Source organism: [Clostridium] citroniae WAL-17108, assembly GCF_000233455.1.
GTDB classification, from domain to species: domain Bacteria; phylum Bacillota; class Clostridia; order Lachnospirales; family Lachnospiraceae; genus Enterocloster; species Enterocloster citroniae.
In genome coordinates this window covers 755050-812720 of the sequence record NZ_JH376420.1, presented here as the reverse complement: position 1 = coordinate 812720, position 57671 = coordinate 755050, and the positions used below count along the sequence as shown (strand labels likewise).

General features: G+C 48.7%; 47 protein-coding genes and 1 pseudogene (2 of these 48 only partly in view). 42 read left to right on the top strand and 6 right to left on the bottom strand.

The features are described 5' to 3' along the window. From HMPREF9469_RS03555 to HMPREF9469_RS03410, 30 genes and pseudogenes are all read left to right on the top strand, one after another. Positions 1–163, top strand: the final stretch of a protein-coding gene (locus tag HMPREF9469_RS03555) for a carboxypeptidase-like regulatory domain-containing protein (RefSeq protein WP_007859219.1). It extends 1544 nt beyond the left edge of the window; 163 of the gene's 1707 nt are visible here — the last part of the coding sequence; its start codon lies off the left edge, out of view; the stop codon is at positions 161–163. A 27-nt stretch (positions 164–190) separates the two neighbouring features. Then, the gene (locus HMPREF9469_RS03550) at positions 191–682 is read left to right on the top strand and encodes a signal peptidase I (protein ID WP_007859217.1); all 492 of its coding nucleotides are present in this window, start codon (positions 191–193) and stop codon (positions 680–682) included. Beyond that, positions 679–1242: a hypothetical protein gene (locus HMPREF9469_RS03545; protein WP_007859214.1), complete on the top strand. Its 564-nt coding sequence runs from the start codon at positions 679–681 to the stop codon at positions 1240–1242. Before HMPREF9469_RS03550 ends, HMPREF9469_RS03545 begins: the two co-directional genes overlap by 4 nt. A 12-nt stretch (positions 1243–1254) precedes the next feature. Then, positions 1255–2031 (top strand): hypothetical protein, encoded by a 777-nt coding sequence (locus tag HMPREF9469_RS03540; RefSeq protein WP_007859212.1) that lies wholly within the window; start codon positions 1255–1257, stop codon positions 2029–2031. Positions 2032–2084: 53 nt separating this feature from the next. Further along, complete coding sequence (locus HMPREF9469_RS03535; protein WP_007859209.1) at positions 2085–9083, top strand: hypothetical protein; 6999 nt, start codon at positions 2085–2087, stop codon at positions 9081–9083. Between the two features lie 119 nt (positions 9084–9202). Next, positions 9203–10606, top strand: coding sequence for a GntR family transcriptional regulator (locus HMPREF9469_RS03530; protein WP_007859207.1), 1404 nt, complete (start codon positions 9203–9205; stop codon positions 10604–10606). A gap of 181 nt (positions 10607–10787) precedes the next feature. Next, the gene (locus HMPREF9469_RS03525; RefSeq protein ID WP_007859205.1) at positions 10788–12797 is read left to right on the top strand and encodes a L,D-transpeptidase family protein; all 2010 of its coding nucleotides are present in this window, start codon (positions 10788–10790) and stop codon (positions 12795–12797) included. 290 nt (positions 12798–13087) lie between these two features. Next, positions 13088–13963, top strand: a complete 876-nt coding sequence (locus HMPREF9469_RS30505) for an AraC family transcriptional regulator (RefSeq protein ID WP_166459972.1) — start codon at positions 13088–13090, stop codon at positions 13961–13963. Positions 13964–14333: 370 nt separating this feature from the next. Beyond that, on the top strand, positions 14334–15464 hold the full coding sequence (locus tag HMPREF9469_RS03515) for a tyramine oxidase subunit B (protein ID WP_007859201.1): 1131 nt from the start codon (positions 14334–14336) through the stop codon (positions 15462–15464). Between the two features lie 83 nt (positions 15465–15547). Next, a complete protein-coding gene (locus HMPREF9469_RS03510; RefSeq protein WP_007859199.1) occupies positions 15548–17119 on the top strand; it encodes an ABC transporter substrate-binding protein in 1572 nt (523 codons plus the stop codon). 56 nt (positions 17120–17175) lie between these two features. Then, positions 17176–18120, top strand: a complete 945-nt coding sequence (locus HMPREF9469_RS03505; protein WP_007859197.1) for an ABC transporter permease — start codon at positions 17176–17178, stop codon at positions 18118–18120. Further along, a complete protein-coding gene (locus HMPREF9469_RS03500) occupies positions 18120–19025 on the top strand; it encodes an ABC transporter permease (RefSeq protein ID WP_007859195.1) in 906 nt (301 codons plus the stop codon). The genes HMPREF9469_RS03505 and HMPREF9469_RS03500 overlap by 1 nt, the downstream gene beginning before the upstream one ends. 8 nt (positions 19026–19033) lie before the next feature. Then, positions 19034–20035, top strand: coding sequence for an ABC transporter ATP-binding protein (locus tag HMPREF9469_RS03495; protein WP_007859193.1), 1002 nt, complete (start codon positions 19034–19036; stop codon positions 20033–20035). 12 nt (positions 20036–20047) lie between these two features. After that, entirely contained in the window at positions 20048–21028 is a 981-nt protein-coding gene (locus HMPREF9469_RS03490) for an ABC transporter ATP-binding protein (RefSeq protein ID WP_007859192.1), read from the top strand. Positions 21029–21033: 5 nt separating this feature from the next. Beyond that, the gene (locus HMPREF9469_RS03485) at positions 21034–21921 is read left to right on the top strand and encodes a dihydrodipicolinate synthase family protein (RefSeq protein ID WP_007859191.1); all 888 of its coding nucleotides are present in this window, start codon (positions 21034–21036) and stop codon (positions 21919–21921) included. A 12-nt stretch (positions 21922–21933) separates the two neighbouring features. Beyond that, on the top strand, positions 21934–23610 hold the full coding sequence (locus tag HMPREF9469_RS03480; protein WP_007859190.1) for a thiamine pyrophosphate-binding protein: 1677 nt from the start codon (positions 21934–21936) through the stop codon (positions 23608–23610). Positions 23611–23745: 135 nt separating this feature from the next. Then, positions 23746–24237: pseudogene (locus tag HMPREF9469_RS03475) on the top strand (NAD(P)-dependent oxidoreductase); the annotation flags it as partial. 146 nt (positions 24238–24383) lie between these two features. Next, positions 24384–24599, top strand: coding sequence for a hypothetical protein (locus HMPREF9469_RS32315; RefSeq protein WP_040414934.1), 216 nt, complete (start codon positions 24384–24386; stop codon positions 24597–24599). Positions 24600–24933: 334 nt separating this feature from the next. Beyond that, a complete protein-coding gene (locus tag HMPREF9469_RS03465; RefSeq protein WP_007859188.1) occupies positions 24934–25593 on the top strand; it encodes a class II aldolase/adducin family protein in 660 nt (219 codons plus the stop codon). Positions 25594–25626: 33 nt separating this feature from the next. Then, positions 25627–27714, top strand: coding sequence for a PTS sugar transporter subunit IIA (locus HMPREF9469_RS03460; RefSeq protein WP_007859187.1), 2088 nt, complete (start codon positions 25627–25629; stop codon positions 27712–27714). A gap of 17 nt (positions 27715–27731) precedes the next feature. After that, on the top strand, positions 27732–28760 hold the full coding sequence (locus HMPREF9469_RS03455) for an alcohol dehydrogenase catalytic domain-containing protein (protein WP_007859186.1): 1029 nt from the start codon (positions 27732–27734) through the stop codon (positions 28758–28760). Between the two features lie 20 nt (positions 28761–28780). After that, entirely contained in the window at positions 28781–29077 is a 297-nt protein-coding gene (locus tag HMPREF9469_RS03450) for a PTS sugar transporter subunit IIB (protein ID WP_007859185.1), read from the top strand. Positions 29078–29109: 32 nt separating this feature from the next. Next, the gene (locus HMPREF9469_RS03445) at positions 29110–30372 is read left to right on the top strand and encodes a PTS transporter subunit IIC (RefSeq protein WP_007859184.1); all 1263 of its coding nucleotides are present in this window, start codon (positions 29110–29112) and stop codon (positions 30370–30372) included. 27 nt (positions 30373–30399) lie between these two features. Then, positions 30400–30840, top strand: coding sequence for a PTS sugar transporter subunit IIA (locus HMPREF9469_RS03440; protein WP_007859183.1), 441 nt, complete (start codon positions 30400–30402; stop codon positions 30838–30840). A 57-nt stretch (positions 30841–30897) separates the two neighbouring features. Further along, positions 30898–31635 carry a VOC family protein gene (locus HMPREF9469_RS03435; RefSeq protein WP_007859181.1) on the top strand — a complete coding sequence of 246 codons (738 nt, stop codon included), beginning with the start codon at positions 30898–30900 and terminating at the stop codon, positions 31633–31635. Further along, positions 31635–33086, top strand: a complete 1452-nt coding sequence (locus HMPREF9469_RS03430) for a serine hydrolase domain-containing protein (RefSeq protein WP_007859179.1) — start codon at positions 31635–31637, stop codon at positions 33084–33086. Before HMPREF9469_RS03435 ends, HMPREF9469_RS03430 begins: the two co-directional genes overlap by 1 nt. Beyond that, positions 33083–34528 (top strand): NAD(P)/FAD-dependent oxidoreductase, encoded by a 1446-nt coding sequence (locus tag HMPREF9469_RS03425; protein ID WP_007859178.1) that lies wholly within the window; start codon positions 33083–33085, stop codon positions 34526–34528. Before HMPREF9469_RS03430 ends, HMPREF9469_RS03425 begins: the two co-directional genes overlap by 4 nt. Before the next feature lies 1 nt (position 34529). Continuing rightward, entirely contained in the window at positions 34530–35522 is a 993-nt protein-coding gene (locus tag HMPREF9469_RS03420; protein WP_007859176.1) for an NAD(P)/FAD-dependent oxidoreductase, read from the top strand. Between the two features lie 4 nt (positions 35523–35526). Continuing rightward, positions 35527–35910, top strand: a complete 384-nt coding sequence (locus tag HMPREF9469_RS03415) for a DUF1667 domain-containing protein (RefSeq protein ID WP_007859174.1) — start codon at positions 35527–35529, stop codon at positions 35908–35910. Positions 35911–36033: 123 nt separating this feature from the next. Further along, positions 36034–37461 (top strand): DUF512 domain-containing protein, encoded by a 1428-nt coding sequence (locus tag HMPREF9469_RS03410; RefSeq protein WP_007859166.1) that lies wholly within the window; start codon positions 36034–36036, stop codon positions 37459–37461. A gap of 3 nt (positions 37462–37464) precedes the next feature. Here the strand turns inward: HMPREF9469_RS03410 and HMPREF9469_RS03405 are convergent, their stop codons facing one another. The 5 genes from HMPREF9469_RS03405 to HMPREF9469_RS03385 all read right to left on the bottom strand — a co-directional run bounded on the left by HMPREF9469_RS03405 (position 37465) and on the right by HMPREF9469_RS03385 (position 41651). Continuing rightward, positions 37465–37722, bottom strand: coding sequence for an HPr family phosphocarrier protein (locus HMPREF9469_RS03405; protein ID WP_007859164.1), 258 nt, complete (start codon positions 37720–37722; stop codon positions 37465–37467). A gap of 42 nt (positions 37723–37764) precedes the next feature. Next, the gene (locus tag HMPREF9469_RS03400; protein ID WP_007859163.1) at positions 37765–38571 is read right to left on the bottom strand and encodes an aspartate dehydrogenase domain-containing protein; all 807 of its coding nucleotides are present in this window, start codon (positions 38569–38571) and stop codon (positions 37765–37767) included. A gap of 18 nt (positions 38572–38589) precedes the next feature. After that, complete coding sequence (locus HMPREF9469_RS03395; protein ID WP_007859162.1) at positions 38590–38973, bottom strand: RidA family protein; 384 nt, start codon at positions 38971–38973, stop codon at positions 38590–38592. Between the two features lie 78 nt (positions 38974–39051). Next, complete coding sequence (locus tag HMPREF9469_RS03390) at positions 39052–39702, bottom strand: hypothetical protein (protein ID WP_007859161.1); 651 nt, start codon at positions 39700–39702, stop codon at positions 39052–39054. Positions 39703–39725: 23 nt separating this feature from the next. Next, positions 39726–41651, bottom strand: coding sequence for a BglG family transcription antiterminator (locus HMPREF9469_RS03385; RefSeq protein WP_007859160.1), 1926 nt, complete (start codon positions 41649–41651; stop codon positions 39726–39728). A 208-nt stretch (positions 41652–41859) separates the two neighbouring features. Here HMPREF9469_RS03385 and HMPREF9469_RS03380 point away from each other — a divergent pair, with 208 nt between their 5' ends. The 6 genes from HMPREF9469_RS03380 (at position 41860) to HMPREF9469_RS31055 (ending at position 46766) form a co-directional block, all read left to right on the top strand. Continuing rightward, the gene (locus tag HMPREF9469_RS03380; protein WP_007859159.1) at positions 41860–42198 is read left to right on the top strand and encodes a PTS sugar transporter subunit IIB; all 339 of its coding nucleotides are present in this window, start codon (positions 41860–41862) and stop codon (positions 42196–42198) included. Further along, positions 42191–43432, top strand: a complete 1242-nt coding sequence (locus HMPREF9469_RS03375) for a PTS transporter subunit EIIC (RefSeq protein WP_007859156.1) — start codon at positions 42191–42193, stop codon at positions 43430–43432. The genes HMPREF9469_RS03380 and HMPREF9469_RS03375 overlap by 8 nt, the downstream gene beginning before the upstream one ends. A 13-nt stretch (positions 43433–43445) precedes the next feature. Next, the gene (locus tag HMPREF9469_RS03370) at positions 43446–43826 is read left to right on the top strand and encodes a PTS sugar transporter subunit IIA (RefSeq protein WP_007859155.1); all 381 of its coding nucleotides are present in this window, start codon (positions 43446–43448) and stop codon (positions 43824–43826) included. Between the two features lie 192 nt (positions 43827–44018). Beyond that, on the top strand, positions 44019–45461 hold the full coding sequence (locus HMPREF9469_RS03365; RefSeq protein WP_007859154.1) for a glycoside hydrolase family 1 protein: 1443 nt from the start codon (positions 44019–44021) through the stop codon (positions 45459–45461). 238 nt (positions 45462–45699) lie between these two features. Continuing rightward, entirely contained in the window at positions 45700–46518 is an 819-nt protein-coding gene (locus HMPREF9469_RS30500; RefSeq protein ID WP_157140248.1) for a YdcF family protein, read from the top strand. Between the two features lie 107 nt (positions 46519–46625). After that, the gene (locus HMPREF9469_RS31055; RefSeq protein ID WP_082082698.1) at positions 46626–46766 is read left to right on the top strand and encodes a hypothetical protein; all 141 of its coding nucleotides are present in this window, start codon (positions 46626–46628) and stop codon (positions 46764–46766) included. A 71-nt stretch (positions 46767–46837) separates the two neighbouring features. Here HMPREF9469_RS31055 and mgtA read toward each other — a convergent pair whose 3' ends face one another. After that, the gene (mgtA, locus tag HMPREF9469_RS03355) at positions 46838–49474 is read right to left on the bottom strand and encodes a magnesium-translocating P-type ATPase (RefSeq protein ID WP_007859152.1); all 2637 of its coding nucleotides are present in this window, start codon (positions 49472–49474) and stop codon (positions 46838–46840) included. Between the two features lie 429 nt (positions 49475–49903). Here mgtA and HMPREF9469_RS03350 point away from each other — a divergent pair, with 429 nt between their 5' ends. The 6 genes from HMPREF9469_RS03350 to feoB all read left to right on the top strand — a co-directional run. Beyond that, on the top strand, positions 49904–51829 hold the full coding sequence (locus HMPREF9469_RS03350; RefSeq protein WP_007859151.1) for a heavy metal translocating P-type ATPase: 1926 nt from the start codon (positions 49904–49906) through the stop codon (positions 51827–51829). 129 nt (positions 51830–51958) lie between these two features. Next, positions 51959–52579, top strand: coding sequence for a TetR/AcrR family transcriptional regulator (locus HMPREF9469_RS03345; RefSeq protein WP_040415456.1), 621 nt, complete (start codon positions 51959–51961; stop codon positions 52577–52579). Positions 52580–52651: 72 nt separating this feature from the next. After that, positions 52652–54397: an ABC transporter ATP-binding protein gene (locus HMPREF9469_RS03340; protein ID WP_007859149.1), complete on the top strand. Its 1746-nt coding sequence runs from the start codon at positions 52652–52654 to the stop codon at positions 54395–54397. A gap of 16 nt (positions 54398–54413) precedes the next feature. Further along, a complete protein-coding gene (locus HMPREF9469_RS03335; protein ID WP_007859148.1) occupies positions 54414–56141 on the top strand; it encodes an ABC transporter ATP-binding protein in 1728 nt (575 codons plus the stop codon). Between the two features lie 43 nt (positions 56142–56184). After that, a complete protein-coding gene (locus tag HMPREF9469_RS03330; RefSeq protein WP_007859147.1) occupies positions 56185–56427 on the top strand; it encodes a FeoA family protein in 243 nt (80 codons plus the stop codon). Continuing rightward, positions 56424–57671: the 5' portion of a ferrous iron transport protein B gene (gene feoB / locus HMPREF9469_RS03325; RefSeq protein ID WP_007859146.1), read on the top strand. The gene runs 783 nt beyond the window's last position; the window shows 1248 of its 2031 coding nt (coding positions 1–1248); it begins with the start codon at positions 56424–56426; the stop codon falls past the right edge of the window. Before HMPREF9469_RS03330 ends, feoB begins: the two co-directional genes overlap by 4 nt.

Here is a 57671-nt window from a genome sequence, read left to right as displayed (position 1 = left end):
AAGTGATACCCTGCGCCTGGGTGCAGGTGAGAGCCATTCCTATGTTCTGGAGTGGAAGTGGCCGTATGAGAGCGGAAATGATGGGATCGACACGGCGGCGGGCGAAGCAGGTGAGTCTTATAGGGTCAGGCTTAAAATATCAGCCCAGCAGGAAGCACCTTAATCTGAGGGCGGGAAAGGAGATGTCTGAATGGGATGCATGGGAAAATGTTTACGCACAGCGGTTTTGGCCTCATTGGTTATAGCAGTACTGCTGAACCTTTGCTTCTTTATACGGCCTGAGCTGTTTGGGTGGTCCCGGGCAGTCATTCTTTCCGGCAGTATGGAGCCGTCAATGTCAATCGGTGATCTGGTCATTGTTCATCGTGAGAAGGAATACAGGGTGGGAGACATTGTTGTGTTTGACAGCGGAGGCTTGTCAGTCACTCATCGGATTTTGGAAAAGGCACAGGAAGGATTTGTGACAAAAGGGGATGCCAATAATGTTCCGGACAAGGAACTGCTTTCTGAAAATCATATCATAGGAAGGGTGGCTGTTGTGATTCCTATGGTTGGGAAGGCTGTACTATTTTTGAAAAATCCAGCAGGAATGATGTTGATCATGATGCTTGCCATATGGCTTATTTGGGGGGCGGATGTGGTCAGGATGGTTAAGGGGCCAGGAGGGGATCTATCAGAATGAGAAAACATTTGACAAAATCCAGAATTGTGGGATATGGTTTGCTGCTTGCCGCAGCAGGCATATCTGCCTGGTCTCTGTCCTATGCGCGGTTTACGGCACAGGCGGATGGAACGGCCGCCGCTTCTGTGGCAGCCTGGGGCAACAGCAGCACTGCCATTGATATTCATGTAAACGGGCTGCGCCCCGGTAAAACGAAGGATTACATATTTTCAGTTACGAACATGGAAGATGGAGTGATAAGTGAAGTTGGGCAGGACTATTCCATCGGGGTGGAGACCACCGGCAATCTTCCTTTGGAATTTGCGCTCACCCCTGAGATCAGCAGCCCCGATCATGGCGGAACATTTGCGGAGACCGGAGAAAATGGAAAATTAACTTTAAATAACGGAATGGCGGTTGTAAAGGGCGGTTATCTGCCCCATTCTGTTTCTGTTATTCATACATATACGCTGGCTGTTACATGGCCGGAGGAACAGACGGGCACTGAATATGCGGATGAGATTGATTTGGTGACACTGACGGTCAGCTCGGAACAGACCATTCCGGTTGAGCAGCAATAGGAGGCGTCTGAGATGAGGAAAATGGGCAGAAATGGGAAAAGAACGGTTCTGATATTGGCCATTGCTTTTATGCTCCTTCTGTTTCTGGCAGGAATAGCGGCTGCACGTTATATGAAAGAGGAGAGTCAAAGCGGTGTTGTAGAGGCACAGACATTTTACTTTGCCAGTGACCTGTTAAATGAAGACGAAGGCCTGGCTGTATATTTTATTGATCCTATGGCGGAATCCTTAACAATCCAGCTCTGTAATTTTGCGGATTCACAGCGAGTAACATCCGCGGATATTACGTATAGAGTGAGTGTGACAGGAGGCACTGTTAACGGCGATACTGCCGTGATAAGCGGGACAATGAATGCAGGTGAAAAGACTCCTGTGCCGCTTGTGGTTACGCCCACAACCAAACCTGAAAACAGTGGGGGACCATTGGAATTAGAAGAAATAAAGGTAGTTGCAGAATCAGAATCGCCTTATAAAAAGACGCTTACAGGCGTATTTAAAAGGCAGCTGGGTAACCAGTATATGGTGGAGGATGAGGCCGGCCATATTGCAGCGGTGCTGACCATGGTCTGCGGGGATGGTGAAAAAGATATAAGGATCACATTGCCGTCAGGTGTGATACCGGATGAAGCTGACATCCGTATTAAGGATTATAAAGATGATCAATGTACGTTTCGTTCGCCCGGATATGGAATCTATTCATTGGTATTGCTGAAATCAGAGGACGATATAATATTGTCGGGTCAGGGTTCATTTGCAGATGCCATTGATCTAAGCAGAACGGACGGGTGATGTCCGTGGCCAAATAAGTATAACAGTCATTTTTTTGCAGCGGAGGGAATGAGATGGATAGGAAAAGCCGGAAACATCAATTGAGGAGGCAAAGATACGATGGGCAGCGTATGCTGGCGTTGTGTCTTGCTTTATGCCTTATATTGAGCAATCTGAACTTTGGGTCCATGCTGGCATATGCGACAGAAGGAAATAAAAAATCCTTTGACATTGGCGGTGATGTGAAGGCAGTCCTGAAAGACGGCGTGCTGACCGTTAGAGGATATGGTGATACAAGAGATTTTACCGGAGATACCGCCCCCTTTTCGGAATATGCGGATGAAATCCATGCATTGGTCATTGAGGATGGGATCACCTATATCGGCGATTATTTATTCTATGGATTAGGTGGACTGCAGGGAGAGCTGATACTTCCTGAAAGCATTGTGGGGATCGGTGATTATGCGTTTTCAGGAGAAAGCCTGGACCGGGCACCGGGATTTACTGTGATCCGCAATGAATTTGAGGGAGGAGAGATCACAGAATGGAAAAAGGCAGAGCCGGAAGAATGTGAACCTGTCCAACCGGCCACCCCATCTCAGGCAGAGGAAAAGGACCAGCCGGACCAGAAAGAGTCAGACCCTTCAGCGAAGGAAGAACTGGATCAAACCACGAATAAGGAACCGGACCAGGAAGAACCGGACCAGACCGCAGCGGATAAGCCGGATCAGGAAGAACCGGACCAGACCGCAGCGGATAAGCCGGATCAGGAAGAACCGGACCGGATCGCAGCGGATAAGCCGGATCAGGAAGAAACAGACCAGACCACGAAAGGTGAAACTAAAAAAGAGGAATCAAAGAAAGCAGAAACCCGGAAAGAGGAGCCGGACCAGGAGAAAACAGGGCAGGAAGAACCGGACCAGACAGAGCGGGACCAGACAGAGCCGGACCAGACAGAGCCGGAGAAGCTGTTTTCAGTCACTGCCAGGATAGAAAATTATCAGGTTCCCCGTGTGGGGGAGGGAATGGCGGAAGAAAATCCAGATACTTCAGGGGGAGGCGATTCCTCTGAAGGAAAATCAGACAGCGGCATAGAGAATGTTGATACAAATGGCGGCAGTTCAGACGCTGCCGGAGAAAACGCCGGTACAAGTGATGGTACTCCGGACAACTCCGGGGAAAACACCGATACCGGCAAGGGTAATTCAGACACTGGTGGAGATAATTCCGAAGACAATTCTAAAGACAATTCCGGAGATAATTCTGAAGATAACTCAGAAGACAACACCGAAGATAATTCTGAAGACAACTCCGGCTCATCCGATACCGCCCCGGATTTACCGGGAGATGATTCTTCCCAGAACAGCAGCGGCAAGGAGCAGGATAATGGCTCATCCAAGGACGACAGTTCTGGCAATGAAACCAATTCCACGGCCGGGGATATAACAGGGACATCAGAAGATGATACGGTGAATCCTGATACGGGTAACCCTGACAAGGAGGATGGCCAAACCCAGGATTTTCCTTCCGGGATTGAGGCAGGAAAGGAAGATAAAGGGAGTAACACCAAAAAGGATTCCAATACCCATAAGGATAAAGATCCGGATTATGACATTGAATATATTTCACAGCAGAAGATAGAGAATCCGGAAACAATTTTCTATGAGGGACAGACCGGTATGGTCATCTGCTCTCCGGATAATGATACATTTATTGAAGCAGCGGAATGTGCCGGTTATATGATGGCGGACAGTTATATTACAGTGGCCCTGGATGATGTGGCGGAAATGGAACTTCCGGCCCGTGAAGGTCAGATCTGTCTGCCGGAATGCCCGGAAGAAATAACGTCCCCATGGGATGATAATGCCCTTTTTTCCACAGAGTTTGCCGGGTGGACCTTGGCGCCGGGGACAGGACCGGAGGAAGCATTGGCGCCCGGAGCGTATATGGATGTGGGAGAGGACGTTTATCTAAGCCTGTATTCCGCATGGAAGGCCATTGGAACATGCCAACTGGGTGTTAAGGCGGACCGGGAAGGGGAGCGCGCGGTCTACACCTTGATCAATAAGGATACAGAAGAAGCTGTAAAAAGCCTGGACGGATATGCCTTTTTGTATCAGTGGCAATGTTCTGAACAGGATGGGGATATCCGGGAGGATGGGGGATGGGAAGACATCACCGGCGCGGACTCTCCTGTATATGAGCGTCTGGTAGAAGCGGGAGATATCACAAAGCGGTTCCGCTGTGCGGTGACGCTCCTTCAGCTGGCCAGGACTTTTGGAGCAGAGAATCCTGATACACTGTACTCGGAACCTGCAAACGGTGTGGCTGTGCTTGAAACAGTCTATGTGGACCAGACCAATGGAAACGACAGTAATCCAGGCATAGAGAGTGCCCCGGTTAAAACAATTGAGGCGGCTGCTGCAAAATTAAAGCCCGCTGATGAGGGCGGAACTGCGGATAACAACCAGATTATTTTACTCCAAAATTATGACTATGACGCTGTGTCCCATTTTTTAAAGGATGTTCCGGTTCCTGTGACCATTAAAGGAATCACAAAGAATACTGAATTTTTCAGCACCACAGCAACAGCAACAAGTGACTTCTATCTATATGGAGATATCGCTTTTGAGTCACTGACCTTGGGGGACATGGGCCATATATACGGCAATGGATATAGTATACTCATTGGAGATGATGTTACATGTAACGGATTGTATTTGTACGGAGCATCAAAAGACGGGACTTTGACAGTCAAACCGGGCAGAATTGAAGTCCGCAGTGGCCGGATTAACAGGATCATCGGGTATATACGGAGTAAAACGTCAGTTGACGCAAATGATAACGAGGCGGTTATCACAGTGGACGGAACCGCAGTTGTCAGCAGTATCGTAGCCGGAAGCGCCAGCGGGGAAATTAAGAATGGAAATGTGAGCGTCAATATTAAAGGAGGAACAGTAGTAAAACTGATCGGCGGATGCCAGGGTTACGATAAAGTGAAAGCTCCCTATAGCGGTAATACAATGATAAATATTTCAGGCGGGTCTGTTACGGATGTCTATGGTGCTGGTTCGGGAAGGAACACAGGGATTCCAACCTATCAGGGAAAACTGGATATTCATGTAACGGGAGGAAATGTCGCAAACATCTATGGTTCCGGTTCCGCCGCATATGTGGTAAGCGGCGGAGAGCCGTCAGTGGTAAATATAGAGGTATCAGGGGGGACTGTGGGAAATATATATGCCGCAGGCATAGGCGGAGATTCGGAGGTGAGCGGCGGCAATGAAGAAAACGGTACCCCGGCATCTGAGTTTGGAAGCTTAACCGGACAAGCGAACATTACCATAGACAATGACGCTGTTATAACAGGCAGTATATATGCAAGCGGTAAAGGCTATATTGACAAAGAGTACGGCAAGGAAAACGCATATCTCAATGGGGAAGCCAATATCACGGTGTGCGGAGGCACGATCCGGGGCAATATCTACGGCGGAGGCCAAGGCGTCAGCAAGACAGGGTATGAAACATGTGCCCGTGTATGTGAGGATACCAAAGTAACGGTTGAAATAAAGGACGGAGTTGTGGAAGGCTATATCTACGGGGGAGGAAAGACAGCCCAGGTCCGGGGTTCAACAAAAGTAATGATCAATGGGGGAACCGTCAAAGGAAATGTTTACGGAGGCGGGGAGGAAGGACTCACATATGGGAGGACTGCTGTACATATGACCAACGGGACGGTAAACGGCTCCATATATGGAGGGGCTCTGGGAAAGACAGATGACCGCTTTGTTTACGGAGGCTCCACCGTTAATATGGAAGGCGGATGGGTGCGGGGAAATATCTATGGAGGAAGCGAACTGAGTAATGACGGCAAAAGCGGAGTCCAGGACGAGACTTCCGCAGCCGGTCTTGTGTTTGTGAATCTGACAGGCGGTACGGTTACAGGAAAGGTCTTTGGCGGAGGATTTCAGGGGATTGTCAATGGATCCACTCATGTCCACATTGGATCAGGGGCCGTTGATAAATGTAATTATTATAAATCCCATGCAGACGAAAAGCCGGTTTTGGGTGCATCTGACCTGGTTGTGGGAGGTTCGGTCTATGCGGGAGGAGATTACGGAGGTGACGGCGCTGATCTGGACTATGACACTATAACAGTGAACGGTTTTTCCCATATTTATATTGACGGAACCGGATATGGCTTTAATGGGGCCGGTGCCGGAAAGATGGAGATAGGGGGAGGCGTGTTTGGCAGCGGTGCATCCTGTGATGCAGGTGACGTGCGTCTGGTAACGCTGGATCATTTTGGCACGGCTGCCCCTGACACGGGTCAGCCGGAGCAGGTTAGCGGCGCAGTCACGTCAATACAAAGAGCAGACCAGGTACGTCTGATCCAGTCCCATGTCCGGCTGGCCGGCCAGTCGGATGTTGCCAATTCCAACCAGACGGCCCTTTATTCATTAAACAGGATTGGAGACAAGGGGAATTTCGAGAACCTGGGTAAACTAGGGAACAGCCTGGTTTTAGAAGATGGAAGCACATTGGTATTGGATTCAGCATCCAATGGGGTGGCAAACCTGAAAAGTATGGATCAAACTGAGGATCATGCGGTGACTAAAGATACCCTTGCGGATATTCCCAATACAGTGGTCCTTGCCACAGGAACGGTATTTCGTATTTCCAGCACAGCCCAGGACGGCTCTGAGGAATACGGTGCTGTTACAGGATATTTTTATATGATCGCGGGAGATACGGCAGAGGCATATGCATTTGCCAGAGTAAAGACCTCAGACCTGAATCCAGCGGATGGAGGGTTTGTAGTGCCCGGAGAAGATATGGAACTGGGGTACACCAATATAGGAACATTGTACCGCTACTGGAAAGTGGCCGGGGAAAATGCCAGCGCTACACGCCATGTGGTTCTGACTGCCCGGAATTTGGGGGATGCGGGTCAGGGCGAGGATGGATTTGCTGTTGCAGAAGGTACCATCGAGCTTCCTCCCATAGATGATGCGCAGGATTCCAGATATGTTATCAGTGAGATTACGCTGTCGGATAAACTGGCTTTGGTGGATGCAGGGCTGGACCAGGAGACAGGGACATGGATTACATCAGGTGTGGATATTGATGAAACACAGGAAAAAGAGAGGATACAAAACACACCGGCAACCACTTTTGGGTTGATGATGCGGCAGGAGCTGGGAGACGGGGATGTGATGTCCAGAGTCATTTCCGATAAAACGGCGCTTAAGAACGGCAGTAACTCTGTTATTGGAAAGGATTGGGATTACACGGCGCCGGTCCAGGATAGTACAGGTATCCCCAAAATTGAATTTAATCTGACCTATTACAATGACGGCATCCGGGTAAGCCAGAACCTGGGAACTGTGACCGTGGTGGTGGAACGCTATGCGGGAAACAACCTGATGGAAGTGGTAACCTTGAATGTGGAGATCGTCACCAGAGCAAGTGCGCTGTCAGAACAGACCGTTGATCTCTATGCAACAGAGAGCGGAAGCTATACGGGAAGAATGGTGATCCCGGCGGATTCCAGCAGAAGCCTGAGCCTGGCCGGAATAAAGGTACCTGAAAGCGGGATTGCCTTAAAAGCAGTGAAAGCTGATCTGGAAGGTTATGATGTGGCAATTACATTGCAGCCTGTTCAGAGCCAGGGGTGGAATACTGCAAATCTGATGAGTGAACCATATGATCTGTACACATATGACAAATCATTGGGCGCGGTCTTTCTCGGCACCACGGACAGCCGGTATGAGGCGCCAATGGATTTTGTGCTATACAATAATGGTGATTTTACGCCTAAGGACACGGATGAGATTATTTTGACCCTGACGGACGGGGATGGAAATCAGGTGCCTGTCACACTGAATATACATTGGAAGGAATCCATTGTTTCGGCTATCGGGATGGCGCCAGGAAAACAATATAATGGCATGATGGATACCGGACCGGTGGTGATATCCCGGGAGAGTTCTGTTACAGCGGCCTTTACCCTTCAAAATCAGGATTCTGTCATTGGCGCTTCCGGCGTGTGGCTGGAGCTGCAGAATGGAGATGGATCAAAACATGAGCTGCCGGCCGGTACAAAGCTTACACTTCTGAGCGGAAGCCAATGCTATCTCTATACTGTAATGGGAACGGAACAGGACGGGAAAATCCCGCTGAATCATTTTACACAGATGTGGGAGAGCAATAAATTCACAGAAAACGTTGCCTCTAAAACCATTACAGTCATAGTATCATTTGACGGAACAAGCGGCCTGAAACCGGATGAATATAGTCTCAGACTGCGCAATGACACGGGAGCTGACTCCAAAGGAGGGGATTTTACAGTCAATAATTCAATGGCTGCAATAACACTGGGCAGCCAGGGCGGTTTTTCCAGAGGAGAACACAGCATAAGCATATCCGTTTCCGTACAGCAGGATGCACGTCTATCAGACAAAACCGCAGTGGTGCTCTCATCGCAGGCGGGGAAAGAGTTCCCCAAGGGGACCGTATTTATTTACGGAGACAAAAACTACTATCCAATTAATGGAAATGTGTACCTGATCCTGAATGAAAACCAGGACCAAACGGTTATTATGGATACGACCCATACAACGGGTTTATCTTTGGAAGGCAATCGTATGGAGGCTCAACTTTTCGCAGTAGGTATAAATGCCGGTAAAAGCCTTATCAGCAGTACCGGGGTATCCTATGAAGTAAAGGCTGATCCCGTATATAACCTTAGTGTGGAAGCAGACGAAAAAGAGGGACGTGTGGCTGCACCGGGAACAGTTATCCCATTTACGGTATCATATTTAATGGAATACGTGGAACAGCCCACAAAGATTCAGGTTGAGGTCAGGAAAAAAGAAAACGGTACATATATTGGAGTTGAAGGCTGGGAGATAAAGGGCAATACAAAAATCGACCCGGGAGAGAATCAAATGACAGAGGATAATGCTTCTGTTACAATTGCTGTTCCTCAAAATGCACAGGACGGGACCTATCGACTTATCTTTATTTTGGGAGATCAAAGCGCGTTGTATAATATAATCGTGCAAAAATAAAAACAAGAATTTACAATACATTAAAACAACTGCAAAAGAAGGGAACGCGCCGCATAGGATTGGTCCGGTCATGATAATGCTGGCCAAATGACATGAAAATGCCGGCCCGGTGAAACGATATGTATACAGATGACGGGCTATACCGTGTGATTTACGAATATTTTGAATCCAGAATCCTTTTTGCGGTATATAAATGCGGCGAATGCCTGCCGTCTATCCCGGAGACAGGGCGGTTTTTCCATATGAGTCCTGCCGCCGTTCATTCGGCCCTGGAACTGCTGGTGCGAAAGGGCCATATAAAAATGACCGGCAATCAGACAGCGGTGGTTACATATGCGGCCAAATCAGGCGATGTAAAGGAACATGCAGCAAAGTATTTTGCCCTCCGTGAAGAAGGGATCAAAGATATGATCCAATCGGCCCCGCTGCTTATGGGGCCATTGTGGCTGGAGGGACTTAGGAAAGGGACGCAGCAGGACTGGGATAAGATACGGAATGCCCTTGCCTTTCCCTCACTGGGGGTCATATCAGTATTGGTGGAACTTTACAGCCTGACTTTGGGAACGCTGAATAATAAGCTGATCCTGAACCTGTTTTGGGAAGAAATCCGCTATCTGCGTTTCCCATATCTTACGGATAATCGGCTGGAAAACCAGGAACCGATGAACACGGGGATGTCCAATCATGAGATCATTGAGCTATTGAGGGAGATCTTTTTTGGCTCATACAAAGAATTGATGGATGACCTGTCCCGCTTTATCAGGGAGGAAGGAACTAAATATTTAATTGGCAGCAGCAGGATTCCCTTTCAGTGGAATATTTACCGCCGCAGGCCTCAGATCAAATATTCCCTTGCAGGCCATCTCATCTGGGAAGTGGTAAAAGGGGAATATCAGATTGGCACCTATCTTCCCTCCCTGCCCCAGATTGCCCAAAAGTATCATGTATCCGTGGCCACGGTACGGCGCACCCTGGAACTTTTGTCACAAATGGGAGTTACCCAGTCATTCCATGGAAAGGGAACCCTGGTGGTTATGAGAACAGCCAAACTGAATTTCGGGATGCCCGGTATCCTGGAAGGAATGAGCCTATATCTGGAAAGCCTTCAGATTTTTGCGCTGACGATACGTGATATTACAATGTATACCATTAAGGAATGTACGGCGGAGGAGCTGAAGCGCCTGACCGGAAAATTTACCCAACTCATTCAGGAAAAAAGAGTGCATCTATGTTTTGAAGCGTATTTTAAATGGATTGATCAGTATTGCCCTCTGGCAACCGTACGTGAATGCTATCATAAGCTGCAAAGACTGCTGACCTGGGGATACCCGGTGATGCTGTATCGGATCAGAAACCAAAACATTCAGGCGAGATATACAGGATTCGCAAAGGAGATAAGCACATTGCTGTGCGAAAACAGGCTGGAAGAGTTTTCGGATGCCTGGAGGCGGATCATGGAGCAGGAGGAACGGGAGGCCCGTAAATTCGTATCCGATGTAAAGCCGAGACCAATATCCCGCTGATAATTTGAATGATCATACCAAAGAAGGACCGTGCGCCATGCGCCGGTCCCTCTTTGCTTGCTGACCGAAATTATACGCCATACAATTCTCCGGTTCTCGCAATACAAAGTTAATGCTACAATATTGCTATGAAAATGCAGCAGAAAAGCGTCAGTTTATAATAGAGAGGGATATCAGCAACATGAATGAACGGTTGGAAAGATCCAGGAGCGCGGCTAAGGGCCAGGGCAGCCCAAGACGGGGAAAACAGAGCGTGGGCGGAGAGCGGAAACCATACACATCTGGGAAACGGAAACGCCGCAGTAGAAAGCGGCAGAGATGCATCAGACGTATGATACAGGTTTTAGTGATTGCAGCAGTGGTTGTTTATTTGCTATTCAGCCTGAAATATAACAAAGTGTTTCTTCCTAATACCGTGATAGGGGGGATCTCTGTATCAGGGATGGATCTGGAGGAGGTCAAGTCAAAGATCACCGAAGGTATCAGCGGCTATGAACTGGTGGTGGAGGAGAGGGACGGAAAAGAGGAGCGTATCCTGGGCAGGGACATTGGTCTTGCACCGGTCTTTGACGGATGCCTGGAGACAATACTGGAATATCAGAATCCACTGTTATGGGGAATCCGATGCATTAAGGGGGAGGAGTACGGGCAGGATTATATGGTTTCCTTTGATAAAGGGAAGTTTGAACAGGAGGTTCTTAGTCTGGCATGCCTGAAGCCGGAGCAGACCAGGGAACCGGAGGACGCACACTTGGCCTATGTCAGCGGAGAGGGACTTCAGATCATTCCGGAGGAATATGGAAATTGTCCGGATCCTCAGCTGCTTTTGGAAGAGACAGAAAAAGCAGTTGCCGGTTTACAGCAACGGATCTCACTGGAACAGGCAGGCGTTTATAAAAGCCCGGAAATCCTGGAACATGATCCGGATCTTAAATCCAGGCTGGAGCGCTGGAAACCATATGCGGATACGGTTGTGACCTACCGGTTTGGAAGCCGCAGCGAGGTGTTGGATGGAACTGCCATTATGTGGTGGCTGTCCGATGACGGAAACGGAACAGTGGTGATAGACAGGTCAAAGGCAGAGGCATATGTCCAGGGGCTGGCAAAGAAGTACAATACAGCCTATAAAGCAAAGGAACTTAAGACCGCCTATGGTCCCACGGTGGCCATTACAAAAGGGCATTATGGCTGGATGATCGACCAACAGAAGGAAACAGATGAATTGACAGCAATCATCCTGTCCGGCAAAAGCCGGGAGCGGGAGCCAGTGTATCTTCAGACAGCGGCCAGCCATGACGGCCCTGATTACGGAACCACTTATGTGGAAATGAATCTTACAGCCCAGCATTTATACTATTATAAAGACGGAAGGCTGCTGGTCGAATCTGATTTTGTCTCCGGTAATGAGGCAAAGGGATGGAGCACTCCGGCAGGCGCTTACGATTTGACCTATAAGCAGAGAAATGCAGTTTTGAGAGGAAAGAATTACAATACGCCGGTCACATATTGGATGCCGTTTAACGGGAATATAGGAATGCATGACGGTTACTGGCGTTCCAGCTTTGGGGGGACGATCTATAAGAAAAATGGATCCCACGGCTGTATCAATCTTCCTCCGGCTGTTGCAAAAACCATATTTGAGAACATTGAAGCCGGGATCCCGGTGCTCTGCTATCACATGGAAGGGACAGAGGAGGAAAAGACAACCAATATATCCTCCGGAAAAACATCCCCATCCGGCCAAAAAGAAGACACAAAGCCCACATCGGCGGATATGCCGACAGCCCAGGACGTTCAGATGCAGACAGGGGAAGGGACAGGGAAGGGACAGGGGGATGAGACTGGGAAGGGACTGGGGAATGAGACTAGTAATGAGGCAGAGAATGAGGCAGAGAATGGGGCAGTAGATGGGGCAGGAAATGAGGCGGGGAATGAGTCAGTGGAAAATGGGACCCCACAATCAAATTCCCAGCCTTCAATCGAACCTGGCATAGGTTCGGGTATGGAATCCGGGCCGGATATAACCCCTGGTTCGGGTGTGGATGCCGGGATTGTTCCCGGTACCGGCAGCAAAATTGGGCCTGGCGGTGACAAAGAATTTGGGACGGATATGACTGTCGTGGTGGTACCAAACACCGATTCCGGCCTTATCCCTAATGGAATCGAAGAAACAGTGTCCACTGGACCATGATCTTGAAACCAGATCATAATCATATCCAAATTAAAGAAAACCTAAAAACATTTGATATATGGTAATAGCTGATATTGCAGCGGACACTATATGTCAAATGTTTTGTTTTTGGTTGTATTTGTGATCCATGATCACCCCATAAAATATTGATTGCCATCTATAGTGATGTCGTTTAAACTATATAACAGGGGCTTTTTCCATCTGCTATTTGGAGGGATGGGAAAATGGTAACAGACATCATAGTTTCATCATATGGCATGGAGCAACCGATGCATGACGGGAGGAAGGTTATGGAGGAGAAATATTACCAGTCAATTTCAGAGGATATACGTGTGATCCACAATATAAACAGCTTTAATGTAATGGAGTTTCCACATTTTCACAGTCACTATGAATTACATTTTACATTGTCGTATAATCTTAAATTTATTATTGAAAATACGATCTTTCATGTGCCCAAGGGGTCTGTTTTTGCGATCAAGCCGTATGTACCCCATATGACAGTTGTGCCGGACGAGGCCTGGTTTGAGCGTTATACAGTTCATATAGACCCTCAGATATTAAAGGAAATCAACTGCTATGAGGGATTTAATCTGTTGGAGTTGTTTCAATCTAGTGAGTTTCCGGCCTGCCATATTAAATTGAGGGAAAAGGATATAACCATTTTTGAAAAGTTATTAGATCGGGAAAGCGAGTGTTTAAACCATGATTTTTATGGTGCAAGTGTTTACCGGAAGCTTGTTTTATCTGAATTGCTGTTTTATCTGGAGAAGGTGAAGCATGAGAGCAATTCGGATGAGATTCAGATCTATAATGATGAGTACGGCATTTTAGCAAAAAATATCATGGATTATATTACTGAAAATATAACCATGGATTTGAATTTGGACCTATTGAGTGAAAAGTTTTTTATAAATAAATTTTCCCTGAGCCGCATTTTTAAAGAATACTGTGGTGTCACTGTAAACCAGTATATTATTTCCCGAAGGATCTATCAGGCATGTGAGCTTCTTAAAAACAACCAGCCGGTTTTTCAGGTGTGTGAGCAGTCGGGATTTTATGATTATGGACATTTTATCAGAACGTTTAAAAAACATGTGGGCATTTCACCAAAACAGTACGCGCTTCAGTTTCGCAAAACAGCAGAAAAGATACATAAAAATTAATCAATAAGCCGCTGTTATTGAATAACATTTGATTGTTAATCAATAACAGCGGTTTTCCTATTCACAAGTCCTTTCCGGATGCGCAAGATTTTTCTTGACTCAATGACCGTTCAAAGCTACCGTTCGAGAATGAATCCGTGGAAAATCCGCCCTAAAACAAGCAAAAATAATATTTAAAATAGTAAAATCTTAACAATAAAAATTGCGGAGAATTGATAAAATATGTATAAATAGCATATAAAATTAGATATATTATCAATAAAAAGCATTTTTTGCACAAAAAATGCTGAGAAATCCCAACCCATTACCCTTATAATAAAAATACATAAAGGATTTGAAAACACAATCAATATTATAAGGAGGATTTGTTATGGATCAGAGTGTACGTGTAAGATTTATGTCGGAGCCGGACATGATTGAGGCAGGTGTTCTGGATATGGAAGGCTGTCTTAATGCGGTGCAGGATGCCTTTGCCCTGCTGGCAGAAGGGGACTATCTGATGGGAGGACCAAGTGAGAATGACCATGGGCATTTGATTTGGTTCCCGGCAAAAAAGAAGGGCCCCAGAATGCCGGAGGCCGGCCCTGACAGAAGGTTCATGGCAATGGTTGCGTACCTTGGCGGAGATTACCACATTTGCGGTGAAAAATGGTATGGTTCCAATATTGCCAACAGGAATATTGGTCTTCCAAGATCCATCCACTCTATTATACTTAATGATCCTGACAATATTAAGCCTCTTGCCTTTATGTCGGGCAATTTGCTGAGTCAGATGAGGACCGGCGCGGTTCCGGGGATCGGGGCAAAATTTTTAGCCAGAGAGGGAGCGGAAACGGTTGGAATCATTGGAGCCGGAATGGTGGGAAAGACAGCTTTATTAGGGGTTAAGACAGCTGTGAAGTCAATAAAAAAGGTATATATCTATGATGTTTTCATGTCTGCCTCAGAACGCTTCGCAACCTATGCCAAAGAGGAGCTTGGACTGGAACCCGTTATAGTAAACACCCTGGAAGATGCGGTAAAGGATATGGATATTGTACATATTGCAGCATCCGGTGAAGTACTACCCGCAATTGATACCAACCTGTTAAAGAAGGGGGCACTGCTGTGTCTGACAGGTGCTGCAGATTTTACCACAGATGACTGGATTAAAGACTGCCAGATTTATGCAGATAACTGGAAACTGCATGAGGCATTTCTCCATGAAATGGATTATCCAAGAGAGGGAATCAGGGACGAGATCTTATCCTGGGCTCCGTCAGCTCCTGTTATTGATGCGGCATATCAGGGAAAATTCCAGGGAAGCAAGGTAAAGAACCTGGGAGATGTTGTGATTGGAAAGAGTCCGGCCAGAGAGCATCAGGATGACAAGATCATATTCATCACAAGCGGCATGGCGGTGGAGGATCTTGCATGGGGAAAGAAGATCCTTGAAAAAGCAGAGGAAAAGAATATTGGCCAGATGCTGACCTTCTGGGAAAAACAGTATTGGCTGAAATAGAGTATGGATATTGATGATGTAAATAACTTGAAAATAAAGTGGAAAGGAGTGTTCACCTGATATAACGGTGGGCAGTACATGAGATGAAACATATAATAAATTCAATTTTGCTGACTGCTTTTTGTGTAGCAGTGGTAACTGGATGCTCTTCGGGAAAACAGGTGGATACATCCAAAGCTGCAAGTAATACCGGAGAGACCCTGGCACAGGGAGAAGACAATTTTAATGCTGATATTACAGTGGTCCAGGCACTGGATATGGTGAGTTTTGATCCGGTCCAGTCATCGGATATGTCAAACGTATACACCCTTGCCAACCTATACAGCCGTTTGTTCCGCTACAGTGAAAACCTTGGAGCAGATAATGAATTATGTAAGGAGTATGAGCGTGTCAGTGATACGGAGTGGCATTTCAAAATTTGGGAAAATGTAAAATGCCATGACGGCTCCATACTGACCACGGATGATGTGGTGTATTGCCTTCAAAGAGCAAAGGAATCATCCATCATGACCGCCTTATTTGCTCCGGTAGAATCCATAGAAAAGCTGGATGATGTGACCATTTCCATTACCACCAGCAGCCCTTATCCATCACTTCCAACCGCATTGACAAATGTGGCGACCTCGATCGTGCCCAAAGCATATTGCGAACAGGCCATGGCTTCAAACGACTGGTCTAAGCCCATCGGCAGCGGCAGATACAGGTTTGAGAGCAGGGTCATAGGGGACACCATAAAATTCAGCCGCTTTGACGAATATTTTGACCCGGATGACATGGCGTTAAATCAATCCCTGACCATTAAAGTCATTCCGGAAGGAACCGCCAGGACCATTGCGATCGAAACAGGAGCGGCAGACTTTAATGCTGAGTTTGCGGCAGCGGATTATGCCCGGGTGGTTGACAATCAGGACCTAAAGCTTTGGGAAAAGGATTCCCAGATGGTATGGCACCTGGGTATGGATAATACCGCCCAGTGGTTTGACAATAATCTTGTGCGGCAGGCGGTCAACTATGCGGTGGACAGAGATTCCTGCCTGCAGGTGGGATACGAAGGTCTGGGGAAAGTGGTATATAACTGTGCTACCTTTGCGCCTACTGTAATGGGAGCGGTAGAGAATCCCTTGGATATGTACTCCTATGATCCGGCTAAGGCGAAAGCCCTTATGGAAGAAGCGGGATGTCCGGGTTTCAGTACCCAGCTCATTGTATTCCGTGACGAGGCAGAACGGATGGCCACTGTAGTGCAGGCCAATCTGGCTGATATCGGGATCAGTGCGGAGATCACCCGTATCGAAAATGCGGTATTTCCATCCTATATAGCAGAGCATAAAGCACCTATGTTTATTACAAGCTGGGGCTGTTATGGGGATCCGGATCTGTTCCTGGGGCGCCGTTTTACAGAGGCAGGATACGGGGGCGTGAACCGGGTATGGTATACGAATCCGGAACTGGATGCAATGATAGTGGAAGGCAGAAGCCATTTTGAGGAGGCGGAACGGATCCCTGTATACCAGAAGATCCAGGAGTTTATGGCAGTAGAAGCTCCGGAGGCGGATCTGTTTGTCAGCAAAACCCTGGCTCTGAGCAATAACCGGCTGAAAGGTGTCGAACTGAATGCGGAGAGGGCATCGAATTACTATAAGCTGCACTATTAATGGTAATTATGCCTCCCGGTGAGTCGGGAGGCATATTTTAGATATGGGGGAATTACATGATAAAATATGTTTTAAAAAGACTGATCACATTGATACCCATTATATTGGCTTTAACATTTTTTGTATTTACTATTTTATATATGACTCCCGGAGATCCCACAGAGATCATATTGGGAAATGATTACACGGAGCAGGCCAGTATCCAGCTAAAGCAGGAACTTGGCCTGGATAAGCCTTTTATTGTCAGGTATGTTAATTATGTGCTGAACCTTGCAAAAGGCGATTTTGGTATTTCCTATATTACCAGGGCGCCTGTTTCCGAACAGCTGCTTGCCCGTTTTCCAAATACTTTTAAGATCGTGATCGCTGCTATGGTCTTTTGTGTGGTGGTTGGAATGCCCATTGGAATACGCTCAGCCACCAAACCAAACTCCCTTTCCTCAAAGATCAGCATGGTGGTGGGCCTGATGGGGGTATCTATGCCGGTTTTCTGGCTGGGGCTTTTACTGGTCCTGCTCTTTTCCGTTCATCTTGGGTGGCTGCCATCCAGCGGTATGGATAATGGCTTTAAGAGCATCATCCTGCCTGCGGTGACGGTTGGTGCCAACTATATGGCAAACACCATGAGGACCACAAGGTCCTCCATGATGGAGTCGATCCGGCAGGATTACATACGGACGGCCAGGGCTAAGGGAGTCAGTGAGCGGGATGTGATATATGACCATGCGCTGGGGAACGCCCTGATGCCCACTATAACCGTTATTGGGTTAAACGTGGGAGCATTATTAGGCGGACTTGTATATTGTGAGACCGTGTTCTCCATTCCGGGAACCGGACGTCTTCTGGTGGAATCCATCAACAAACGTGATGCACCATGTGTACTGGGATGCCTGGTGATCATGGCTGTCTGCGTTGCTGTTTCAAATCTGATCGTGGATCTGATCTATGCCTATATCGATCCCAGGATCAAGGCACAGTACAGTAAAGGAGGCAAACGCTAATGGAAAATCCGGCTAAGAAATATACAAATAAGAAGGAGTTTTACCGCCAATTTAAGAAAAAAAGCAATGCGTATGAATTGTGGCTCCGGTTTATGAAGAATAAAACAGCGCTCCTGGGTCTGTTTATATTCTGCGCCATCGTCCTTCTGGCAATAGGGGCTCCTCTGCTGGCCAGTTATGAGAATGATGTGATCCGTTTGGATGTGGCTAACAGACTCCAGTCGCCGGGAAACGGGCATTTACTGGGGACGGATGAGATGGGGCGGGATATATTCGCCCGGCTGGTATTTGGCGCAAGGATCTCCCTTGTGGTCGGTATCTCATCAGTTGCCGTTGCGCTTTTGATCGGAGGAACATTGGGGGCGATCTCCGGTTTTTACGGAGGGATCATTGACAGTGTTATCATGAGGATCATGGATGTGTTCCTGTGCCTTCCGGATGTTCTTTTGGCCTTGGCGATCATTGCCACCTTCGGGGTCAGCAAGGTGAATCTTGTCATATCCATCGGTTTGTCATTTACACCCAAATTCTCCAGGATCGTGCGTTCGGTCGTGCTGGGGGTGCGTGGGAGCGAGTATATTGAGGCGGCCCGGTCAATTGGGGCAAAGGACGGACATATCATCCTTCACCACGCCCTTGTCAACTGCATGGGACCCATTATCGTACAGGTCACCCTGTATGTGGCCAGCGCCATATTGACGATCTCGGGTCTGAGCTTTCTTGGACTGGGCATTCAGGCTCCCGCTCCCGAGTGGGGCAATATGCTGGCGTCAGGCCGGGCATTTATGCGGGATGAGGCTTATATCGTAATGGCTCCGGGCCTGGCTATCTTTTTTACCATTCTGTCTTTGAACCTTTTGGGAGATGGATTGAGGGATACCTTAGACCCAAGGCTTAAACATTAGGAGAGCAAATGATGGAAGAGAAACGTCAGTCAGACAATACGCTTGAAATTAAAAATCTAATTATACGATATATATCCGATGATGAAACCGTATACGCGGTGAATGGGATTGATATAACGATTCCCAGGGGAAAGACAGTGGGGCTGGTAGGAGAAACAGGAGCCGGTAAGACAACCACTGCGCTTTCAATATTAAACCTGGTTCCGGAGCCGCAGGGAAAGGTTATTTCCGGGGAAGTCCTGCTGGAAGGAAAGGACGTTCTGAAAATGTCTCCCCATGAACTCCATGCCATACGGGGAAACCAGGTGGCCATTATTTTCCAGGACCCAATGACATCCTTAAACCCGATCAAAACCGTGGGTGATCAGATCGCGGAGGGGATCCGCATCCACCAGAAGGTGGACCACAAGGAGGCATTTAAGCGTGCCCAGGATATGTTGGAAATGGTGGGGATACCGGCAAGCCGCGCATCGGAATTCCCGCACCAGTTTTCCGGAGGGATGAAGCAGAGGGTAGTGATCGCAATGGCCCTGGCCTGCAGTCCGGACCTGCTGATCGCAGATGAAGCCACCACGGCTTTGGACGTTACCATACAAGCCCAGGTTTTAAAACTGATCAATGAATTAAAACAAAAATATAACACATCCATGCTGATCATCACCCATGATCTGGGGGTTGTGGCAGAGGTATGTGACACGGTGTGTATTATGTATGCGGGTAAAATCATAGAACATGGCACATTGGAGGATATTTTTGATCATCTGTATCACCCATATACAAAGGGCTTGTTTGATTCCCTGCCGGATATAGATAAGCGGGATGAAGAGTTAAAGCCCATAAAGGGCCTGATACCGGATCCAACGAACCTGCCGTCCGGCTGTTCATTCCATCCAAGATGTGAGTATGCCACGGATGAATGCAGGAAAACAGAGCCAATGCATAAATGGATCAGCAGCACCCATTATGTAAGCTGCCATCTGTATGATAACACAGATGAAAATATGCTTTAGGAGGGAAAGCTATTGGGAAAAACAGTATTAGAGGTTAAAAATTTAAAGAAATATTTTAATGTTGCAGCAGGCACCCTCCATGCGGTAGATGACGTGAGTTTTAAGATCGAGGATGGAAAAACATTGGGGCTGGTGGGGGAGTCCGGGTGCGGGAAGTCCACCACAGGGCGGGCGATCCTCAGACTGATCGAACCTACCAGCGGCCAGATCATTTTTAACGGTGTTGATATTGCCAAGCTGAACAATGCCGAGATGAGAAAGATGAGAAGGGAAATGCAGCTCATCTTCCAGGATCCGTTTTCATCATTAAATCCAAGAAAAACCGTTGCGGAAACCATTGAGGAACCCCTTATCTTATCAAAGATGATCACTGACAAGAATAAACGCTTTATGCGGGTCCTGGAACTCATGGAGCGTGTGGGACTGGCAGAGCGCCTGGTGAATACATATCCACATGAGTTAGATGGAGGCCGCAGGCAGAGGATCGGGATCGCACGTGCATTGGCCATGAACCCTAAGTTTATTGTCTGCGATGAACCTGTATCGGCTCTTGATGTGTCAATACAGGCCCAGATCTTGAATCTGATGAAAAAAATACAGCGTGAAATGGAGATCACGTATATTTTTATCACCCATGATCTGTCGGTTGTCAATTATTTCTCAGATGATATCGCTGTCATGTACCTGGGTCGGCTGGTGGAAAAGGCGCCCTCAGAGGAGCTGTTTAAAAATCCGCTCCATCCCTACACAGAGGCTTTGCTAAGCGCGATCCCCGTTCCCAGGATCCATGACCGCCCCAAGCGGATCCTGCTGAGAGGGGAGCTTTCATCGCCCATCAATCCCAGGCCCATCTGCCGCTTTGCCAACCGATGCCCCTATGCACAGGATATTTGCGGGCAGGAGGAGCCGCCGCTGGTCGAGGTTACCCCCAACCACTTTGTGGCCTGCCACCGCTGTGACGCCGGAATGTTAAATCTGAAAGAGAGAGGATAAATAATATGAGATTAAAAGGAATTTTCCCGCCAATGATCACCCCCTTTAAGGAAAATGGGGAAGTTGACTACGAGGCATTTACCTACAATGTAAAAAAATGGGAGAAGACGGACATGGATGGCCTCCTTGTCTTGGGGTCTAACAGCGAAACACCATTTTTAAGGGAAGATGAGAAACTGAAGCTGATCGAATTGACCGTAAAGTATGCCGGGGATAAGGTGGTGATGTGCGGCACCGGGATGGAGACTGCAAAAGACACCATTGACCTGACAAACCGTGCGGCTGATCTGGGGGCTGACTGTGCTCTGATATTGACTCCCTGTTTTTATGACGCTGCCATGAAGACGCCTGCTTTGCTTGAATATTACACCACGGTTGCCGACCATGTAAGCATACCGATCCTGGTATATAATGTACCTAAATTTACCCATGTAAACGTGGGAGCCGACCTGATCTCCCAGCTTGCAAAACATCCCAATATCATAGGAATGAAAGACAGTTCAGGGGATATGCCCCAATTTGCCACCTTTAAACGGGTGACGGCAGGTGAGGACTTCTCCATCTTTGTGGGAACAGCTTCCGCATTGTATCCGGCCCTGGCACTTGGGGCAGCGGGAGGAATCCTGGCATTGGCAAACTGTAATCCCGAAGAATGTGTGGAGGTGTATAAAAAATACGGGAAGGGGGATATGGAAGGGGCGCTTAAGACATTCCAGAGAGTGTTCCCCATCAATACGGCGGTCACAGCAACCTATGGCATAGCCGGCCTAAAACACGCCTGCACGGTACAGGGGTACTGCGGCGGTTTTGTGCGCAAGCCTTTGATGGAATTAGCAAACGAAAACAAGAGGGCCGTTGAGGAAATACTCAGTACGGCAAAAAGACCGGAATAAAAGGAGGAAAACATGAATTTATCACAGGCCATAATTGAGATCTGTTTAAAGGAAGGGATCACAGATGCGTTCGGCATTCCCGGAGCGGGATGCAATGCGTTCTACGATGCCCTTAAGGATGTAAAGGAGAAGATCCATCACATCACCATGCGCCATGAGGAGTGCTGTGTCCATGCCGCAGACGGATATTTCCGCGCCAGCGGCCGCATGGCGCTGGCAGTCTGCACATCAGGGCCGGGAGCCACTAACTTTGTCACAGGCGTGTACACGGCTAACATTGACAGTATCCCCCTCATTGCCATCACAGGTCAGGCTGTAAGGGCACAGCTGGGAAAGGACTCGTTCCAGTGTGTTGACATGGCGGACATTGTAAGGCCGGTTGCAAAGCATGCGGTCTGCATCACGAACCCCAAGACAGCAGTGGATGAGGTCATCCAGGCCTTCCGCCTGGCCAAGAGCGGTAAGCCCGGACCGGTGGTCCTTGATATCCCTTTAGATATGCAGAAGGCAGAGGTGGATTTTGATCCGGATACATATGTGCCAGTAAAGGTTGAGAACCCAAAGGCCTCCCCGGCAGCCATTGCAGCCGCAATGGATCTGTTACAGTCAGCCGAAAACCCGGTGATTCTTATGGGCGGAGGCGTTGTGCTGGCCGGAGCTGAAAAAGAACTGATGGAGTTTGCCCGGATCATGGATATCCCGGTTGTGATCACATACATGGCCAAGGGAGCTGTTTCCACTGATCATCCGTTATACGCAGGGATGCCGGGGATCCAGTGCGGGAACCCCATGGGAAATAAGACATTTCTGGAATCGGACGTGGTTTTGGCCATAGGAAACCGTTTTACAGACAGGCATACAGGAGCTCTCGATGTGTACAGAGGGGACCGCCGGTTTATCCATATCAATGTGGAGCCAAAGGAGATCGGAAAGATATTCCAGCCCGACCTGGGGATCGTGGCAGACGCAAAGGATGCGGTGGGCCAGCTGCTGGCGGCTGCCGGAAGGCTGGGTCAGCAGAAAGGGGCTTCCCGGGTGGCCGGGATACCGGCTGAGAGGGAGCGGTTAAAGAGGAAGACAGACCATGACTGTGTCCCCATCAATCCCCACCGTGTGTTCGGTGAGCTGAACCGGGCATTTGGGGAGGACACCATGTTCACCACCGGCTGCGGCATTACTCAAATCTGGTCGGGACAGATGCAGGAGATCCACAGGGCCAGAAGATACTTCCCCTCAGGGGGAGCCGGGTGCCTGGGCTGGGATATCCCGGGAGCCATCGGAGCCATGGTGGGAGATGAAAAGAAGGCCAAATGCGTATGCGTGATGGGAGACTTTGGATTCACCTTCCATGCCCAGGAGCTTGCCACCGCAGCCACCAACCAGGTGCCCTTGATCGTATGTATTGTCAACAATGCCTACCTTGGACTGATCAGGCAGAACCAGAAGTTTGCCTATGATTATGAATACGGCGTGGCCATGCCGGAGAACCAGGGAGAGATTGACTATGTGATGGTCGCAAAGGGATTTAACTGCGAAGCAGAACGTGTGTTCAGGCCGGAAGAGATAGCAGGAGCCTTTGAACGGGCAAAGGCTTCTGAGAAGCCATATGTGATCGATATCGTGTGTGAGCCACAGGCCCATTGCTCCATGGGGAATGATATTGCCCACATAAGGGAGTTTAATGTATAGCTATAAGGAAGATAGGCAGAACACGTGAAAATTGTTATATTAGACGGTTATACGGAAAATCCGGGTGATTTAAGCTGAGCTGGGATGAGGGAACTGGGGGATCTGACTGTCTATGGCAGGACCGCCCTCTCTGATTGGCAGTGTAATCCGGACTGGTGTTTCTGGGATCATCCCCTGATCGAACTCTCGGGAAAGACCATGGGCATGAAGGTGCTGGTATACGATGCATACAAGATCGACAGCCTTGTATCAGACACCTGTAGATATACAGAACTGGACGAATTATATGCCTTGTCGGATGTGATCGCCCTTCATTGTCCTCTGTTCCCTGACATAGAGGGGGTCGTTAACAGGAACTCCATAGCAAAGATGAAGGATGGGGTTATCATCCTCAATGATTCCAGGGGACCTCTGATCGTGGAGGAGGACTTAAGAGAGGCCCTGGATCGCGGGAAGGTAGCTGCCGCCGGTTTGGATGTGGTTTCCACTGAACCCATCAGGGGTGAAAATCCGTTGCTACAGGCAAAGAACTGTATTATCACACCCCATATTGCGTGGGCACCAAAGGAGAGCAGGCAGAGTCTGATGGATATTGCCGTATCGAATCTTAGGGCTTTTGTAGATGGTGAATGTGGTGAATCAATAGAATATGCCGGAGGGATGATATCGGATTTATTATCAGAGGAATTCAGAAAATTGGGGAGGAAGGGTTTAGTAGCGGATGATGCCAGGCTTATACGGAATACCGGGGAAAAGGTGATATAAGAGAGGATGTGGCAGAAAAACTCTCTGCTTTTACCGGTACGGACATTGATGCGGACAGGAATCTTATTTTAACCCCAGGAACACAAGGTGCACTTTCCTTGGCCATGGGAGCCCTTGTGGGCAGGGGTGGCAAAGCAGCGATCGTTGAACCTGATTATTTTGCAAATCTGATTCTGAGATTTCAAGAACCCTCAAAGTCTGGGCAGGTTACGTACGGATTATGAGAGCCATTGTCCGTCTGGTAAATGAAGCGGGTGTATTTATGGTAATCTGGACTGTGATCAAACAGGTTAATGGAGCCATGGCAAAGAGAGCCGGAACGCCAAAAGGAGAAAAGTAATAATTGTAAATAATGTAATGGATGCTGTTGTTTACGTGATATTCTATGTAAACAACAGCATTTTTCTGTTACAGTAAAGTTACCTAAAAAGCATGGTTACTAAAAAACCTTACCACTATACGGAAGAGTCTTGTTATTGATTATTATAGTGATGGAGGTTATGATGTATCTATCAAAAACGTATATGCATATACAGGATTTGTGAAAGGAAGTGTACGATGTTACTAAAAGAATTGCGGGAAGAGGCTGTAAAAACCGGACTGCGGATCGCTAAAAGCGGGTTGGTACAGTCAACCCAGGGAAATATATCCATTGTTGACAGAAATCTTGGTTTAATGGCTATTACTCCAAGCGGTATGAATTATGATGAAATAAGGGCCGAGGATGTCGTTGTGACAGACCTGTTTGGCAATATAGAAGAAGGGGAACGCAATCCATCCACGGAACTGCCTGTGCATGCTTATATTTTGAGGGAGCGGGATGATATCAATGCAATTGTACATACCCATTCTCCCTATGCAACAGCCATGACCCTGGTCAACCAGGAGATTCCACCGGTTATGATCCAGTTAGGCGAGGCAGTCGGGGGAAATGTGCCAATTGCACCATATACAACAGGCGGACAGGAAAAATTGGGAATTGTAGCTTTGGATACAATGAAGGAAAAAAATGCAGTACTCTTAAAGAACCATGGGGTCATTGCTGTTGGTCCCACATTAAAGCGGGCATTGTTTGTAGCCGAGATGGTGGAGGATACGGCGAAGGTATACTGGATCGCAAAGTGCATGAATCTGGGCGAACCGGAAACACTTTCAGCGGAAGCGGCAGCAGGTGTGCTGGAGCGGTATAAGGTGAGGTACGGACAAAAGGGCGACTGATTTAGATAGTCATTCTGAAAATGGGGGAAGGGAATGAAACACAGGGCTGTAGAGATTCTAATGGATATCATGCGCAGCGCGGATGGAAAAGTTTTCACAGGACAGCTGATGGAGATGTATCAGATTGGCGACAGGACTTTACGCAACGATCTGAAACAGATCAATGAATACCTCATCTCCCTGGGACAGTCCCCGCTGCGGATTATGGCTGAGGGGAAAATCCTGCTTCCCCCTAAGGCGGACAGGATGTTTATGTTGGAGTCCCTGGGGGATCAGGCTCTTAAGGTGTATACCATGTTGCCCCGTGAGCGGGAGATGATCCAATTCATCTTTCTTTTAAATGCCGGGAACTATGTCACCATGGGTGAAATTGCCGCAAAGATGGATATCAGCCAGGTCACTGCCATTAATGACATATCCAGGCTGAGGGACCAGTTTCTGACCCAAGGGATACAGATAAAATCCAGTCCGGGCAGAGGGATATGCCTGATATATACGGAACGGTCCGTAAGGCACGTGCTGATCAGCCTGATGACAAGGATATTCGAGCAGTTTGACGGAAATTATAATGTGTTTCAAAATATTGTATTAGGCCAGTTGGATTTTTCATATCCCTTGGATTGGTTCTGGACAAAGGTGAACTATTATGAAAGGCAATCAAAGCTTAATTTATCTGAGGATGACTTAAAGATCATCACACTGTATTTTTTCGTTGCAATGAACCGATGCCTTAAGGATTTTTATATAACGGAAGCGGAGGTGGAGACGGAAACAGAACTGGATGACTGGAACCTTAAAAATCTATACAGAAGCATTGCAAAAGAATGCAGTATTGAAATAAGGCAGGAGGAACTTGCGGTACTTCACAATGACGCCAGGCTTTTTCAGGTATGTGCACCCTGTGAAGAGAACCCATATGAATACCAGAAGATCAAGACACGAGTGATTGATTTCCTTGGCAGTATATCCAAACAGTTGGGGGTAAACCTGTACTCGGATGAGGTTCTGTTGGAACTGCTGATCCAGTATTTTGTGAATGAAAGGAAAATGAATGAAAAACTGGATGACCAGCTGATTCTGCAAATGAGAGAGGATTACTTCCAAATTTACCAGGCGGTGTCAGAAACCCTGGATCTGCTTACAGACGATATACGGTATGATGATCTTGAGGAGATTACCTATATTGTAATGTATCTGGCAGCTGCCATAGAACGGATTGGCCTGTCGGAAAAAAAGCTGAATATTCTGATTGCCTGTCCGGGTGGTGTAGCGGTTGGCCAGCTTCTGGCCTCCAGGGTCAGACGGGTATTTAATTTTCATATAGTGGGCATCTGTTCGGCAGGCAGCCTTTATTATGATGAAAGGATGAAGGAGGCCGATTTTGTGATATCGGCCATTAACATAGCCAGAACGGATAAACCCGTGGTGGTAGTGGACCCCATGTTGAGCCGGGAGGACATAATCAATATTTATGAAGTGTCCTATGCGATCCTTAACAGGCAGAAACCACCCAATGATTCAGTAAACAAGCTGGAACAGGAATTGGAAAAACTTCAAAAGACAGTATGGGAACGCCAGGAACCATCTGATAGGGAAAAACTTGAGACAGCCATCAGGTCACTGAATCAGGCGTTTGGTAATCCAAGGCAGGATGGACTGGATGGTCTCAGGAGTGTGTTTAAGCCGGAATATGTTCAGAAAGTTACCAGATGTGACAATTGGGAACAAGCTTTAAAACTGGCAGCAGAGCCTTTAATACAGGATCACAGGTTAAGCCGGGAATATGTGGACGCCACCATTGAAAACTGTAAGATTAATGGACCATACTTTATCCTGAGGGAGGGGTTTTGTATTGCCCACGCATTGCCGGATAAGGGATTGATCAAACCCTGTCTGGGACTGCTGTTTATACAGGAAGGAGTGGATTTTGGGCATGAATTTTTTGGCCCTGTTCATATGCTGTTTTATACGTGTTTCAGGGAATCAGGCCAGTGGAATCTGAAGATACTCCGCTCATTGATCTCTCTGGCAGAGGACAATGTTAAGTGTGGGGAGATTGCGGCACAGGATTGCCAAAGAATGTATGAAGGAATCCTGAAGATCATTGCAGAGGATTTATAAAAGGAGGGTGAGGGGGAGTGAAGGCTCTTAGATATTGGGGCAGCGAGGGGGTTGTCCTGGAAGATGTGGAAATGCCGGAACTTTTGCCGGGAGGTGTTCTGCTGAAGGTGGAATCATGTGGGGTAAGTGATCTGGATATAAAGGTGTTTTCTGGGGCGGAAACTGACGGAGAAGGTATGATACCGGGAACACATTTTGCAGGCACGGTAACAGCTGTATCAGAAGGCTGCAGCTGTTATAAAGCCGGAGACCGCCTGGCTGTAAGCAGGATGTGGGCCTGCGGGAGTTGTCATGCATGTGAGATGGGAGACCAGCGTTTCTGTATGGATATGCCCGGGGAATTAAAGGGATTGCCTGGGGGTATGGCAGAATATGTATCTCTTTCAAAGGATTTTTTAAAACATGGATGGATCGTAAAGATTCCGGATAATGTGTCCTGCCATGAAGCTGCTGTAGCGGATGTAGCCAGTGCTGTTTATAAGTGCCAGGAACAATATGGGATCGGTCCGGGGAAAAGACTTCTGATCATAGGCAGCGGACCGGCAGGATGTATGCATACACAGATTGCAAAGCTGCGCGGGGCAGATCTTATCATACAGACAGACTGCTTTGCGGGCCGGTTGGAAATGGCAAGACCTTTCAGGGCAGACTGTCTTGTGGACAGTGAAAAGGAAGATCTTTCTGAAATCGTCACAAAAGAAACAAGGGGCAAGGGGATAGATATAGCAGTAATCACTTCGCCTGATGCACGGGTCATGGAACAGGTGCTGCCTGTTATGGCCCATAAGGGGAGGATTATCCTGTTTTCAAGATTTGAATACCAGGAGGCACTGGTGGATCTTGCCGCTGTGCAGCATAAGGAAATACAGATCTGTGGTACAGAGGGTTACGAGAAAAGGCATCTGACAGCCGTACTTGATCTGGCCAGCAGAAGAAAGCTGACTTTAAAATGGCTTGTCACAAAGGAGGCCGGACTAAAGGAGATCGACAAGGCTCTGGAAGAGATAAAAAGTAAAAAGCAATTAAAAGTAGTTATACATCCATAGACCATTATAGGAGGGTTACCATGAAGAAAGTTAAAATTTTAGTCGCGTGCGGAACAGGGATCAATACGTCCACGATTGTCTGTGAAGAAGTTAAGGATATATGTGCAAAAGCAGGGATACCTGTGGATATCATTCATTGCAGTACAAATGAAATACCGCTAAATGCTGATATGGTGGATCTTGTCTGCCCCGCCAACGCATACAGGCAGGAGATCAATAAACCTGTCCTAAGTCTGGTGGAATTTGTTACAGGTATTGGAAAAGAGAAAAAGGCAGCGATATTGGTTGAAAAGCTGAGGGAACTGGCAGGGGAATAAGGTAAAGTTTTTAATTATATTGGAGGATGGGGATGACAGTTTTATATAATGCGGTTCGTTACATATTGAACATTAACGCAGTGGTTTTATTACCGTTCATGATTTTTGGCCTGGGCCTTATTTTCCGCATGAAGGCCGGGCAGGCATTAAAAGCCGGATTGATGGTGGGAATCGGATTTCAGGGACTTAAACTTGTGGTGAGTTTCATGACAACAACACTTGCACCTGTGGTTGCCTATTATCAGGGGGCAGGGGAAGGGTTTACAATTGTGGATGTCGGATGGCAGACCCTCGCGGCAGCTGCATGGGCCACCCCCTTTGCCGCACTGGTAGTGCCTCTTGGATTTATACTGAATATCATACTGCTCAAGGTGAAATTCACAAAGACATTGAATGTAGACATCTGGGATTACTGGCATATACTGACTATCTCGGCAATTGCGTACGTGATATTCGACAGTTATATATTGGGCATTGTTATTGCCCTGCTTCTCAGTGTCATTACAGAGAAAATGGGAGACATCGTTGCCAAGCCATGGCAGGAATATTTTGGCTTTGAGGGTACTACGGGTGCTATTGTCTTTCATTCCACCACCATGCTTCCAATCTATTGGGGAGTTAACTGGATCATTGATAAGATACCTGGAATACGGAAAATCGATATCAACATTGAAAAGATTGCACAAAAGTATGGGATTCTTGGAGATCCGGCTGTGATCGGATTGCTGGTAGGCGCTCTTATGGGCATTATGACAAAGCAGGATATTCCAACCATTCTGTCAATTGCAGTGGGGATTTCAGCGGTTATGATACTCACAGGCCGCATGGTATCTGTTATGATGACCGGATTGACCCAGTTCAGCAACGGTGCAAGGGAGTGGGCCAATAAGTTTCTAGGGGAAGGGGAGGAGATCTATCTTGGTATGGATTATGCATTGGGCCAGGGGGATAATGCCGCCATTTCAGCCGGAATCCTGATGATCCCCATAACGGTTTTCCTGGGACTGATTCTTCCTGGGAATAAATTCTTCCCCATTACATTGTTGGCCAACCTGATTGTTTATACCTGTGTGGGGGCAATGGCTACCAAGGGCAATATTTTCAGACTTGTCATAGGATCCACAGTGCTTGTCATTTTCCTGCTGTACGCACAGACATTTATGGCTCCTCTGGTGACCGACATGATGGTGTGGGCTGGAATTGATATTGGCGGCAGTATGGTGACAGCCGGCGGTTCTGCAAATTTCTTTGCGGTCTTACTGGGAATTGTGGGTAAGCTGATGGGAAAATGGTAAAAAGTAATTGGGAGTTGAAAGAAACAGATGGAAAATATATTTGTAATGGATGGAAGCGCAGATTCCTGGGAGGATGCGATCCAAATATGTACGGAGCGCCTGATTGAGGAGGGGGTTGTCAAACCATCCTTTAAGGAGGCATGTCTGAAGCGGGAGCAGGCCTTTCCCACGGGGCTGCCCACAGCTCCGGGAGTTGCAATTCCGCATGCAGGAAATGAGCATGTTTATGAAAATGGGATATGCCTTTTGCGTTTGAAACATCCTGTATTATTTCAGAGATTGGATGTGCCGGAGGAAACAGTACCGGTTAACTTTGTATATAATTTGGCCACATCAGAGTCTGAAGGCCACATAGATATCCTAAAAAAGCTAATGGAATCCATACATAGCGGACAAATTTTAAAGGATTATATGGATGTGCCGTTGGAACAGCTTTATGATATGGTTTACAAACAACTGAATAAATAAAGAAAAAAGGGGAGAGCGGTTGGTTTCTCCTCTTTTTTGTCCAGGGAAAGGAGACTTATGGATTTTAAATACCGCTACTTTGGCCATGTATGTTTTTATTGTAACCACTATGAGGATACGCTGGATTTTTATGAAAACGGCCTGGGCTTTTCAAGGGCCTGTGATTTAAAAGACAAGGAAGGTATTCTAAGACTTACCTATGTAAAGATTGGGGAAGGGCAGTATATTGAACTGTTCCCAAAGGGATATGCATCTGATAATAATAAGACTGACCGTGCCTTTTGTGGAATGACCATGCTTGTGGGGGAAATTGGGAATATGACTGAACGTCTTAAGCAAAGAGGATATTGGTATGAAGAGGCGGGCCTGATGCTGGGGGATATCCATACAAAGGATCCGGAAGGAAACGATATATGGATACGAAGCAACGGCATAACAACGGAGCATGCAGAACTTTCAAAAGGCATACTCCAATGTGCGGATATAAAATCACTCTCGTATTTTTACAGAGAAGTGCTGGAAGTTGGTGCATATGTGGAATTTACAGGAGATAGGAAATGTGACGTCAACCGCCGTGACAGTTATCGGCACATGTGTTTTGTGGTGGAGGATATACTGCAGGCAGCCCATGAATTAGAAGCAAGAGGGATTTCTATAAAGACAGGTACTGCAAAATGTATCAATCCGTATGTTTACAGACCGGATCCGGATAAAGCAGGCACATTTATGATATATGACCCGGAAGGAAATGAAATTGAATTCATGCAATATAAAGAGAATCAGGAGGAAATGTAATGGGTGAACTTGAGATGGCATCACCGGAAAGTCTTGGCATTCCAAGCGAAAATTTCCTGGAATTTTATAGGCAGCTGTCAATCAATAAACTGCCGTTGCACCATTTTATATTTTTGCGCCATGGAAAAATAGCATCCATGGGATCATGGCATCCTTACACGGAACAGATGAACCACATCATGTATTCCACCAGCAAGACGGTCACAAGCCTGGCTGTGGGATTGTGTGTGGATGACGGACTTCTGAATCTTGAAACCCATATTGTGGATCTTTTTCCAGAGTATATCACCGGCCCTCTGCATCCATTTAATCAGATGCGTACGGTACGCCATCTTCTTACCATGCAGGGCGGAGAAACCGGTGATGCATCTTCCATTGACAGAAGCTATCCCAACTGGTTGAAAACATATCTGAATACACCTCCCAGGGTAAAGCCAGGTACTTTATATGGATATGATAATGCCGGAACTCATACGCTGTCGGCGATCGTCCAAAAAGTGACCGGGAAGAAGATGATGGATTATCTCAATGAGAAATTGTTTGTTCCCATGGGAATCAAGGGGGCTTATTGGGAGGAACAGATGGGAATCAATACTGGAAGCAGGGGATTTCACTGTAAGATCCAGGATATTGCAAAGATCGCCCTGTTGATTCACCAGAAGGGCAGCTGGGAAGGAAGGCAGCTTATTTCCAGGGAGTGGCTGAAAGAGGCAATCGAGAGCCATGTGGAGGTGACTCATTTTACCAGCTATGTGGATGGGAATCCGGGATATGGATACCAGTTCTGGCGCTACCGGAATGGTGCTTACGGTTCCAAAGGACATGGAGGACAGATGTTTATTATTTGTCCGGAGTACGACAGTATCTGGGCGTTTCAGGCGAATCTTGAAGATGGGTATGGAAATTTGACCGAGGTTGTCCATCTGGCCTGGCCACTGTTGTTTCATGCCGTATCTGACGGTTCTTTGCCGGAAAACGAACCGGCATTAAAGGAGCTGAGAAAAACGGAAAGCAGACTTCATATCCCTATGCCGGATGGACTGGACCATAATGATGAAATGGAAAATGCCATAGCAGGGAAAACGTATGTGGTGGCAAAAAACAATGCCCAGATCCATGACCTAACCATAAATAAGACTGAAAAAGGATTAAGCTTTATCTTTTCATTGGGGATTAAGGAAGATAAGTGGTGCGTAGAGGCATGGCGTGACGGGTGGAAGGAACAGGATATCACGGTTACCCAGGACCGCGGCTGGGCGCGTTATGTATGGAGGAATAGACATGTGATGGAATGCGTGATCTTGCTGAGGGAAAAACTGGGGACGTATCACCTGATCATATACGCAGATGATGATAACAGCCTTTCCATTGACTTATATTCTGTGGGATGGAGAGATTTTAACCGGATCAGTTTATTTGGAATGGCATATTGCTTGGGAGGAAAAATATGAAGGAATATGATGTAGGGATCATAGGAGGAGGAATTGTGGGCTGTGCCATTGCCAGGGAACTGTCAAAATATAAACTTCGGATCGCGGTATTTGAAGAAAAGGCAGACATAGGTGCTGGCGCTACAAGAGGAAATGGCGGATTTATACACTGCGGTTATGATCCTGAGCCAGGCACTCTGAAGGCGAAGCTGAATGTACAGGGGAGTGCCATGTATCCAGCCCTGGCAGAAGAACTGGGTTTTCCTTATCAAAAAACAGGAGCCATGGTAGTGGGATTTGATGAAAGAGACTTATCCTACATCGAGAAATTATATGAAAAGGGGCAAAAAAATGGCGTTCCCAATTTGGAGATCATTTCAGGACAACGGATATTCCAGCTGGAACCCCATGCTGACAGGAATATCAAGTACGCATTGTATGCTCCAGATGCTGCGGTGACAGAGCCATATCTGACTTCAATTGCCTTTATGGAGCATGCTATGAAAAATGGAGCGGAGTTATTCCGAAGCTGCGGGGTAAAAGGGATTACAACCAGTGATATGTATATACTGCACACAGAAAAAGGAGAATACGGCGCCAGGTTTGTTGTAAACGCAGCCGGTATTAAGGGGGATGAGATTTCCGCCATGGCAGGGGCGGAAGCGTTCCGCCTCCTCAGCCGTCATGGGGAGCTGATCATATTTGATAAAAAGTATGGGATCCATATGAATATGTCTCTTTTCCCTATTCCTACGCCAGAATCAAAGGGGATTACAATTGGAACTAAAATTTCCGGGAATCCCAGTCTGGGATCCACCTCAGTACTGATGGAGAAAGAGTTTGGAGAAAACACCAGAAAGGGGATCCATGAACTGCTTAAAGGCGCTGAACGGTCGGTACCTGATATTGGTAGCTGCAAGGTGATCCGGATGTTTTCGGGAGAGAGGGCTGTGATGGAACAAAGTCCGCACGATTTTTACATACGTCCCTCAGAAAAAATCAAACATTTTATTCAGGTTGTGGGAATACAGTCCCCAGGTGTAGCATCGGCGCCGGCAATTGCAGTCTATGTGACGAATCTCCTAAAAGAACAGGGCCTGGAACTGATCCGGAATGAGAATTATTGTCTTCCCACAAAGATGTCACGGAGATTTGCAGATCTGACGCAGGAAGAACAGGAAGAAAAGATACGATCAAATCCGGCTTTTGGACGTATGGTATGCCGGTGCGAGATGGTAACTGAGGGTGAAATACTGGAAGCATTCCGCAGACCGGTAGGAGCGGTAAATATTGGAGGGATAAAGCGCCGGACACGTGCGGGGATGGGACGATGCCAGGGCGGATTTTGTCAGCAGAAGGTGATAGAACTTCTGGCCCGGGAACTGGGGGTGGAACCATGGCAGGTAATGATGGAGGAGGATGGGAGCAACCCTCTGATTTTTGTATTAAAGGGTGGTGATTGAAATGTTTAAAGATTTGAAAAATGGAATTAAGTGTGACATTGCCGTGATCGGCGGAGGACCGGCGGGACTTGCATCAGCGCTTGCCGCCAGAAAAAAGGGGGCCGAGGTGGTGGTGATGGAGCGCAATTTTGAATTGGGAGGTATCCTGAACCAGTGTATCCATAATGGATTCGGATTGGAGTATTATGGGAAGGATATGACCGGTCCGGAGTTTGCCCAATGCCAGAGGGAGGAACTTCAGACATCCGGGATAAGAGTGATAAAAAACACCTTTGTTACACATTTAAACAGGGACAGGACCTTGGCTGCCGTAAATGAGGCAGGTCTATTACACGTGGATGCAAAATCCATAATCCTTGCTATGGGATGCAGGGAGAAGACAAGGGACGCCATCCTGCTTCCAGGGGCCAGGACAGCCGGAATCTACACTGCCGGCCAGGTTCAGTACTATGTAAATATTGCAAATTGTATTCCCGGAAAAAGGTTTGTCATATTAGGGTCGGGTGATATTGGGCTGATCATGGCACGAAGGCTGACACTGGAGGGCATGGACGTCCTGGGCGTATATGAAATCATGCCCGAGCCGGGAGGGTTGCGGCGGAATGTGAAAAATTGTCTGGAGGATTTCGGGATTCCCTTGTATCGTTCCACTACGGTTACAAGAGTGATTGGAAAAAAGAGAGTGGAGGCTGTTATGGTTGGGAAGGTGGATGAACATCTACAGATCATACCGGGAACAGAGACCAGGGTTCCCTGTGACAGTCTGGTACTGGCCGTGGGCCTGATCCCGGAAAATGAATTGACCTTTGGCGCAGGAGCCCAACTGGATGATAAAACCGGAGGACCGGTGGTAAATGAACAATTTGAGACAACAATCCCCGGAATTTTTGCATGTGGGAATGTACTGCATGTTTATGATACGGTGGACCGCGTTGTTATGGATGCCAAACGTGTGGGAGATTTCGCAGCTGACTATGCAGCATCGGGGAGGTGAAGTTATGGATCAATTGTATTGTACGGTATGCCCGAATCAGTGCCTGATGGAAGTCAGCACACAGGAGAAGGAGATAATGGTCAAAGGGAACCGGTGTGCAAGAGGACTGGATTTTGCGAAGCAGGAGACGGTGTGCCCCGTGCGTGTACTTACCTCCACTGTTCTTGGAGCGGAGACGGGAGGATGGGTCCTTGTCCCGGTCAGAAGCCGGAACGCCATTCCTCTGAAACAACACATGGAAATCATGGATGTTCTGAAAAAGGTGAGAATTGATCATAGTGTTGAGATGGGGGATGTGGTGTTGCCAAATGCAAAAGGGAGCGGTGAGGATATAATAGCATGTGCTCCGTCACGGGTGTGCAGTTTTTTATATTCTATATCCAATTAAATCCAAATTCAATTCTCTAACCCGGGAACCCAGCCCATGCCCCTTGACAGCCGGCATCATCTTTGTTATATTCGGATACGAACATAAAGGAATGGCGTCAGCTGGAACAGGGAGTACAATTGGATGAAAAAGAAGAGCGGACATATAATAAAAGAAGTGTATCCTGATTCGATCGCAGAGGAGATGGAGATCGAACCGGGAGATACACTACTTTTGATCAATAATGAGGAAATAGAGGACGTATTTGACTACAGGTACATGATCAAAGATGAGTATGTTGAGGTGGTCATCCGAAAACCGGACGGAGAGGAGTGGCTGCTGGAGATCGACAAGGAGTATGATGATGACCTGGGCGTGGAGTTTGAGAATAGCCTGATGAGTGATTACCGTTCTTGCAGCAATCAATGCATTTTCTGTTTCATTGACCAGATGCCGCCCGGAATGCGGGATACATTGTATTTTAAGGATGATGATTCCCGTCTATCTTTTCTGCAGGGCAACTATATCACCCTGACCAATATGAAGGAGAAGGACATAGAGCGGATTATACGGATGCAGTTGGCACCCATTAATATTTCTGTCCAGACGACAAATCCGGAGCTTAGATGCAAGATGCTCCATAACCGCTTTGCAGGGGAAAAATTGAAATATCTGAAAATGCTGTACGATGGCCATGTGGAGATGAACGGGCAGATTGTGTGCTGCAAAGGTGTAAATGACGGATCGGAGCTGGAGCGCTCCATCCGTGACCTGGCTGAATATCTTCCGTTTTTAAGAAGCGTTTCCGTGGTTCCGGCAGGTATCACAAAATATAGGGAGGGATTATTTCCCATTGGGCTGTACACCAAGGAGGAGGCAGGGGAGATCATTGATCTGATAGAAAGCTTCCAGGAGGGGTATTACCGGCAGTATGGGCTTCACTTTATCCATGCCAGTGACGAGTGGTATATAACAGCAGAAAGGGAGTTTCCGGAGGAAGACCGGTATGACGGCTATATCCAGCTGGAGAATGGCGTTGGCATGATGCGTTTGTTCATCAATGAGTTCCGGGAAGCCCTAAGTGATGTTACAGTTAGTTCGGAATACAGCGCCCTTAAAGGGGCGGTAAGCCGTACCCTGACCATTGCAACCGGAAAGCTGACATACCCCACCATTTGTGAGTTTGCAGCTCAGCTCATGGAGGCATTTCCAATGCTTACCATCCATGTTTTCTCTATCCGCAATGATTTCTTTGGGGAAACCATAACGGTGTCCGGTCTGATCACAGGGCAGGACCTGATCAAGCAGCTGAAAGAGCGCAAGGACAGGGGAGAGTATCTGGGAGATGTGCTGCAGATCCCCTCCAACATGCTTCGGATGGGGGAACAGGTTTTCTTAGACGACCTGACTGTGGAGGATGTGGAGCGGGAACTGGGGATGAACGTTGTGGCAGTGGAATCAGGAGGACGAGAGTTCATTGAAGCTGTTCTGGACCCTGAGTACAGGATGGAGCGAAAAAACGATAATTTTGTTTATATTCAGGCATATGATAGGGAGAAGGAGAGACGTTAAGAATTAAAGAAATCGGCGGAAAAAAGCCTCCAGTTCCATGGCGGCCAGATCCTCATCCTCCCCTTCTATATGGATAGTGACAGTATCACCCTGTTTGATCGACATGGCCATGACCTTGACGGGTCTGGCCATATCTGTTTCTATGGAGCTTTTTATGATGGAGATGAAACTGTCATATTTGTTGGCTTCCTGAGCCAGAAGCGCGGCAGGGATGGCATGGATCCCATGGGCTGCTTTGATCGTATAGGAAAATTGTTTCATTTCGGACTTACCTTTCCATTAAAACAGATCATTTAAAACAGATCACATAAAGCAAATCCAGGAGTCCAGCCGCTTTAAAAGACTTATGACGCTATGGGCAGCCAGCTTACTGGAGTGGACATTGGAAGAGGGGGCGGCGGATATCTGGATCCTTGCATGGCCAAATTCCCCCTTAAGGTCAATGGTATGCCTGTTGGAGTGAAGATCGGGGTTGGCGGCAACGGTTACGGAAAGATTGTCGGCACCCACAGTGGCAAGACCTACCGCTACTGCAACATTTACATTTTGTGGAAATACCTCAATTGCCTCAACTGCATTGCCGGAAAAGACCAGCTGGGTTTCGTGGTCAGGGAGGATGCGGCCCGCTAGACAGGGAGCGTCCGCCAGCGCCTGGGGAGGTTTTTCCGTGTGTATGGATACGGATAATTCCCGGTCCAGGGCAGCTGCTTCCATGAGATCAAATCCACCCACAGCTCCTGAGGGCAGGTATACATGGGTCCCATGTGTTTCGGCCATTTGGCGGATATGATCCATATACGCCCGATGGGAAAACACTCCCACAGAGAGGGGAATCACATCCACCTGGTTTTTGACCGCTGGTTCTAAAAGCTCTTTCAGTGCAGCGGCTCCGGCTGCTTCGATCATGAGATCAGGTTTGTCAAGAAACATCATTTTACTGGTAAGGTAAGCGGCACAGCCGAATGTCTCTGAGCATGCGGCTGTCAGCTTTGGCTGGTCCGTGTAGATTCCGCAGAGCGTGTAGTTTCCGGCCTGTCCGGCTTTAATACCGGCGGCGATCTCATGTCCCAGGCCTCCGCAGCCCACCAGGGCAATCCGTTTGGGTTTCATTTTAGGCCCTCCATTTATTTAGTCAGCCGTCTGCTTCACTGCGATGGCCTCGATCTCCACTTTCACTGCCGGATTGGGGAAGACCACCTGGACAGCGGATCTGGCTGGCTTGTCCTCGCCCCAGACAGAGGAGTAGGCATTGTTGACAGCCGGCATATCTCCTCTGTCAGCCACAAAGATCATGGTTTTAACCACATCTTCAAAGGAATACCCGGCCTGTGTCAACACGTCTTCCATATTCTTTAACACCTGAACAGTCTGTTCACCGGCATCATGGCTTACTATTTTTCCGGTCTCAGGAGAGATTCCCAGCTGACCGGAAAGATACAGGGTTTCTCCTGCTTTTACAGCAGCGCTTAAGGGGGATGAAGAAGTAGTGGATTTGTAATAAGTGTGTTTCATAGTTTTCCTCGCTTTCATTTCTATATGATGCGGTTATCCTCAGCGAATCAGGGGCGTGTGTGCCCTTGTCTACTGAAGTTACACATTTTCAAACAACAGGTCCAGCAGATGGATCCCCTGCTTGCCGCCTGCCCGGATTCCCTTGGTGCATGGGACGCAGTAACATACCACTTTGTCGGTGTGTATGTTGCTGCAGTGTTCCCGCATCAGGGCTTTTTGTTCCTCCTCTGCTTTTGGGATGAACATGCCCTGGGCTTCTTTCACAAAGCGTCTGGGAGCAAAATCAGCATTGGCCCGGACCAGGGGCTGATGCAGGCTGGTTCCGCAGAACCGTGTCCTTTCATAATTTTCTTCCAGTTCAACCACAGAAACATTCATTCTGTGCAGGATCCTGCGCACAGCGTCCTGTTCAGCCCTGCGGTCATAGCAGCGCCAGCAGTCCTGCAGGGTCATGGCCTCGCGGTGAAGATCCGGAAAGGGAAATTCCCGGTCATCCTGTAAAACTTCCCACAGGGATTTTACATGGGCTTTGGAATCCTCTGAGCAGATCGCGGCGCAGGTATTGCACACACATACGGCAGTGTCGTCCTCTGTCATAAGGGAGTGGGACGGGCGGCAGCAGCCCTGTATGGTCATGCCGAACCTCCTGTCCAGATAGGCGCAGATCCGGTTGCTGGTTTCCGGTGAAAATGCAGTGAATTTACAGCTGGGGTAATAGTAAACAGCCATTTAAAGTGCCTCCTTATATGTGTTTAATAGAATCCCGGGTTGAGGAGCAGTTTTTTAAAGGCCCCAAAGGATTCGCAGTCCCTTATGGATGTTATAATGCTGGTATCGGTCAGTATTTGGGCAAGGATGCGGTACAGTGTCTGAAAGTCATTTAATGAATCAGGGGAAATGGCCATCATAAATACAACATAAACCAGGTGCTCATTCCACTGGATCCCGCCCGGCGCAACCAGGACGCCGATGGTATTGATCGTGGCCTCCATGCAGACGGAGTGAGGAATGGCAAAATCAAAATAAGCGGTTGAAGCTGCATTTTCACGTTTTAAGACATTGTCCCTGTACTCCCTGGTAACAAACTGGTTGTCAATGAGAAGATTGCACAGCTTGTCAATGGCTGCATCACGCTCCATCCTTCTGGATCGGTCAATGATAAAGTTGCCGGATGAAAAATAAAAATCAAAATTCCTGTGCAGATATTCCAGGGACTTTTGGATCTGGACCTTATCAATGGCATTGCTGATCCCGGCGTAATCGGCAGAAGTCAAAAACGGGCTTATATAGACGCACTGGCCGCCGGAGGTATTATTCTTGTCAATAACAGAGATGGCCAGATCGCAGGAAGCATCCGGCTTTGGTTCCTCCAGGGTGATGGTCTGCTTGATGGTTATCTGGTCGCTGAAGCGGCGCATGATCTTTCGTGCAATGGTCTGTCCCATGTTCAGATATTCCGGAATCATGAGCACGCAGCTGATGGTGCTGTCCGTCACATTCTGCCTTTCGATCTCCGCACCAATGTGAAGCACAATAAAAGAGATCTCATCCTCTGAAATACTGCTGCTGATAATGTTTTTTGCCCGCAGCTGCTGAACCATGTAGATGGCAATATCATACAGAAAGGGTGAGGAACTGCGAAGGGAAGTCTTAAGCGGATTCACGATCTGAATGTGGTTAAGGCTTCTCACCCGCATACAGTTCACATGCAGGGCAAAGCGCACAAAAAACTCGCTGCTGTCAAGTCGTATACAGAACCGGCGCTCCGTGCCGGACACAATCTCCCTGATGTGATCCAGCAGCTGGCTGCCCACATATCCGGCCAGGGATTCCTCTGTTTTTGCTTCCAGCACCGTTGAATTGGATTTGATCAAAAAGTAAAGCTGGAGCTTGTCCGCAGGGCTGATCTCAATGGAGAACCGTTTCTGTAATTCATCACATAGCATATCTGCCAGATTGTAATCCCCATCTGATGTCTCATCAATCTTTAAATCCTGGCCGCCGTCCATATGGATGGTATTGCCGTTGATCACCCGGACGACCATGATCAGGACATGCAAAAGCATATTGATCTTTGAGAAATCATTGAGGTAATAGCCTGTTTTCTGATACACCTCATCCAGAATGATCTGTATGGTGTCAACCACGTCCTGGGGAAAAAACTGTTTTAATGTGGCGATGTCCAGGAGATTGGCTTCCTGGGACTGGGTAAGCATATGGTTCATAAGCTTGCGCTTATCCTTCTCTGTTCCTGATACGGACACATTGTTGTTTTTAATGACGAATTTTACATTCAGGTAGGCATAGGACTGGTTCATTTTCTGCAAGTCATTTTTTAAGAGAGAGTAGCTTATACACATCTCATCACTTAGTTCAAATGCATCCAGCTCCTTTACGCTTCCAAGCAAAAGCTGCTTACAGATATAGAAGGAACGTTCCCTGTACCCGTCCGGTATGGAGTTGACCTGGTCTAAAAGGCCGGCCGTCCTGGTACGGTCAATGACATAGCCGTTTGGGGTGGAAATGATGACCGGTTCCGGGTACATGCCGTTAATATCATTCATATAGTTGATAACAGTGCGTGTGGATATATTAAGACAGGAAGCCAGCTGTTTACAGGGAACCGGCTTGGAACTTTTGGAAATCATCCTGATCATGGAAATCTGTTTTTCCTGCATAGGTTCAGTCTCCTTTCATCTGTTGTCTGATGTTATGATATCATTGTAGATACAGGGCTTCAACCAAAAATTTTCACTGCGGGATGAAAATATCTGGTTGAATTGTGAGAAGACATTATACTATAATCACAGCAGATTAATCTAAAATTGCAATTGCGGTTTGAACGAAATATTGGGAGTATTGTAGGATAGAAAGGAGCTTTATAGTATGAGTGAATTACGTGTATTGCTTTGCTGCGGAGCGGGATTTTCCAGCGGACTTCTGGCACAGCAGGGGAGAAAGTATGCCAAGAAAAACGGGATCAGTATGACGGTTGAAGCAAGAAGTGAAAGCCAGGTAAATGGGTACCTTGGTAAAATTGATGTGCTGCTGTTAGGACCTCATTATGCAAATCAGCTTGAGAATTTTAAGAACATGTGCGCTTCCTATGAGATTTCGGTGGGAGTAATCCCACAGGATATATACGGCCAGATTGACGGAAAACGTCTGGTGGAGCTGGCTCAGGACATGGCTGCATCAGGGAAGGGGGGAACCGGGGATGAATAAATTCATGGACTGGCTGAGCTGTGTCCTTGCTCCTGCCACCAAAAAGGTTTTTTCGCTTCCGTATATTGCGGCTGTATCAAGTGCCATGCAGAAAATACTTCCCTTTATCCTGACAGGCTCGGTCATCTACATATACAATGTATTCCGGGCATTTATTCCGGCACTGCCCAACTTTGATGTGATCATCAACTATACCTTCCGGTTTCTGGCATTGATCGTTGCCTTTGTTGTGGCAGCGCAGCTCATGGAAAAACTGGACCTCCAGAAATATCTGGTCAATGCAGGGCTTACCGCTATACTGGTATTTATGGTTTTTATCGTGCCTTCTTATGATGAGACCGGAGCAACAATCATGTTCACCTATGCGCGGTTTGGTCCGGCGGCCATGTTTGTGGCGATCGTGGCGGGCATTATGGTGGGATTTATCTACCATATGTATTCCAAGCTGCATTTCCTTGAAAATAACGACACCCTTCCGGACTTTGTCTCCGAGTGGTTCAACAATATTTTCCCCATTCTTGCATCAGTCGCCATATCAGCCGTACTGGTATTTAAGGCGGGAATTGACATTTACCAGGTCATTATCAATGCATTTATGCCCATTCAGAATTTCCTTTTAAGCCTGCCCGGCATGCTGACACTTTCCTTTGTACAGGTGTTCTTTTTCAGCCTTGGCATCTCTCCCTGGGTATGGGGAGCAATCAGAAACCCGGTGTTTGCAACCGCTCTTGCGGCCAATATCGCGGCCGTGGCAGCCGGGCAGAACCCGGAGTACATTGTCACTTATGAGACCATGTTTGCCATAGGACTGATCACAATGGGCGGACAGGGAGCCCCCCTTCCCCTCAACCTGCTGATGTGCAGGTCCAAGTCCAAGAGGCTTAAAACCATGGGACGCATCTGTATCGGTCCCTCCATCTTTAATATCAGCGAACCGCTGATGTACGGAACCCCGGTGGTATTTAATCCAATGCTCATGGTTCCCATGTGGATCAACGCACTTTTGGGACCGGTTATGGTGTGGGCTGCCATGAGTCTGGGATTCCTTAAGATACCGGCCATGTCCCTGCAGGTAAGCCAGATACCTGCACCTATCTCAACAGTGATCGTGACACAGGATATGAGAGGTCTGCTTTGGTTTGTTGTCTTATTGGTTGTTTATCTGGTTATTTGGTATCCATTCTTTAAGGTTTATGAAAAAGAAGAGATTGAGAAAGAGGCGGCAGCCGCATAGGAGGAGAAACAAAGTGAACGAACAGGAAAACACAGTCAAACAGTATGAAGAGGAAGAGGGGCTTCCTGAACTTGCCCAGGTTGCCATGAGGGTGGTAATTGACGCAGGGGATGCCAAAATTGCGGCGGAACAGGCGCTGAAAAAGCTTCACACCTTTGATTTTACCGGGGCCGAGGAACTGATGGAGCAGGCATTTGCCCAGCTTCAGAAGGCTCATGACGCTCAGACAGAGGTGATCCAAAATGAGGCGGCGGGGACCAGGTATGAAAATTCCTTTATTTTTAACCATGCTCAGGACACCATGATGACAGCCATGACCCAGTGCAGCCTTACCAGGGAGATCATAGAACTGTATAAGATCCTTTACAGGGAGATCCATAAGGACAAGGCTTAAAACAATACAGTGCACTCTCGAAGTCTCCTCGGCACCCATCTTTGCGGCTGATTTTCCGCCAGTCGCACACCAATTTACTCAACGTACACACCGTGTACGCCTCATAAATTGGTGCACAACTGACAAAAAATCATCTCACAAATCTGAGTACCGGGAGATTCCGAGAGTACACTACATTTATAAGGAGGTTTTATGAGATTTCCAGAAGATTTGCTTTGGGGCAGCGCCTCTGCTGATTTCCAGTATGAGGGCGGTTTTGGAGAGGACGGCAGGGGTGTGCTCACCCAGGATTTTGTGACGGACGGCAGTGTGGATGCGCCGCGCATGATGACCTACCGGCTGCCGGACGGGACCAGGGGGGAGACTCCTGCAAGGACCAGCATGCCAAAGGGCGCGGTGGGGGATTTCCAGGAAGGAAAGTATTATCCCAGCCACCAGGCCGTGGATTTTTACCATCATTATAAAGAGGATATCAGGTATCTTGCAGACATGGGGCTTAACTGTATGCGGTTTTCAATCTGCTGGACCCGCATTTTTCCCACCGGCATGGAGGAGAAGCCCAATGAAAAGGGGCTGGACTTTTATGAGGCAGTGGTGGACGAATGTTTAAAGTACAATATTGAACCCCTCATCACAATATGCCATGACGAGCTTCCGGCCTATCTGGCGGAGCATTACCAGGGCTGGATGAGCCGTGTGACCATTGACTGCTATGTGAAGCTTTGCAGGGCACTGTTTGAGCGGCTGGGCGGAAGGGTGAAATACTGGCTCACCTTTAATGAGGTCAATATCCTCAATGGCTACAGCCATCTGGGAACCACGGACTGTACCATGGCAGCCACCTACCAGTGTGCCCATCATATGTTTGTGGCATCTGCACTGGCTGTTAAGCTGGGACATGAGATGATGCCCGGCGCGCTGTTTGGCGCCATGTATGCCGCCAGCCCGGTCTATGCCAGGACCTGCAGGCCCCAGGATGTGTTTGCACAGATGACCATACGCCGCCGTACCCTGTTTTACATCGATGTCATGGCTCGGGGGGAATACCCTGTCTGGCAGGCTGATTTTTTTAAGAATAACGGAGTAGAACTGGTCACAGAGCCAGGGGATAAAGAGATCCTGAGCCAGGGGACCATTGATTACATCAGTTTCAGCATGTACCGTTCCACCACCTGTACTGCGGACAGTGAGCTTAAGATGAATGTGCTCTCATTTGATCCCAACCCCTATCTGGAGGCCACACCGTGGGGCTGGACCATCGATCCCCTGGGGCTTCGCTATGTGCTTAATGAGTTCTGGGACCGCTATCAGCTGCCGCTTTTTATCGTGGAAAATGGACTGGGCATGGCAGATGAACCGGATGAGGATTTCTGGGTGGAAGATGATTACAGGATCAATTACCTGAAGGACCATTTTAAGGCTATTAAGGATGCGGTTGAGCTGGATGGGATACCGGTTCTGGGCTATACCATGTGGGGAGGCATTGACCTGGTAAGCCTGTCCACTGGGGAGATGAAGAAACGGTACGGATTTATTTACGTGGACATGGATGACAAAGGTAATGGCAGCCTGAAACGGTACCCTAAAAAAAGCTTTTACTGGATGAAAGACTTCATGAAGAACGGTGCCCAGTAAAACGCAGCAGCATTCAATGATGATTCCTTTTGGATACATAAACGTTTCTCCTAATGATACATGTGTACTCTCGGAATCTCCAGGAGTACACACATTATTTTTATGCGAAAAGATGTGATATGTTAACATATCTGAGGAAGAATTGCAATCCCATTTTTACAAATACGCTCTGGGATTACCTTGGTCCAGATGATATAATGGAGGCAGCATTCAGATGGATGTGACAAAAGGAGTAAAAATGAGAGACAAAAGAAATGGGGGGATACGATTGAGATCCCTGCTCCTGCTGGGAGCGGGCGGTTTGTGTATCCTTTATTATCTCCTGGGAGGAATACTCAGGAGTTTTAAGCTTTCCGCTTTCTGGATCTGGCTGGCAGCCGGCGTGGCTTTGATGGCCCTGGGATTTTTGGACAGGAAAATGGCGCAGACTGGCAGAACATGGTTTAAGGGCAGGAGATCCAGGAGGGCTGCCTGTATTTTGGCGGCTTTTGTGCTGCTGTATTTTGGGGTGGTGGAGGCCATGGTGTTCACCGGCGTGGTGTCCCGGGGAGATCCGGGGTTACATTATCTCATTGTTCTGGGAGCCGGTGTCTATGGGGAGGAGCCAAGCCCGGCCCTGCGGTCCAGAACAGAGACCGCCATCCGTTACCTTAATGAAAATCCTGACACAAAGGCAGTGCTGTCCGGAGGGCAGGGCCCGGGGGAGGATATCAGCGAGGCGGAATGCATGGCCCGCCTGATGAGAGAATCCGGGATCAGTGAGGCGCGTATTATAAAAGAAGAACATTCCACCACCACGGTGGAAAATATTAAGAACAGCTATGAGATCATTGGCAGCACGGACCTGAAAGTGGGGATTGTAACCAGCAACTTTCATGTGTTCCGGGCAGTGGTGACGGCAAGGGCTGCCGGTGGGGAGGATGTCACCGGGATCGCGGCTCCTTTTTCCGGGATCCTGCTGCCCCATTACATGGTGCGGGAGTGTCTGGCATTTACCGTGGACTTTGTGTTCGGCCGTTTTCATACAGGAGCCGGATTCTGGAAAAATTTCAGCTGACATTTGTATCTAATAGATTGACCTTTTTACAGTCTCTCCCTTTTTTGGATTTTTTGCTATTATTTACTCCGTGTCAGGTATGGGCGCCAGCAGATCCATGGGACAGTATGTACACCGGATGGCATCAAATCGATGGGAAGTGGTATTATTTTAACACGGAGGACGGTGCAAAGCAGGGAATGATGCTAAAGAACACCGTGACACCGGACGGATACCCGGTAAATGAGCAGGGAGTCTGGATACAGTAAGATCAAACGAAACGGCAGGGATCTGGAAACCGACCAGCCCTGCCGTTTTTATATCCTGTTTTATGGTTTGATCACAGCCATTCGCCAAAATGCCGGATGTAGAGCTGTTTGCACAGTTGGGTTGAAACGCAGTAACCCACAAGAAGGAGGATCAGCCAGGGAAGGAACCTAAAGGGAAGGGCGGCCATATCCAGCCCGGATGCCAATGGTGAGAAGCCGATCAGTAATGCTGAAAATGCTACCATGGTGGTGGACACAAGCAGCGGTTTTGCCGCCAGGCTCTGCACAAAGGGGATTTTACCGCTTCGGATCATGTGGATGACTAAAACCTGGGATACGGTTCCAAACACAAACCATCCGCATTGGAAAAGGGGAGCCTGCTGCATTGTATCAGCGCCCATGATCTTCCACATAACAGCAAAACACAGGATATCAAACACGGAGCTTAAGGGTCCCATGAATGCCATAAAGGATTTGATGGACCGGGTTTCCCATTTTCTGGGTTTCAACAGATAATCCTGGTCCACATGGTCAAATGGAATCCCCATCTGTGAAAAATCGCAGAGCAGGTTCTGGGTCAGAATCTGAACGGGCAGCATGGGCAGGAAGGGGAGGAAAAGGGAGGCAATGATCACGGAAATGATGTTGCCAAAGTTGCCTGAGGCAGCCATTTTAATATATTTTACAATATTTCCAAAGGTCCTGCGCCCTGCCACCACGCCTTCCTCCAGTACCATCAGGTCTTTTTTCAGCAGGATGATATCCGCTGTCTCCTTGGCAATGTCAACAGCCGTGTCCACGGAAATGCCCACATCCGCCTGGTGTAAGGGCGGAGCATCGTTGATCCCATCGCCCATGTAACCCACGGTGTGGCCATTGGCCTGGATCGCCTGGACCACACGTGCTTTTTGGGAGGGGGACAGTTTGGCAAAAAGACTGCATTTTTCCACTGCCTCCGACAAAGCAGCGTTGTCCATGGCCTCGACTTCCCTTCCTGTGAGATAATGTGACACGTCCACGCCCACTTTGCCGCAGACTTTAACCGCCACACCTTCGCTGTCCCCGGTGAGGACCACGGTACGGACCCCATGGCTGGACAGTGCGGTGACAGCTGCCTTGGCACTCTCCTTTGGCGGATCGAGAAATCCTATAAAACCGATGAGCACCATATCACGCTCATCCTCCACACGCAATTCCACGGCGGGAACGTCATTTTTCTGGGCCACGGCGATCATCCGGAGACCGTCCCTGTTGTGCCGCTCATATACGGCCCGTACTTTTTGCAAAATCTCCTGGTCCAGGTTTGACAGTTCACCGTTCCACTCCACATAGGAACAGATGGACAGGATCTCCTCCACTGCGCCTTTTGTCACAAGCTGCTGTTTGCCTTGTCCATCCTGTAACAGGACACTCATCCTGCGCCGTGAAAAGTCAAAGGGGATCTCGTCCAGCCGTGAATAATTTTGCAGGATCGGGTCAATGCCGTTTTCATGGGCCCTGTTAATGACAGCCAGGTCAAGGAGGTTTTTAAGGCCGGTCTGAAAGTAGCTGTTGAGAAACGCATGGCGCAGGATCCGGTTGTCCTCATCCCCGGACGCATTCATATATTTTTCCAAAATAATCCTGTCCTCAGTCAGGGTACCGGTTTTGTCCGTACAGAGCACATCCATTTCCCCAAAGGTCTGAATGGCCCCCAGAGTCTTTATGATGACCTGGTGCTTTGACATGAGGACCGCCCCCTTGGCCAGGGTGGAGGTCATGATCACCGGCAGCATTTCCGGGGTCAGACCCACTGCAATGGTAATGGAAAATAAAAGCGCATCGCCCCAGTCCCCCTTGGTAAGACCATTGATCAGCAGGACGATGGGGACCATCACGAGCATTAAGCGGATCAAAAGGGAACTGACGGAATCCACGCCCCGTTCAAAGCTGTTCTTTGCCCGGTCGCCGGAAAGGGATTTTGCCATAGAGCCAAAGTAAGTCTCATTGCCTGTTGCCAGAACCATACCTGTGGCGCTGCCGCTTACCATGTTACTCCCCATAAAACCAATATCCTGAAGGTCGGTCAGCGCGTCCTCTTTGGCGGAAGGAATCCGGGCATATTTTTCCACGGGATTTGATTCACCGGTAAGGGAACCCTGGGCCACAAAGGCATCCTTGGCCCACAGAAAGCGGATATCAGCCGGGAGCATATCGCCGGCCGACAGCCGAACGATATCTCCGGGAACAATGTCCTCCATGGGGATCTCCGCCTGTTTCCCATCCCGCAGCACATCCGCTTTGTTGGAGATCATGTTTGAAAGTTTTTCCGCCGCTGAATTGGATCGTTCCCCCTGGATAAATGCCACCAGGCTTGACACTGCTACCAGTGACAGGATAATGGACACGGTCACATAGTCCGGGTGCTGGGAATAGACCACGTCTGTAAAAAGAGTTATGACTGCAATAATCAGCAAAACAATATTAAAGGGATTGATAACAGATGTCAGAAGACGGTGGAATGTGGTATTGTTCTGATCTGTTGTAATCATATTTTTGCCGTATGTCTCCTGGCGCTGGGCTGCCTGCCGGGAATCCAGGCCCGATTCCGGGACTGAAAAATGATGGTATAGGTCCTTTAAATCAAGGAACGCAAATGTGCGCAGAAGCTGCTCGCTTTCAGTTTGTTTCTGTTGGATCTCCATGTTTCTTTTTCTGAAAAATATCATTGGGATTACTCCTTTCCATAATAGAGTTCCCATAAAACAACAAAAAACCACCCCGAGAGGCGGCGCAAAAGAAACGACAGGTCCGTCTTAGCTTTGTGAAAATGCAATAGACGGCCAGCCGCACCCAGCGTAACCGGTCCGGTTCATGTTGTTATATGAGATGTTAAATACAGTTTTACGACTTCGTGGTTTGCCGTCCATTGTTTCACCTCCTTGAACATATAAATACCTGTGATGAACTGTGCCCATCATAGCACTTATATCAAACCGAGTCAACCAAGGTATGGATTTTTATTAATACTATTTTGGTTGACAACCTATACCCCCATAGGTATAATATATACATATACCCATATGGGTATATATGGGCGGGGGTTGAGGAAATCAGCCGGAGTCCGGCCCGCAGGAAAAGATGAAGGGAGAAACAAAATGCTGGAAAAAACAGAAAAGATGCTGGAATGGGGAGGAATGAAAAAGGATATCATATGTCTGGCCATCTCCGGCTTTGCACTGGCGGCAAGTATTTTGGGGATTCAGCCATTTTCCTTCCAGATGGCCTGGATCGCAATTATTTTGTGCGGCTTGCCCATCATCCTGGAAGCCGTCATAGGATTGGCAAAGGAATTCGACATCAAGGCAGATGTATTAGTCTCCATTGCATTGATCGCTTCCGTTATAATAGGAGAGGACTTTGCTGCCGGAGAGGTGGCTTTTATCATGCAGTTGGGAGCGCTGCTTGAAGATATGACCGTGGCCAGGGCAAGGGAGGGAATTGAAAAACTGGTCCATCTGACGCCAAGAACCGCAAGAAGGATCGCCGGCTCCGGGGGTCAGGAGAGCGCCGGGGTTCAGGAAATACCGGGAGAGCAGATCATACCGGCGGAGCAGATCATACCGGCGGAGCAGGTACGGGTGGGGGACTTGCTCCGTGTTTTGCCCGGAGAGACCATCCCTGTGGACGGCGTGATCCTGTCAGGGCAGACCTCCATCAACCAGGCGGTTATGACAGGGGAGTCGCTGCCCGTTGATAAGCGTGCAGGGGATGAGGTGTCCAGCGGTACGGTAAACCAGTTCGGTTCCTTTGACATGAGGGCCGCAAAAGTAGGGGAGGACAGTTCCCTTCAGCGCATGATCCGTCTGGTCCGGTCAGCGGATGCGGGAAAGGCAAAGATCGTGGGGATTGCCGACCGCTGGGCAACCTGGATCGTCATCATTGCCCTGACCGCGGCCATGGTCACCTGGCTGGCAACCGGGGAGATCATACGCGCGGTAACAATACTGGTTGTTTTCTGCCCCTGTGCCCTTGTTCTGGCAACGCCCACGGCCATTATGGCTGCGATCGGGAACGCCACAAAGCATGGCTTTCTTGTGCGGGAAGGGGACGCCCTGGAGCGGCTGGCTTCCATTTCCAATCTTACATTTGACAAAACAGGCACTCTTACCAATGGAAAGCCGGAAGTGGTGGCGGTACATAGTTTTAGAGAAGCAGTTCCGGAACATGCCCTTTACAGGTACGCGGCCGGTGCGGAACAGCGATCAGAACATCCCCTGGGAAAAGCAGTGGTCCATTCTTACCGCATAAGCCATGAAAATGAGATTCCCCAGCCGGAACAATTTCAAATGCTTCCGGGCCGCGGCGTGGCCGCCCTGGTAGACGGGCAAGCGGTCATTGCCGGTAATCAGGAATTGTTTTCCGAACAAAATATAAGAATTGAAGACAGGATACTGGAAAAGGCGGACCAATACCTGGACAATGGATGTACGGTCATCTTCCTGGGAGTTGGGAAAGAGGCGGCAGGGTTTATCGCCCTTTCAGATACACTGCGCAGGGACGCGGCTAAAACCATTGAGGAAGTAAAAAGGACCGGCGTCACACCCGTGCTTCTCACCGGGGATCATGAAAATGCAGCAAGACATATCGCAGGGCAGCTTCACATCACCGATGTGCAGGCTAACTGTCTCCCGGAGGACAAATTAAAGTGGATCCATACATGTCAGAGCCGGAACAAGCAGGTCTGCATGATGGGAGACGGGGTGAACGATGCTCCTGCCCTGAAAAAAGCATATGTTGGAATTGCAATGGGCGGAATTGGAAGCGATATTGCAGTTGACGCAGCGGATATCGTCCTTGTAAATGATGATATAAAGGAACTGCCTCATCTTCTGCGCCTTGCAAAGCGGATGATGGTTACCATCAAATGCAACCTTACATTCTCCATGACATTAAATGTTGTGGCCGTTATCCTTGCAATGACCGGAATCCTAAATCCTGTGATAGGAGCCCTTGTACATAATGCAGGTTCGGTGATCGTGATCCTTAATTCAGCACTTTTGCTGAAGTGGAGAACTGTGTAAAGAGAAAAAAATTCAGTAACCACGTATTTTTACATTCACGATTGACAAACCAATGGGAAGGTTATAAAATAACGTTGTTATCAAATGGCAACGTTATTTTTTGAGTTAGAGAGGTATTGTAAGGACAGGATGAGACTGGTAAACGAAAAGCTGGCGGCAGATCTGCTGGAAATGGGGAAAAAAGAATTTTTACTCTGTGGATTTCAGGGGGCGAACCTGCGGAGTATTGCAGCCTCCATGGGGGTAACTACCGGGGCAATTTACCGTTATTACACGGATAAGGCAGAACTGTTTGGCGCACTTGTGGAAAAGCCGGCCGCAGAGCTGTTGGAGCGCTACCGAGAGATACAAAAGTCCTTTTCCCAACTGCCTCTGGAACAGCAGCTATCCGGCCTGCCGGAGATATCGGATAATGGGCAGATCTGGATGATGAAGCATGTCTATGACAATTTTGATGCATTTAAGCTTATTATCTGCTGTTCCTCCGGCACCCGGTATGAGCACTATATTGACGAGCTGGTGGAGATAGAGGCCAATGCCAGCCATGCATTGATTGACCGGATGAATGAAAGCGGATATAAGCTTCGGCCCATTGATGATGAACTGATCCATATCGTATCAAGCGCGCTGTTTAACGGCATGTTTGAGACTGTACGCCATGACATGCCCCGGGACAAGGCGTTCGCCCATATGGACGGCCTCAGGGAGTTTTATTCCGCCGGATGGTTTAAGATATTGGGAATCTCATAGTTATGGTTCCCGATATATTTTTGACGCATAGTTAGTCGAAGCTAATTTTTGGGAAGCAGGAGGAAGGAACGGATGAAAAAGAAAAAGGAACCATCGCCATTCACCGTGTTATGGGGATGGGCAGAGGAGTACCACCGGGGTTTTCTGGTCTCCGTGGCACTGGCGGCAGCGGGAGTGGCCTGCAATATGGCAGCGTATTTCTGTATTGCCAAGATGATCGGCATTCTTCTGGAAGGAGGAGGCATCAGCCAATGTCTGCCCTGGTGCGGCATTGCGTTTTGCGGATACCTGGGCAAGTCGGTGCTCTCCAACTGTTCCACCGCCCTGTCCCATACAGCCACCTTTTATACACTGCGTGATCTGCGAAAGGAATTGCTGGCAAAGCTGTCCCGCGTTCCAATGGGCACTGTCTTGGATACGCCTTCAGGACAATACAAGACTACGATTGTGGACCGGGTGGAGGGAATGGAGCCCACCCTGGCCCATCTGATCCCTGAAATGACATCGAATCTGCTGGTTCCCCTGTCCATTGCAGTTTATATCTTTACACTGGACTGGAGGCTGGGACTGGCTAGTCTGGCCACCACCATAGTCGGGCTGGCCGCGGCATCCCAAAGCGGGAGGACCTACGCGGCCCGCTGGGACGGGGCGGTGGAAGTGGGACGGCGTATGGCCAACGCAATTGTGGAATACATAGGGGGGATCCAGGTGGTCAAGGCATTCAGCCAGTCGGCCGGTTCCTACAAAAAGTATTCAGAGGCGGTTGAGGAAAATGCAGGTTATTATGTGGAGTGGATGAAGGATAACCAGAAGTATATGGCCACAATGCAGACCGTACTCCCCTCGGTTCTGGTGACCGTCCTGCCTGTGGGTCTGTTCCTCTGGTCCGGGGGCAGCCTGTCATCCTCTGATCTTCTCACAGCCATTGTCCTTTCTTTGGGATTTACCGGCCCCCTGCTGGCGGCTATGTCCTTTGTGGATGATCTGGCAGTGGTGGGCACCAATGTGGGGGAGATTGCCGGGATACTGGATGCACCGGAGCTTAAGCGGCCCCAGGCGTATGCTGCTGTTAGCGGACAGGCTATAGGGATGGATCAGGTATCCTTTACTTACGGAGCGGCGGGGGAGGAGGTCCTTCACCGGATCGATCTAAAGATCCGGCCAGGGACTGTGACAGCCTTGGTGGGACCGTCCGGTTCCGGTAAATCCACCATAGCCAAGCTCATTGCCGGGTTCTGGGATGTGACGGAGGGCTCCATTTCCCTGGGCGGGGTGGATTTGAGGCAGATACCACAGGAACAGCTGAACCGCCGGATCGCCTATGTGTCCCAGGAGAATTACCTGTTTAACTGCTCGGTCCGGGATAATATCCGCATGGGCCGCCTGGATGCCACTGACCAGGAGGTGGAGGCCGTGGCAAAGGCGGCAGGCTGTGATGCGTTTATCCGCGCCCTGGACCGGGGATATGACACCGTCTGCGGAGGCGGAGGAGGTCATCTTTCCGGAGGGGAGAAGCAGCGGATCTCCATTGCAAGGGCAATGTTAAAGGACGCGCCCGTGGTGATCCTGGATGAGGCCACTGCAAGCATTGACCCGGAAAATGAGGCGGTGATCCAACGGGCAATCTCAGCCCTGACCAGGGGGAAGACATTGATCGTGATCGCTCACAGGCTGTCCACCATTGCGGATGCGGATCAGATCGTGGTGGTGAACCATGGGAGGATCGAAGCCCAGGGAAGGCAGGAAGAACTCTTAAGAAAATGCCCCCTGTATGCAAACATGTGGAAGGCTCATCTGGGAACCCAGGACGCGGCTTAAGAGGAGGGACAGAAGAATGTTTGGAATATTGAAAAAAATTTTTGGATTTGCAGGCAGCCGCAGGAAGCTGCTCATAAAGGCCATGGCCGTGGCATTTATGGGAGCTGTATTTGCATCCATGCAGTTTGGTGCCCTGATGCTGTCCCTGGATATGATACTGGGACAGAGAAATACAGCCCTTCCGCCCGTGGTGGGCATTATGCTGGTTTCAATCCTGGGAAGGATGGCGTGCTTTTATTATTCCACCAATGGGGAGACGGAAACCGGTTATTTTATGGTGGCGGAAAGGCGGGTCCACATTGGGGACCGGCTGCGCTATATTCCCATGGGATATTTTAACAAGAATAGTTTGGGAAATATTACGGCAGTGGTCACAACCACCCTCAGTGATGTGGAGAACACAGCGGCCCGCTGCCTGGTCATGGTGATCGGAGGTTTTCTGAATACCTTTGCCCTGTGTCTGGTCCTGACAGCCGCTGACTGGAGGCTGGGATGCATTTCCATCTGCGGTATCCTGGTGTATGTGCTGGTCACTGAACTTTCACAGAAAGCAGCATCCGGGACCGGCCCAGCAAGGCAGCATGCCCAGGAAAATCTGGTGGAGGCGGTGCTGGAATATATTCAGGGCATGAGCGTGGTGAGATCTTATGGTCTGGAGAAAGACAATCACCAGACCATTGCCAGGACCGTGGATGAGAGCTGCGCCAGGGCGCTGTCCCTGGAGTATTCCGTGGTGCCCTGGGCGGCGGTCCGGCAGATCACGGTGCGCTGTTTCAGCACACTGCTTGTGATATCTGCCCTGTCATTCTATACGGAGGGGACCATGACATTGTCCCGCTGCCTTCTGATGCTGGTGGCATCCTTTATGCTCTATCAGGAACTGGAGAGCGCAGGGAATATGTCGGATAACCTGCAAATGCTGGGGGCCTCCATGGATAAAGCCAATGCCATTGACAAGACGCCCACCATGGATATCGAGGGGCAGGAGCTGTCCCCGGACCACGGTGATATCTGCTTCCGCAATGTGAAGTTTTCTTATGGGGACAGAAGGATCCTGGACGGTGTCAGCTTTGTGGTCCCGGAAAAAACAACTACGGCCGTGGTGGGACCTTCCGGCGGGGGAAAGACAACACTATGCAATCTGATTGCCCGGTTCTGGGACGTCCAGGAGGGGTCCATAACCCTGGGGGGATATGATGTGCGGGAGTATAAACTGGACAGCCTGATGAAGAACATTTCCATGGTATTCCAGAACGTATATCTGTTTTGCGATACCATAGAGAACAATATCAGGTTTGGAAGGCCAGAGGCCACCCGGCAGCAGGTGGTGGAGGCAGCTAAGGCTGCCTGCTGTCATGATTTTATCATGGATCTTCCGGATGGGTATGACACGGTTCTGGGAGAGGGAGGAAGCACCTTGTCAGGGGGAGAAAAGCAGAGGGTGTCCATAGCCAGGGCGATCTTAAAGGATGCGCCTGTGATTATCCTGGATGAAGCCACGGCCAGCGTGGACCCGGAAAATGAGGCGGAGCTACAGCTCGCCATAGATGCGCTGATTCGGGATAAAACCATTATCATGATCGCCCACAGGCTAAAGACAGTCCGCAATGCCCACCAGATCCTGGTGTTAGATAATGGCAGGATCGTCCAGCAGGGGACACATGAAGAACTGGCCGGACGGCCGGGGCTTTACCGGGAGTTTATCGGTGAGCGCAGGGAGGCTGTCAGCTGGAAGCTGGCTTGACGACCGATGGATCACGCATGTGAGCACAGAGAGGAGAGGGAATATGAAAGGGAATATGAAAAAGCTGTCGGAAGCAGACAATGGTGAACAGGGTGTGATCTGCGAGATCCAGGGGGATACCAGGTTTTTAAGCAGGGTCACCTCCATTGGCCTTACCATAGGCTGCCCGGTGACTGTTCTTCAAAATGAGAAAAAGCATCCCGTCCTATTGTACAGCCGGGATACCATGGTTGCACTTAACCGTGAGGAGTGTGAAAGGATTCAGATCGGGGGTGAGGGAAAATGACAAAGACTTTCGTTGATCATCCGGTCATCGCTCTGCTGGGACAGCCCAACTCGGGAAAGTCCACCTTATTTAACGGGCTTACGGGTTTGAGGCAGCATGTGGGAAACTGGCCGGGAAAAACAGTAGAGCAAAAGGAGGGATATTATAACCGGAATGGGATCAGATATACGGTAACGGACCTGCCGGGAACCTACAGCCTTTCTGCCAACTCAGATGAGGAGATCATCACAAGGGATTACATAGCCGGAGGAAAGGCGGATGCGGTGTGCATCCTGGCAGATGCGTCCCAACTGGAGCGGAGCTTATTTATGCTGGCGGATTTTGCGGGGATTAGGACGCCGGCCCTGTTGCTGCTGAACATGATGGATGTGGCCACGGAGCAGGGGAAAACCGTGGATGCGGGGATACTTGAGGAACGTTTGGGGATTCCGGTCGTGCCCTTTACTGCCAATGATGTCAAAAACTACGGCGGGTTTTATGAGGCCCTTGACAGAGTCCTGAGGGAACGGCCGGTGCTGGATACCGGGCTGTTGGAGCGGAAGTACATGGACACGGAGCATTTTCCTGAAGTTTGCAGGCTGATGCCGGAGAACGGCATGGGTGATTATTCGGGCTTGTGGCTGGCGGCAAAAGTCGTGGAGGGAGACGTGCCCGTGACCGCTAAGGTGAAGGAACTGCTGGATGAGAAAGACAGGACAGAACTGGACGGACTTCTCTCAGAGATCAGCCATGGCGCTCTCCTCACCGGGCAGTGCAAGTTTGCGTGGATCGACTGTATTCTAAAGGGGGCCGTGGAGGGAAAGAAAAGAACAGCTTCCCTGGGAGCATTTGACCGTGTGGCTACCAGCAGGCGGTGGGGAAAACCCCTGGCTGTTGCCATCATCCTTCTGGGGCTGGTGGCGTCCTTTATCCCGGCCATGCCCTTTATGGTGGGAGGAAGTCTTCTGCCCTCAGTATTGACTCCGGCCCTGACCCATGTGCTGGAGGCAGTGGGAGCGCCCGGGATCCTCATCAGGCTGGTGTGTGATGTGGGGGTGAACGCCCTGTATTTTGCCATTTCCATGATCGGATTTGTCTTTGGAATCACGCTGGTGTTTGGGTTTATTGAAGAGATCGGCTATATGGCCAGGATCTCCTATGTATTTGACCAGACCATGGCAAAGCTGGGGCTTCAGGGCAAGGCAATCATGCCTTTTCTGGTGAGTTTCGGCTGTACCATAGGAGGTGCGGCAGGCACGCGGGTG

Bases quoted from the DNA above. Each gene is read 5' to 3' on its own strand.
- HMPREF9469_RS03550 (WP_007859217.1), top strand. From the start codon at position 191: ATGGGATGCATGGGAAAATGTTTACGCACAGCGGTTTTGGCCTCATTG.
- HMPREF9469_RS03545 (WP_007859214.1), top strand. From the start codon at position 679: ATGAGAAAACATTTGACAAAATCCAGAATTGTGGGATATGGTTTGCTG.
- HMPREF9469_RS03540 (WP_007859212.1), top strand. From the start codon at position 1,255: ATGAGGAAAATGGGCAGAAATGGGAAAAGAACGGTTCTGATATTGGCC.
- HMPREF9469_RS03535 (WP_007859209.1), top strand. From the start codon at position 2,085: ATGGATAGGAAAAGCCGGAAACATCAATTGAGGAGGCAAAGATACGAT.
- HMPREF9469_RS03530 (WP_007859207.1), top strand. From the start codon at position 9,203: ATGTATACAGATGACGGGCTATACCGTGTGATTTACGAATATTTTGAA.
- HMPREF9469_RS03525 (WP_007859205.1), top strand. From the start codon at position 10,788: ATGAATGAACGGTTGGAAAGATCCAGGAGCGCGGCTAAGGGCCAGGGC.
- HMPREF9469_RS30505 (WP_166459972.1), top strand. From the start codon at position 13,088: ATGGAGGAGAAATATTACCAGTCAATTTCAGAGGATATACGTGTGATC.
- HMPREF9469_RS03515 (WP_007859201.1), top strand. From the start codon at position 14,334: ATGGATCAGAGTGTACGTGTAAGATTTATGTCGGAGCCGGACATGATT.
- HMPREF9469_RS03510 (WP_007859199.1), top strand. From the start codon at position 15,548: ATGAAACATATAATAAATTCAATTTTGCTGACTGCTTTTTGTGTAGCA.
- HMPREF9469_RS03505 (WP_007859197.1), top strand. From the start codon at position 17,176: ATGATAAAATATGTTTTAAAAAGACTGATCACATTGATACCCATTATA.
- HMPREF9469_RS03500 (WP_007859195.1), top strand. From the start codon at position 18,120: ATGGAAAATCCGGCTAAGAAATATACAAATAAGAAGGAGTTTTACCGC.
- HMPREF9469_RS03495 (WP_007859193.1), top strand. From the start codon at position 19,034: ATGATGGAAGAGAAACGTCAGTCAGACAATACGCTTGAAATTAAAAAT.
- HMPREF9469_RS03485 (WP_007859191.1), top strand. From the start codon at position 21,034: ATGAGATTAAAAGGAATTTTCCCGCCAATGATCACCCCCTTTAAGGAA.
- HMPREF9469_RS03480 (WP_007859190.1), top strand. From the start codon at position 21,934: ATGAATTTATCACAGGCCATAATTGAGATCTGTTTAAAGGAAGGGATC.
- HMPREF9469_RS03465 (WP_007859188.1), top strand. From the start codon at position 24,934: ATGTTACTAAAAGAATTGCGGGAAGAGGCTGTAAAAACCGGACTGCGG.
- HMPREF9469_RS03460 (WP_007859187.1), top strand. From the start codon at position 25,627: ATGAAACACAGGGCTGTAGAGATTCTAATGGATATCATGCGCAGCGCG.
- HMPREF9469_RS03450 (WP_007859185.1), top strand. From the start codon at position 28,781: ATGAAGAAAGTTAAAATTTTAGTCGCGTGCGGAACAGGGATCAATACG.
- HMPREF9469_RS03445 (WP_007859184.1), top strand. From the start codon at position 29,110: ATGACAGTTTTATATAATGCGGTTCGTTACATATTGAACATTAACGCA.
- HMPREF9469_RS03440 (WP_007859183.1), top strand. From the start codon at position 30,400: ATGGAAAATATATTTGTAATGGATGGAAGCGCAGATTCCTGGGAGGAT.
- HMPREF9469_RS03435 (WP_007859181.1), top strand. From the start codon at position 30,898: ATGGATTTTAAATACCGCTACTTTGGCCATGTATGTTTTTATTGTAAC.
- HMPREF9469_RS03430 (WP_007859179.1), top strand. From the start codon at position 31,635: ATGGGTGAACTTGAGATGGCATCACCGGAAAGTCTTGGCATTCCAAGC.
- HMPREF9469_RS03425 (WP_007859178.1), top strand. From the start codon at position 33,083: ATGAAGGAATATGATGTAGGGATCATAGGAGGAGGAATTGTGGGCTGT.
- HMPREF9469_RS03420 (WP_007859176.1), top strand. From the start codon at position 34,530: ATGTTTAAAGATTTGAAAAATGGAATTAAGTGTGACATTGCCGTGATC.
- HMPREF9469_RS03415 (WP_007859174.1), top strand. From the start codon at position 35,527: ATGGATCAATTGTATTGTACGGTATGCCCGAATCAGTGCCTGATGGAA.
- HMPREF9469_RS03410 (WP_007859166.1), top strand. From the start codon at position 36,034: ATGAAAAAGAAGAGCGGACATATAATAAAAGAAGTGTATCCTGATTCG.
- HMPREF9469_RS03405 (WP_007859164.1), bottom strand. From the start codon at position 37,722: ATGAAACAATTTTCCTATACGATCAAAGCAGCCCATGGGATCCATGCC.
- HMPREF9469_RS03400 (WP_007859163.1), bottom strand. From the start codon at position 38,571: ATGAAACCCAAACGGATTGCCCTGGTGGGCTGCGGAGGCCTGGGACAT.
- HMPREF9469_RS03395 (WP_007859162.1), bottom strand. From the start codon at position 38,973: ATGAAACACACTTATTACAAATCCACTACTTCTTCATCCCCCTTAAGC.
- HMPREF9469_RS03390 (WP_007859161.1), bottom strand. From the start codon at position 39,702: ATGGCTGTTTACTATTACCCCAGCTGTAAATTCACTGCATTTTCACCG.
- HMPREF9469_RS03385 (WP_007859160.1), bottom strand. From the start codon at position 41,651: ATGCAGGAAAAACAGATTTCCATGATCAGGATGATTTCCAAAAGTTCC.
- HMPREF9469_RS03380 (WP_007859159.1), top strand. From the start codon at position 41,860: ATGAGTGAATTACGTGTATTGCTTTGCTGCGGAGCGGGATTTTCCAGC.
- HMPREF9469_RS03375 (WP_007859156.1), top strand. From the start codon at position 42,191: ATGAATAAATTCATGGACTGGCTGAGCTGTGTCCTTGCTCCTGCCACC.
- HMPREF9469_RS03365 (WP_007859154.1), top strand. From the start codon at position 44,019: ATGAGATTTCCAGAAGATTTGCTTTGGGGCAGCGCCTCTGCTGATTTC.
- HMPREF9469_RS30500 (WP_157140248.1), top strand. From the start codon at position 45,700: ATGAGAGACAAAAGAAATGGGGGGATACGATTGAGATCCCTGCTCCTG.
- HMPREF9469_RS31055 (WP_082082698.1), top strand. From the start codon at position 46,626: ATGTACACCGGATGGCATCAAATCGATGGGAAGTGGTATTATTTTAAC.
- mgtA (WP_007859152.1), bottom strand. From the start codon at position 49,474: ATGATATTTTTCAGAAAAAGAAACATGGAGATCCAACAGAAACAAACT.
- HMPREF9469_RS03350 (WP_007859151.1), top strand. From the start codon at position 49,904: ATGCTGGAAAAAACAGAAAAGATGCTGGAATGGGGAGGAATGAAAAAG.
- HMPREF9469_RS03345 (WP_040415456.1), top strand. From the start codon at position 51,959: ATGAGACTGGTAAACGAAAAGCTGGCGGCAGATCTGCTGGAAATGGGG.
- HMPREF9469_RS03340 (WP_007859149.1), top strand. From the start codon at position 52,652: ATGAAAAAGAAAAAGGAACCATCGCCATTCACCGTGTTATGGGGATGG.
- HMPREF9469_RS03335 (WP_007859148.1), top strand. From the start codon at position 54,414: ATGTTTGGAATATTGAAAAAAATTTTTGGATTTGCAGGCAGCCGCAGG.
- HMPREF9469_RS03330 (WP_007859147.1), top strand. From the start codon at position 56,185: ATGAAAGGGAATATGAAAAAGCTGTCGGAAGCAGACAATGGTGAACAG.